Annotated in this window: 59 protein-coding genes, 1 tRNA gene and 1 pseudogene (2 of these 61 running past the window's edge); 43 read left to right on the forward strand and 18 right to left on the reverse strand. The window is 70.1% G+C overall.

Going from position 1 to position 55,145, the window contains the following annotated elements; translation table 11 throughout:
• Positions 1-272: the beginning of a SpoIIE family protein phosphatase gene (locus QWM81_RS09885; protein ID WP_290111401.1), read on the reverse strand. It extends 1,807 nt beyond the left edge of the window; the window shows 272 of its 2,079 coding nt (coding positions 1-272); the start codon lies at positions 270-272; its stop codon lies off the left edge, out of view.
• 389 nt (positions 273-661) lie between these two features.
• On the opposite strand from QWM81_RS09885, the gene QWM81_RS09890 reads away from it, so the two are divergent.
• Both QWM81_RS09890 and QWM81_RS09895 read left to right on the forward strand, forming a co-directional pair.
• The gene (locus QWM81_RS09890) at positions 662-1,018 is read left to right on the forward strand and encodes a PRC-barrel domain-containing protein (RefSeq protein ID WP_290111402.1); all 357 of its coding nucleotides are present in this window, start codon (positions 662-664) and stop codon (positions 1,016-1,018) included.
• Between the two features lie 36 nt (positions 1,019-1,054).
• Positions 1,055-1,225 (forward strand): hypothetical protein, encoded by a 171-nt coding sequence (locus QWM81_RS09895; protein ID WP_290111403.1) that lies wholly within the window; start codon positions 1,055-1,057, stop codon positions 1,223-1,225.
• A 161-nt stretch (positions 1,226-1,386) separates the two neighbouring features.
• On the opposite strand, the gene QWM81_RS09900 is transcribed toward QWM81_RS09895, so the two are convergent.
• Together QWM81_RS09900 and QWM81_RS09905 are read right to left on the reverse strand one after the other, a co-directional pair.
• Positions 1,387-2,790, reverse strand: a complete 1,404-nt coding sequence (locus tag QWM81_RS09900) for a caspase, EACC1-associated type (RefSeq protein WP_290111404.1) — start codon at positions 2,788-2,790, stop codon at positions 1,387-1,389.
• Positions 2,787-3,140: an effector-associated constant component EACC1 gene (locus QWM81_RS09905; protein WP_290111405.1), complete on the reverse strand. Its 354-nt coding sequence runs from the start codon at positions 3,138-3,140 to the stop codon at positions 2,787-2,789. The genes QWM81_RS09900 and QWM81_RS09905 overlap by 4 nt, the downstream gene beginning before the upstream one ends.
• Positions 3,141-3,691: 551 nt before the next feature.
• On the opposite strand from QWM81_RS09905, the gene QWM81_RS09910 reads away from it, so the two are divergent.
• The gene (locus QWM81_RS09910) at positions 3,692-4,399 is read left to right on the forward strand and encodes a CHAT domain-containing protein (protein WP_290111406.1); all 708 of its coding nucleotides are present in this window, start codon (positions 3,692-3,694) and stop codon (positions 4,397-4,399) included.
• A gap of 896 nt (positions 4,400-5,295) precedes the next feature.
• Here QWM81_RS09910 and QWM81_RS09915 read toward each other — a convergent pair.
• Positions 5,296-5,985, reverse strand: a complete 690-nt coding sequence (locus QWM81_RS09915) for a CPBP family intramembrane glutamic endopeptidase (protein WP_290111483.1) — start codon at positions 5,983-5,985, stop codon at positions 5,296-5,298.
• Between the two features lie 702 nt (positions 5,986-6,687).
• Between QWM81_RS09915 and QWM81_RS09920 the strand changes: the two genes are divergently transcribed.
• A complete protein-coding gene (locus tag QWM81_RS09920) occupies positions 6,688-7,599 on the forward strand; it encodes a hypothetical protein (RefSeq protein WP_290111407.1) in 912 nt (303 codons plus the stop codon).
• A gap of 19 nt (positions 7,600-7,618) precedes the next feature.
• Positions 7,619-8,131: a hypothetical protein gene (locus QWM81_RS09925; RefSeq protein ID WP_290111408.1), complete on the forward strand. Its 513-nt coding sequence runs from the start codon at positions 7,619-7,621 to the stop codon at positions 8,129-8,131.
• 347 nt (positions 8,132-8,478) lie between these two features.
• Here the strand turns inward: QWM81_RS09925 and QWM81_RS09930 are convergent, their stop codons facing one another.
• On the reverse strand, positions 8,479-8,946 hold the full coding sequence (locus tag QWM81_RS09930; protein WP_290111409.1) for an NUDIX hydrolase: 468 nt from the start codon (positions 8,944-8,946) through the stop codon (positions 8,479-8,481).
• 18 nt (positions 8,947-8,964) lie between these two features.
• Between QWM81_RS09930 and QWM81_RS09935 the strand changes: the two genes are divergently transcribed.
• The 12 genes from QWM81_RS09935 to QWM81_RS09990 all read left to right on the forward strand — a co-directional run bounded on the left by QWM81_RS09935 (position 8,965) and on the right by QWM81_RS09990 (position 16,568).
• Positions 8,965-9,744 carry a GntR family transcriptional regulator gene (locus QWM81_RS09935; RefSeq protein WP_290111410.1) on the forward strand — a complete coding sequence of 260 codons (780 nt, stop codon included), beginning with the start codon at positions 8,965-8,967 and terminating at the stop codon, positions 9,742-9,744.
• 138 nt (positions 9,745-9,882) lie between these two features.
• On the forward strand, positions 9,883-10,215 hold the full coding sequence (locus QWM81_RS09940) for an SCO3933 family regulatory protein (RefSeq protein ID WP_290111411.1): 333 nt from the start codon (positions 9,883-9,885) through the stop codon (positions 10,213-10,215).
• 3 nt (positions 10,216-10,218) lie between these two features.
• Positions 10,219-11,565, forward strand: coding sequence for an FtsK/SpoIIIE domain-containing protein (locus tag QWM81_RS09945; protein ID WP_290111412.1), 1,347 nt, complete (start codon positions 10,219-10,221; stop codon positions 11,563-11,565).
• Between the two features lie 5 nt (positions 11,566-11,570).
• On the forward strand, positions 11,571-12,203 hold the full coding sequence (locus tag QWM81_RS09950) for a DUF2637 domain-containing protein (RefSeq protein WP_290111413.1): 633 nt from the start codon (positions 11,571-11,573) through the stop codon (positions 12,201-12,203).
• Positions 12,204-12,217: 14 nt separating this feature from the next.
• Positions 12,218-12,406, forward strand: coding sequence for a mobile element transfer protein (locus tag QWM81_RS09955; RefSeq protein ID WP_290111414.1), 189 nt, complete (start codon positions 12,218-12,220; stop codon positions 12,404-12,406).
• Positions 12,407-12,425: 19 nt separating this feature from the next.
• The gene (locus QWM81_RS09960; RefSeq protein WP_290111488.1) at positions 12,426-12,551 is read left to right on the forward strand and encodes a hypothetical protein; all 126 of its coding nucleotides are present in this window, start codon (positions 12,426-12,428) and stop codon (positions 12,549-12,551) included.
• A gap of 38 nt (positions 12,552-12,589) precedes the next feature.
• On the forward strand, positions 12,590-12,862 hold the full coding sequence (locus QWM81_RS09965; RefSeq protein WP_290111415.1) for a SpdD protein: 273 nt from the start codon (positions 12,590-12,592) through the stop codon (positions 12,860-12,862).
• Between the two features lie 92 nt (positions 12,863-12,954).
• On the forward strand, positions 12,955-13,512 hold the full coding sequence (locus QWM81_RS09970; protein ID WP_290111416.1) for a GGDEF domain-containing protein: 558 nt from the start codon (positions 12,955-12,957) through the stop codon (positions 13,510-13,512).
• A 107-nt stretch (positions 13,513-13,619) separates the two neighbouring features.
• Complete coding sequence (locus QWM81_RS09975) at positions 13,620-13,814, forward strand: hypothetical protein (RefSeq protein ID WP_290111417.1); 195 nt, start codon at positions 13,620-13,622, stop codon at positions 13,812-13,814.
• A complete protein-coding gene (gene repSA / locus QWM81_RS09980; protein ID WP_290111418.1) occupies positions 13,811-15,202 on the forward strand; it encodes a replication initiator protein RepSA in 1,392 nt (463 codons plus the stop codon). The genes QWM81_RS09975 and repSA overlap by 4 nt, the downstream gene beginning before the upstream one ends.
• Entirely contained in the window at positions 15,199-15,411 is a 213-nt protein-coding gene (locus tag QWM81_RS09985; RefSeq protein ID WP_290111419.1) for a helix-turn-helix domain-containing protein, read from the forward strand. Before repSA ends, QWM81_RS09985 begins: the two co-directional genes overlap by 4 nt.
• Positions 15,411-16,568 (forward strand): tyrosine-type recombinase/integrase, encoded by a 1,158-nt coding sequence (locus tag QWM81_RS09990; protein WP_290111420.1) that lies wholly within the window; start codon positions 15,411-15,413, stop codon positions 16,566-16,568. The genes QWM81_RS09985 and QWM81_RS09990 overlap by 1 nt, the downstream gene beginning before the upstream one ends.
• A 51-nt stretch (positions 16,569-16,619) precedes the next feature.
• On the opposite strand, the gene QWM81_RS09995 is transcribed toward QWM81_RS09990, so the two are convergent.
• Positions 16,620-16,693, reverse strand: a tRNA-Gly gene (locus QWM81_RS09995).
• Between the two features lie 487 nt (positions 16,694-17,180).
• On the opposite strand from QWM81_RS09995, the gene dcd reads away from it, so the two are divergent.
• Both dcd and QWM81_RS10005 read left to right on the forward strand, forming a co-directional pair.
• A complete protein-coding gene (dcd, locus tag QWM81_RS10000) occupies positions 17,181-17,756 on the forward strand; it encodes a dCTP deaminase (RefSeq protein ID WP_290111421.1) in 576 nt (191 codons plus the stop codon).
• 2 nt (positions 17,757-17,758) lie between these two features.
• Positions 17,759-18,256 carry a phosphoribosyltransferase gene (locus QWM81_RS10005; RefSeq protein ID WP_290111422.1) on the forward strand — a complete coding sequence of 166 codons (498 nt, stop codon included), beginning with the start codon at positions 17,759-17,761 and terminating at the stop codon, positions 18,254-18,256.
• A gap of 72 nt (positions 18,257-18,328) precedes the next feature.
• Here QWM81_RS10005 and QWM81_RS10010 read toward each other — a convergent pair whose 3' ends face one another.
• The 3 genes from QWM81_RS10010 to QWM81_RS10020 all read right to left on the reverse strand — a co-directional run bounded on the left by QWM81_RS10010 (position 18,329) and on the right by QWM81_RS10020 (position 22,297).
• Positions 18,329-19,219: a Yip1 family protein gene (locus QWM81_RS10010; protein ID WP_290111423.1), complete on the reverse strand. Its 891-nt coding sequence runs from the start codon at positions 19,217-19,219 to the stop codon at positions 18,329-18,331.
• Between the two features lie 170 nt (positions 19,220-19,389).
• Positions 19,390-21,675: a (Fe-S)-binding protein gene (locus tag QWM81_RS10015; RefSeq protein ID WP_290111424.1), complete on the reverse strand. Its 2,286-nt coding sequence runs from the start codon at positions 21,673-21,675 to the stop codon at positions 19,390-19,392.
• Between the two features lie 73 nt (positions 21,676-21,748).
• Positions 21,749-22,297, reverse strand: a complete 549-nt coding sequence (locus tag QWM81_RS10020) for a sugar transferase (protein WP_290111425.1) — start codon at positions 22,295-22,297, stop codon at positions 21,749-21,751.
• Between the two features lie 348 nt (positions 22,298-22,645).
• On the opposite strand from QWM81_RS10020, the gene dnaK reads away from it, so the two are divergent.
• Genes dnaK through QWM81_RS10040 form a run of 4 tightly spaced genes read left to right on the forward strand, consistent with a single transcriptional unit; the run spans position 22,646 to position 26,818 of the window.
• Entirely contained in the window at positions 22,646-24,490 is a 1,845-nt protein-coding gene (gene dnaK, locus QWM81_RS10025; RefSeq protein ID WP_290111426.1) for a molecular chaperone DnaK, read from the forward strand.
• A complete protein-coding gene (gene grpE / locus QWM81_RS10030) occupies positions 24,487-25,155 on the forward strand; it encodes a nucleotide exchange factor GrpE (protein WP_290111427.1) in 669 nt (222 codons plus the stop codon). The genes dnaK and grpE overlap by 4 nt, the downstream gene beginning before the upstream one ends.
• A 33-nt stretch (positions 25,156-25,188) precedes the next feature.
• Positions 25,189-26,364: a molecular chaperone DnaJ gene (gene dnaJ, locus QWM81_RS10035; protein ID WP_290111428.1), complete on the forward strand. Its 1,176-nt coding sequence runs from the start codon at positions 25,189-25,191 to the stop codon at positions 26,362-26,364.
• 1 nt (position 26,365) lies between these two features.
• Entirely contained in the window at positions 26,366-26,818 is a 453-nt protein-coding gene (locus QWM81_RS10040) for a heat shock protein transcriptional repressor HspR (RefSeq protein WP_290111429.1), read from the forward strand.
• Positions 26,819-27,161: 343 nt separating this feature from the next.
• Here QWM81_RS10040 and QWM81_RS10045 read toward each other — a convergent pair whose 3' ends face one another.
• On the reverse strand, positions 27,162-28,142 hold the full coding sequence (locus tag QWM81_RS10045) for a helix-turn-helix transcriptional regulator (RefSeq protein ID WP_290111430.1): 981 nt from the start codon (positions 28,140-28,142) through the stop codon (positions 27,162-27,164).
• Positions 28,143-28,275: 133 nt separating this feature from the next.
• Here QWM81_RS10045 and QWM81_RS10050 point away from each other — a divergent pair, with 133 nt between their 5' ends.
• On the forward strand, positions 28,276-28,479 hold the full coding sequence (locus QWM81_RS10050) for a hypothetical protein (protein WP_290111431.1): 204 nt from the start codon (positions 28,276-28,278) through the stop codon (positions 28,477-28,479).
• Complete coding sequence (locus QWM81_RS10055) at positions 28,476-28,793, forward strand: Rieske (2Fe-2S) protein (RefSeq protein ID WP_073756807.1); 318 nt, start codon at positions 28,476-28,478, stop codon at positions 28,791-28,793. Before QWM81_RS10050 ends, QWM81_RS10055 begins: the two co-directional genes overlap by 4 nt.
• A gap of 158 nt (positions 28,794-28,951) precedes the next feature.
• Here the strand turns inward: QWM81_RS10055 and QWM81_RS10060 are convergent, their stop codons facing one another.
• A complete protein-coding gene (locus tag QWM81_RS10060) occupies positions 28,952-29,365 on the reverse strand; it encodes a pyridoxamine 5'-phosphate oxidase family protein (protein WP_290111432.1) in 414 nt (137 codons plus the stop codon).
• Between the two features lie 116 nt (positions 29,366-29,481).
• On the opposite strand from QWM81_RS10060, the gene clpB reads away from it, so the two are divergent.
• Complete coding sequence (gene clpB / locus QWM81_RS10065; protein ID WP_290111484.1) at positions 29,482-32,067, forward strand: ATP-dependent chaperone ClpB; 2,586 nt, start codon at positions 29,482-29,484, stop codon at positions 32,065-32,067.
• Positions 32,068-32,258: 191 nt separating this feature from the next.
• Entirely contained in the window at positions 32,259-32,804 is a 546-nt protein-coding gene (locus QWM81_RS10070; protein ID WP_290111433.1) for a type III secretion system chaperone family protein, read from the forward strand.
• Positions 32,805-32,817: 13 nt separating this feature from the next.
• On the opposite strand, the gene QWM81_RS10075 is transcribed toward QWM81_RS10070, so the two are convergent.
• Together QWM81_RS10075 and QWM81_RS10080 are read right to left on the reverse strand one after the other, a co-directional pair.
• Complete coding sequence (locus tag QWM81_RS10075; RefSeq protein ID WP_290111434.1) at positions 32,818-33,861, reverse strand: putative hexosyltransferase; 1,044 nt, start codon at positions 33,859-33,861, stop codon at positions 32,818-32,820.
• 312 nt (positions 33,862-34,173) lie between these two features.
• A complete protein-coding gene (locus QWM81_RS10080) occupies positions 34,174-35,340 on the reverse strand; it encodes a pyridoxal phosphate-dependent aminotransferase (protein ID WP_435372348.1) in 1,167 nt (388 codons plus the stop codon).
• A 247-nt stretch (positions 35,341-35,587) separates the two neighbouring features.
• On the opposite strand from QWM81_RS10080, the gene QWM81_RS10085 reads away from it, so the two are divergent.
• From QWM81_RS10085 to QWM81_RS10150, 14 genes are all read left to right on the forward strand, one after another.
• The gene (locus tag QWM81_RS10085; protein WP_290111436.1) at positions 35,588-35,713 is read left to right on the forward strand and encodes a hypothetical protein; all 126 of its coding nucleotides are present in this window, start codon (positions 35,588-35,590) and stop codon (positions 35,711-35,713) included.
• A 645-nt stretch (positions 35,714-36,358) separates the two neighbouring features.
• Positions 36,359-36,877: a DUF2617 family protein gene (locus QWM81_RS10090; RefSeq protein WP_290111437.1), complete on the forward strand. Its 519-nt coding sequence runs from the start codon at positions 36,359-36,361 to the stop codon at positions 36,875-36,877.
• A 54-nt stretch (positions 36,878-36,931) separates the two neighbouring features.
• Positions 36,932-38,515, forward strand: coding sequence for a polyamine aminopropyltransferase (locus QWM81_RS10095; RefSeq protein WP_290111438.1), 1,584 nt, complete (start codon positions 36,932-36,934; stop codon positions 38,513-38,515).
• 61 nt (positions 38,516-38,576) lie between these two features.
• A complete protein-coding gene (locus QWM81_RS10100; RefSeq protein ID WP_290111439.1) occupies positions 38,577-39,515 on the forward strand; it encodes an SRPBCC domain-containing protein in 939 nt (312 codons plus the stop codon).
• 10 nt (positions 39,516-39,525) lie between these two features.
• Complete coding sequence (locus QWM81_RS10105; protein WP_290111440.1) at positions 39,526-40,323, forward strand: aldose epimerase family protein; 798 nt, start codon at positions 39,526-39,528, stop codon at positions 40,321-40,323.
• Between the two features lie 23 nt (positions 40,324-40,346).
• The gene (gene pyrE, locus QWM81_RS10110) at positions 40,347-40,895 is read left to right on the forward strand and encodes an orotate phosphoribosyltransferase (RefSeq protein ID WP_290111441.1); all 549 of its coding nucleotides are present in this window, start codon (positions 40,347-40,349) and stop codon (positions 40,893-40,895) included.
• A gap of 281 nt (positions 40,896-41,176) precedes the next feature.
• On the forward strand, positions 41,177-42,217 hold the full coding sequence (gene fbaA, locus QWM81_RS10115; protein ID WP_290111485.1) for a class II fructose-bisphosphate aldolase: 1,041 nt from the start codon (positions 41,177-41,179) through the stop codon (positions 42,215-42,217).
• Positions 42,218-42,308: 91 nt separating this feature from the next.
• Positions 42,309-42,722, forward strand: coding sequence for a DUF3151 domain-containing protein (locus tag QWM81_RS10120; RefSeq protein WP_290111442.1), 414 nt, complete (start codon positions 42,309-42,311; stop codon positions 42,720-42,722).
• A gap of 252 nt (positions 42,723-42,974) precedes the next feature.
• Positions 42,975-43,820, forward strand: coding sequence for a tryptophan 2,3-dioxygenase family protein (locus tag QWM81_RS10125; RefSeq protein WP_290111443.1), 846 nt, complete (start codon positions 42,975-42,977; stop codon positions 43,818-43,820).
• Entirely contained in the window at positions 43,813-45,000 is a 1,188-nt protein-coding gene (gene kynU / locus QWM81_RS10130; protein ID WP_290111444.1) for a kynureninase, read from the forward strand. The genes QWM81_RS10125 and kynU overlap by 8 nt, the downstream gene beginning before the upstream one ends.
• An 88-nt stretch (positions 45,001-45,088) precedes the next feature.
• Positions 45,089-45,985, forward strand: coding sequence for an alpha/beta hydrolase family protein (locus QWM81_RS10135; RefSeq protein ID WP_290111445.1), 897 nt, complete (start codon positions 45,089-45,091; stop codon positions 45,983-45,985).
• A gap of 174 nt (positions 45,986-46,159) precedes the next feature.
• On the forward strand, positions 46,160-47,458 hold the full coding sequence (locus QWM81_RS10140; RefSeq protein WP_290111446.1) for a sensor histidine kinase: 1,299 nt from the start codon (positions 46,160-46,162) through the stop codon (positions 47,456-47,458).
• Complete coding sequence (locus QWM81_RS10145) at positions 47,455-48,114, forward strand: response regulator (protein WP_290111447.1); 660 nt, start codon at positions 47,455-47,457, stop codon at positions 48,112-48,114. Before QWM81_RS10140 ends, QWM81_RS10145 begins: the two co-directional genes overlap by 4 nt.
• Before the next feature lie 51 nt (positions 48,115-48,165).
• Positions 48,166-49,365 (forward strand): cytochrome P450, encoded by a 1,200-nt coding sequence (locus tag QWM81_RS10150; protein ID WP_290111448.1) that lies wholly within the window; start codon positions 48,166-48,168, stop codon positions 49,363-49,365.
• Between the two features lie 191 nt (positions 49,366-49,556).
• Here the strand turns inward: QWM81_RS10150 and QWM81_RS10155 are convergent, their stop codons facing one another.
• A complete protein-coding gene (locus QWM81_RS10155; protein ID WP_290111449.1) occupies positions 49,557-50,360 on the reverse strand; it encodes a diacylglycerol kinase catalytic domain-containing protein in 804 nt (267 codons plus the stop codon).
• A gap of 175 nt (positions 50,361-50,535) precedes the next feature.
• Here QWM81_RS10155 and QWM81_RS10160 point away from each other — a divergent pair, with 175 nt between their 5' ends.
• A complete protein-coding gene (locus tag QWM81_RS10160; RefSeq protein WP_290111450.1) occupies positions 50,536-51,819 on the forward strand; it encodes an adenylosuccinate synthase in 1,284 nt (427 codons plus the stop codon).
• A gap of 73 nt (positions 51,820-51,892) precedes the next feature.
• Here QWM81_RS10160 and QWM81_RS10165 read toward each other — a convergent pair.
• Positions 51,893-52,123: pseudogene (locus QWM81_RS10165) on the reverse strand (phosphate ABC transporter substrate-binding protein); the annotation flags it as partial.
• Between the two features lie 171 nt (positions 52,124-52,294).
• Here QWM81_RS10165 and QWM81_RS10170 point away from each other — a divergent pair.
• The gene (locus QWM81_RS10170) at positions 52,295-53,182 is read left to right on the forward strand and encodes a glycoside hydrolase family 19 protein (RefSeq protein WP_290111451.1); all 888 of its coding nucleotides are present in this window, start codon (positions 52,295-52,297) and stop codon (positions 53,180-53,182) included.
• Between the two features lie 28 nt (positions 53,183-53,210).
• Here the strand turns inward: QWM81_RS10170 and QWM81_RS10175 are convergent, their stop codons facing one another.
• The 3 genes from QWM81_RS10175 to QWM81_RS10185 form a co-directional block, all read right to left on the reverse strand.
• Entirely contained in the window at positions 53,211-54,008 is a 798-nt protein-coding gene (locus tag QWM81_RS10175) for a putative protein N(5)-glutamine methyltransferase (protein ID WP_290111452.1), read from the reverse strand.
• Positions 54,009-54,173: 165 nt separating this feature from the next.
• Entirely contained in the window at positions 54,174-54,629 is a 456-nt protein-coding gene (locus QWM81_RS10180) for a MarR family winged helix-turn-helix transcriptional regulator (RefSeq protein WP_290111453.1), read from the reverse strand.
• Positions 54,626-55,145, reverse strand: partial view of a type 1 glutamine amidotransferase family protein gene (locus QWM81_RS10185; protein ID WP_290111486.1) — the 3' portion only. 86 nt of this gene lie beyond the right edge of the window; 520 of the gene's 606 nt are visible here — the last part of the coding sequence; its start codon lies beyond the right edge, outside the window; the stop codon is at positions 54,626-54,628. The genes QWM81_RS10180 and QWM81_RS10185 overlap by 4 nt, the downstream gene beginning before the upstream one ends.

Here is a 55,145-nt window from a genome sequence, read left to right on the forward strand (position 1 = left end):
CCTTCACCCTCCATCACCTGGGCGAACAGTCGCAGCACCAGGTCGACGTGCTCGTCCGCCACCAGGAGCTGGGCGGCGAACCGGCCGAGCGCCTCCTCGGCGCTGTAGCCCAGCAGCGTCTGGGCCTGCGGGCTCCAGAACACGATCCGCCCGTCCGCATCGAGCACGACCGCCGCCACACCGAGCACGTCCAGCAATCCGCCCGGCGGCGAAGGGCCCAGCTCCGCACGTCCGGCGGGACCGAGATCGGCCTGGAACCCGTCTGTATCCATGGCCAGCTGCTCCTTCCACCGGCGTCACGGTCACCGCACTCCTGCAGCGGGCGACGTGGCGCTTCCATCGTCTCTCCGGTTCAGTGGAGCCCGCAGCCCCCGCGTGTGCGGCACGACGGCCTGGCCGGCACGACGGCCTGGCACCCGCGTTCTCCCGGCAAGGACGCACGGTCAGTGGTACCGGGCCCCTGCCGGGCCGAACCTCGGCAAGGGCCTGGTCTTGGCACTGTCGCCGCCCGAGCCACCACGGCCGATACCGTCACCGCGCGAGGGTGCAACACACAGGTTCCCCGATAGCCTGGAAGGGCAAGGGGCTACCGGTCTCGGCGGTCGGCGAATACCTGTGGGGCGGCTCGTACCTGCCGGGTGAATGCTCAGGAAGGCAGGCCATGATCCAGGCAGCCGATATCCGTGAGTGGCGTAACCGCGATGTCGTCGATCCGAAGGGCCACAAGATCGGTGTCCTGGAAGCGATCTATGTGGACACCACCACCGACGAACCGGCCATGGCCACGGTCCAGGCCGGGTTGCCCACCCGTCACCGCCTGGTTTTCGTCCCTCTCGACGACGCGATCCTCGGGCCGGACTACGTCAAGGTCTCCTACGCCAAGGCACTGGTCAAGAAGGCTCCCTCGGTCGGCATGGACGACATCCTGCCCGCCGAGGCGGAGGAAGCGGTCTTCCAGCACTACGGCATGACCTACCAGCCGGGCGCCGCCGGCGAGCGCCAGCTCGCGCGCCGCTGACCGCCCGGCACAAGGACCCAAGGAGGCGTTCGCATCATGGCCCTCTTCCTGTTCCTCGCTCTGGTGGCCGTCGTGCTGGGACTCATCGGCGCGGTGGCTGAAGGGCTGGGCTACCTGCTCATCATCGGCATCGCGGTCCTCGTGATCGATCTGGCCATCATCGCCGTGCGCTGGTCCCGACGGACGGGACGCCGCCCCGTCCGGTGACACCCAAGGTCCCCGGCGGTCAGTCCTGCCGCCCCAACCGGCCCCCGGCCGTACGTAGCCGTTTGACGCTGGCGCGCGCTGTGCGGCAGCGAACGAGTTGTGTTGTGACTGGTCGGCTATGGCGGGGTCCCTTGGTTGAACGGCTATTGCGACGCCGGCGATCAGTGATTTTGCGGGACGAGCCATTTGTGCTTGCTGTCGTTTCTGCATTCGTCGAGATGAATGGCAATCTCATGGCGAGCCGCGCACCTCTGCGTCAAGCCCTTGTCGAGAGCTTGCTCGTTCACCAGATGGAAAAATCCGTCCCCCTGTGGCTGCAATACCCAGGCGGAGGCGGGGCCGTCGCAGCCCCAAGTGCCGACGGGCTTGGCAGGCGCCTGGATGTCTGCCCCTAGACACACCCCGGGTATGCGCTGACTGATGAACCGCACATGGTCGTTGGGGAAGGTCCACATCGACCAGTCCACCTGTGCCGCGTCGCACGCCCCGATGGGCGCGCTCCCTAGCGGCGGGTCACCGATATGTCGGACGCAGTCCCTGCCCCTGTTGGAAGCGCTTTGGAGTAATCCAGGGTCTTGCCGCTTGGGCGGGATGGGCGCAGGCGTGCCGCGATCAGGAACGTCAGCAGGAAGAACGGAAGACGCCACGGCTATGGCCAGGGTGACGACGGCCAAAAGGGCGGCAGCGTATCTGTTCCGGTATCGGCGCCAGTGGATGCGCAAGCTCTGGACGCGGCTGCGGCGGGCCGGGATGGTCCGCGGCGCGGGCCCGGGTGGAGGCGCTTGTTCTCCGATGGAAGGGACCCAGGCTCGGTTGCGTGCGATGGGGATGTGGCCGGCCAGGTTGCTGTTGCGCTGCTGGGGGCGGGGCAGTCCTCTGGCCCGTAACCGGGCATCGACCTGCCGATAGACGGTCTCCATGGTCAGCATGGGCCCTTCACCCGGCACGCCGGATTCCAGCACCTCGATCAACGCGCCGGAGAACGCCGTGTACCGCTCCCCGGGCACGGCGAAGGAGGGCGACGTGCTGGACGAGGACGTGGTGACACAGGTTCCCTCGATTACCGCGAGATCGGCCTTGTTCTCCGGGCCGGCGGGACCCATGCCGCCTTCCATGGCCCGTCCGCTGAAGCAGCAATCGAGCAGCAGGACTTTGTTCTCGGCAGTGTTCTCGTGGTCGAGGATGGCGTGTCTGAGGTCGCTGATCGGGAGACCAGCGGCTACGCCCCAACGCTGCAGTCGCGAATTGTGCAGTGCGAGATAGAGCTCCCCGCTTTTCGGATGGATCAGGCCGTGGCCTGCGAAGTAGACGATGAGCGTGTCCTGCGCCTCCTCGCCTGCGGCTGCCACGGTTTCAAGTATCTCGTCGGCGCCGGCCCACGGGCTCACTGGAGTGACGTCCATGCCCGGCTTGCCCCACGTGGGGTCCAGGAGCATTTCGTGCAGGGCGGCCAGGTTGTTCTGCACGGCGGGGATGCTGTCCCGGTGGTGGTAGGCATGGCATCCCACGAGCACCGCTCGTGACCTCTTCGAGTACGAGCCGCTACCGGGGTAGTCCTGGCTCATCCTCCGCCGTCCGGATCGGACCCGTCGGCCTCGCGCAGCGCGCGGGCCAGAGCCTGCAACTCGCTGGGGTTGCTCGTATCGAGCGTGAACGAGCAGCCGTTGACCTCGATGCGTACGGAAGGCCGCCGGGGCCGCGACTGCCGCCAGGCTGCTACCGCCACCAGCAGATTGCCCAGGGCGATGGTGTTCGACAGGAGGACGCTGACCAGTTCCAGCGGCTGCCCCATGGCCCCAGGCAGGGGAACGCTGTCTAGCGGTATCCGCACCTGGCCACGCAGCAGCTGCTCCTGCGTGAGCCAGACGCGCAGCGCGTCTGCCTCCTGCCTGCTGCTGCCCTCATCGACTGCCAACGTCAGACGCATGTGTCCTCCGGCCCCTCACCACCCGGCAACGACGGGGTCATGGGTCAACTGCCATCTTTACTGGCACTGTAAGGCGGTCCGGGGCAGGCTGTGGCCTCTTTACTGACGCCCAGGGGTGTCGTGACGGCCACTTCCTTGGGCGGCGGCGCTGGGCGGCGGCAACGACGTGCCTCGTCACCATCTCAGGGGGGCCGGGCAGGCCGACGGGGCACAGGATGCCGAGGTCAGCCGCCGGGCCAACGAGATCAGCACCGACGAGGCACTGGGTGAGGAAGTTCGGAACGATCCCCCTTCGCGTACCCCGCCTCACGCGCAGCTCCACGTCCGCCGCATGACCAAGGACCCTCTGTAGGCGGTGGCCTTGCAAGGGCGCCCGGCCTTGCCTCCTGGCATACCGTGGCGCCACCGTTGGGGGCGGTCAGGGGGATCGGGGGGACCGATGAGTGAGTTGCGCCCGGAGTTTCGCGCTGCCATCCGGGGGGCGATGGCCGCACCGGAAGAGGGCGCCGCTGTTCCTCTTGGAACCACCGGAAAGCGTGTTGGCGCGGAACACACATGACCACCTGGCCGAGCTCATTTACCAGGTCCGCGACAAGCTGACTCCCGAACAGGCGGGCGGCACGGGCGGTTCCGAGGGCCTTGGTACGAAAGTGCTCGACGTGGTCTACCTCGTCGGGTGCTACCACTTCGCGCGGTGGTGGCACGCGCCCGAGGAAGAAAAGACTGACGACGAACTGACCGCCACTGGATCGCTGTCCGGTCCCAGATCCGAGCTGCGGGACGCGGACGCCACGCCGGAAGCGGTGCTGGCCGCCCTGCGAGCGCACACCCACGCCCACCTGGCCTGCCATGGCGTACGGGACCCGGCCGACCCCTCGCAGAGCAGACTCCTGTTGCACGGCGATGACCTGGCGCCGCGTCAGCTGGCCGCCGAGCGGCTCCGGGGCGCCGAGTTCGCCTACCTGTCCGCCTGCCACAGTGCCGCCCCGGGCAAAGAGCTGGCCGACGAGGTCATCTCCGTCGCATCCGCCTTCCAGCTGTGCGGCTACCGGCACGTCATCGGGAGCCTGTGGACCGTGGAGGACGACATGGGCCCGCTGCTCGCCCAGGAGGTCTATCGGCTCCTCGGCGCACCGGACACCCCGGGCACCGCGCACGCCCTGCACCGGGCGATCGGGAAGCTGCGCCAACACGACCGCTACCGGGAACCGCTGTTCTGGGCGTCGGTCGTCCACAGCGGACCCTAGGCGACCGGAAGACCGTACGCGCCGGTACACAGCCGCACGAAGCGAGGAGAGGCCGATGGACGACGACCGCGAGATGCGCGCCAAATTCTGCTCGGCGCTGCGCTTGCTGGAGCAGGACATACCGGAAGAGGACCTCAACGACGCCGTACGCGCCGTCCTTGCGGGTACCCCCGTACGGCAGGCGGTGGCGGGGCTGGGCATCCCGTCGTACGTGTTCGAGGAGGCGGGCCCGTGCGCGGGGACGAACCCGGGAGCATGGTCTTCGGGACGAGGCCGCGCTCCGCGGGAGAGCGGTACCGCTGCCCCGACGGGTCGTGCAGTCTCAACGTGGTCCGAACGCCGGGCGGCGAGCTCCCCTCCGGTGGGCGCTGCTGGCTGCGTAAGCGGCCGCTGCGCCTCGTCGAGGCATGAGCCGGTGGCCCCGGCCCTCGACAGCCTCAGCCAGAAGCTGGCTGAGTAGTGGCTATCCGCCCTGGCAGCTCCCGCCCTGTTCTTCGTCGCGGCGGCGGCCACCGGCGCGGTGCTCGGCCACGGGGCCGCGCTTGACCGGTCCGCCCTTTTCGAGCGGTTCGGGCACTGGGCGACGGTGGCGGGACGGTGGCCCACGGTCGGTCAGATCGCCCTGGTCGCGGCGATCGTCCTTCCAGTGCGTTGAGGAGGGCGGAGTCGGCGAACGTGACCCGGTGTGTGTCGATGATGACGCGGCGGTAGCCGTAGGCGGCTGCGGTCAGCTAGACCAGCGCGGTGATCCGGTTTGCGCTGTTCCCGACCTGACACTGATCATGCTGGGGCCGCACAACGGATCCCGAAGTCACCGTGAAGCGACCCGCCAGAAACTGACACAGCCACCGAGCCCTGCTGCTGCGACAGTGCGCCGTTGACGACACCGACGTGCATCATGCCGCCCACCAGCGACTCGCCGCCCATGCGAGCGCGTAGCCCGCACTGTTGAGGGCGCAGTGCAGCGCCACGGGCGGGATGAGGCTGCCGGAGCGGCGGCGGAGCTCGCAGAAGAGCACACCGGCGAGGGCGGTACCGGCGACCGCCGCTGTCACGGACAGGGCGACGCCGACCTGGCCGGCTCCGAAGACCGCTTGGGCCGCCGCGTTCGCGCGCGTGAGCCCGCGTGACGGCTGTACGTGCCAGAGCCCGAAGAGCACTGAGGAAACGACGGTGGCCCATACAGGCCCCCACCGTCGCCAAACCATGGCCCACAACACGCCGCGAAATGCGATCTCCTCAAGCAGCACCGTGCCGAGCGGTACGCGGACCAGCACGCGGTACACCAGTTCTCCGGGAGACAGGCCCGCGGCCCGCTCGTCCTGGAATGCCTCCCGGGTGAGCGGCAGGGCCAGGCCCACCAGGTAGACCACGAGAACGGCTCCGGTCAGGACCAGGCCCCAGCGCATACCGCGGCGGGCCGCGACCCTGCCGAGCCCCAGATCGTCCCAAGTGAGGCCGGACCGGCGGGCGATCAACACAAGCAACAGGGCCGCGACCGCACAGACCGGCACGTACCAACCGGGCGTGAGCAGGGCGTTGAGCGCGTTCGCGGCCGCGAGTACCACGACGGCCAAGAGCAGCATCCACATGGCCGCACAAGAATCGCCGACGTTCGCGACGCGCGGCCCGGCAACGCGCCGTTCCACGGAGCACCGCCCTCTTTCGGGCAAGTGGTTGTCGTGCATGACCGGGAAGCTCGGGCGGCCGCGAGGTCGCGGCTCCCCGCGCCCGAGCCGAGTCAGAGGCGGGCAAGCGCATCGTCATCCTGCCGGAGTTCCTCCGGATCGCTCTCCAGCGACACCTCGACTAGTACGCGGAGGAGGGCCACGGACGGGCTGCCCTTCGGAAGGAGAAAGGGGCGCCATACCGCCGGTCGACCTTCGGCAGGAAGCGGCGGAGACAACAGCAAAGCCCCGGGCCGCTAGCCTGGGGCTTCACTTCGGAGCGGGTGACGGGAATCGAACCCGCGCTCTGAGCTTGGGAATCATTGGGTACGGCCTCCATGTCAGGCCGCTGAACAGCACGAATGTCACTCCGCCGCTGCAAGGCATCCCAGTCCTTGCACCCCCGTTAGCCGTGGTTGACCGATCGATCTGGTGCGGATCTGGAGCGCTAGCCGCCCCCGGGGCTGATGTCAGACCCACCCTCGATACTTGACTTGGCTCATCAACAGGTGACGTGCTGGCAACTACGGAAGGTGGGATCAATGGTGCATAAGCCCCAACCGGCGAGTAGCTAGGTGCGCGCGCTTGGGGTGTTACCAAGTGCAGTCGTAATCTGGAGAGATGCTGAAGCGGAAGCTGGTTTTCTATCGCTGGACCTCTGTTGCTGGCCGGGCCAGCTTCGCACCCTCGGCCGTGGCGGAGCGGCTAGCCCGGGAAATTGCTGCGGACAGTGCCTACCAAATGATTGACAAGGACGGCGTGATCACCGCTGTGGAGGTGGTGGACGCGGGGGATGAAAGGGAGCCGACGAAGTTTCGAGTCCTGGCCTTGCGGGGTCACGAGGACCGGCCCTTCAAGTGGGATCCGCATGCCTCGATCGGTCCCATCTCGCTACTGGAAAACGAGTACCCGGCGGACGCCACTCACGTCTCCATCTGGCCTGATGGGTACTGTGCTCACGATATGGGTAGGTATAGTCCGAGGGTGTCGCGGTTGGCGTTCTTTCTGCGTCAAAAAATGCAGGAATATGTGAATTTTGATCCCTTGTTTAACGAAGATGCTTTTCGCAAGCTGGATGAGATGAAGGGGCAGTTCCGGTCATTCGACCTAGCGATGACTAAGCCGGAGTACTCGACACGCGACCGAGGGACGTTCGGCAAGTTGTGGCCGGCGGTTGCAGGTGAGGAACTGCCGTCGGTGCGAGTCAGTCTAGGGATGGGCCGCTATGGGCCGAAGGATAGGTATATAGATCAGCATTTGGAGGATGAGCTTTTGGAGCTGGCGGCGAGGGCCAGTGACCTTCTGACGGGCATGGTGGTGCGTGGGCGAAGCAGTCGGACCAACCGGGTGGAGGAGGTCAACCTGTTGACCGAGCGGCTCAGTGTGGAGGTCGAGCTGCCTCAACGGGCTGACATTCCTTCGGCTCCACGTGTGGAATCCGTGTTTCACGAGCTTGAGCAAGCGTACAAAGACTTCAAGCGGCGAGGTGTCTTCGAGACGACATCTACTGCGGAACTGATGCGTAAGGATTGAACGTTAGGCTGGGGGGCCCGTGTCGAAAATCCTGAAAAAGATGAATCAGAACTGGTGGATTTTCCCTCTTCTGGTTTTCGTAGTGGTGGAGTCGATACTCGTCGCCATCTCTTTCGTTGTTGGTCCGATTCTCCTGGCCATGGTGGAGCCCGGCCTCCGCAAGGACATTTACTCGTCACTCACAGGCTCGTCCAGTGGTCTATTGGGCTTTTCTTTGGCCGCTGTCGCTATTCTTGCCGCTTTTTCGCCCAGGGTGGGGGCGGGTGTGAACCGCACAAGGGAGCAAAGTATGGCGGAAGCGCGTGGAGATATCGCTAAATGCCTCCTCGCGACGAGTTTTCTTCTTATGATCGTCCTGGTTGTGTCCACCATTGGGATCGGGATCGACACCAAAGGGGAAGGCAACCTGCCTATTGTGAGCTTGGTGGTTGCTGCTGCCTTCGCTAGCATCATCGGTCTGCTTATTTCGGGCCTTGGCGTAACTCTTTCCATTTTGGAGAGAAATTCGCTGGGGGTCCAGACAGGTTCGTAGCTTAGGTCGGTGGAGCGGGTTTGGCCGGTGGCCTGCCCGGTTTGGGGCCGAGCATGATCAGGGGGCCGTACGCTGGTTGGCAACTCGGGCAGGCTTTGGACCTGCCCGTAATGAGCACGAGTGGCCCCCTGGTCTTGCTCGGCGCGGGACCCGGACCGGGGAGGTGGCTAAAGCCGTGGAGCCGACCGCCCCAGCCGCAGCGGGTTTCTCCCACCATCAACCCGAGCTGCTAGGCGTGCGGCCGGCGGCCGGGCGGGAGCGGGGCGTAGACAGGAGCGTCGGCCCGGGCGACGGGCCGCGCGCGCCGCGCTGTGCGCGGCGGGTGCCTTGATGAAGTAGGGAAAGTTCTACCGCGCTGGAAGCAGGTGGCGTCCGTCGTGGCTCCGGACGTGCGGGCCTTCCCCGTCCAGGGCGTCCAGCAGCCGGACTGCGTAGACCTCGGACATCCGCTCGGCGATCTCTGCGGGCGTGAGCCAATCGACGGCCAGCGACTCTGCTGACGTGCGCTCCGAGCCGCCGGAGGGCTTGCAGCGGAACACCAGGGCGACGATGCCCCGAGCCGTGTTCTTGTAGACGCCGGTCAGCTCGTCGACCTCGACGCGGATGCCGGTCTCTTCCCAGACCTCGCGGGCTACGCCTTCTTCCGGTGACTCTGCCAGTTCCAGCACTCCGCCCGGCAGCTCCCAAGTTCCGTTGTCCGCCCGCCGGATCGCGAGGAGCCGTCCGTCCTCCCGCACCACCGCTCCCGCCACGGACACGGAGTGCAGCGGCGTTGACTTGTGTTGCTGGGAACCCGTACTCATGTACAGGAGCATAGGAGGAAGAGAAGGACTATGGGAACTTCGGTAGGAGGTGGCAAGGCCGTACCCCGATACCTACAGATCGCTGACGAGATCGTTCAGCAGATCCGGGCAGGCGTCCTGAAGCCTGGTGACATGGTGCCGAGTGAGTCCGAGCTGGTGGACCGCTACGGCGTCTCCGGCGGAACGATTCGCAAGGCCATGGTGGAGGTCCGGGCCAGTGGGCTCGTCGAGACCCGCCACGGCAAGGGCTCGATCGTGAAGGACCGGCCGCCCGTACGACTGCGGTCTTCGGACCGGTTCAGGGCGTCGCATCGTCGGGGTGGCAAGGCCGCGTACCTGGCCGAGTCCGAGCAGTCCGGGGCGACCGCCAAGGTGAGCGTTCTGTACATCGGTCCCATGGAGGCCCCCGAGGACATCGCCGAGCGACTTGGCGTCGAGGCCGGCACCCAGGTGCTCGCGCGGCGGCGCCTGTACTTCCGCAACGGCACCCCGGTTGAGACGGCTTCCTCGTACCTGCCGTGGGACGTGGTCAAGGACATTCCCGAGCTGTTCGCCGAGAACCCCGGCCCTGGTGGCATCTACGCCCGGCTCGAAGACCACGGCCACACCTTCGCCGAGTTCGTCGAGACGCTCCAGGCGCGGGCGGCCGCCAAGGCTGAGGCGTCGGAACTGGCCCTGAGTCCTGGGGCGCCGGTGGTGCACCTGGTCCGCAACGCGGTCACCGAAGAGGGGCGTGTGGTCGAGGTCTGCGACACCCTCATGGCCGCTGACCAGTTCGTTTTCCAGTACCGGATCCCCGCCACCGACTGACGCTCGCTCAGCTCCCCTCAGCCCGCCGTGATTTGTTCTTCGCGGCGGGTTGACTCATGTACAGGAGTGCTGCACTCTTCTTCATGTCACTCATGTACATGAGTGGCGGAGTCCAGCACTTCTAGAGGAGTGATCTCTGTGCGTCAGATTCCCGTGGACATGACCGGCACGACCGTGATGGTCGCCCAGCCGCCCCAGCTCAAGATGCGCGACAAGAAGAACGGCGTCGTCGCCGTCGACCCCGAGACCAACGGGTCCCTGATGACCGTCGACGTGCTGTTCGTCGCGAACGGCAACGCCGAGGTGATCACGGTGACCGTCCCGGAGGCGGACATCTCCGGTGAGCTGACGACCGGCACCCCGGTGGCACTGACCGGCCTGGTCGCCCGGCCTTGGGAAAACGAGTTCAACGGCCAGAAGCGCCACGGCATTTCGTTCCGCGCCACCGCCGTCACCTCGCTGGCGGGCTGATCGATGACCGGCGGACAGATCACCGCGCTCATCGGCTTGGCGCTGGTCGTGGCCGGGCTGCTCGTGTTCCGCTGGCAGCGACCGGCTTGGTACTGGGTCGGCTTCGCCGCCCCCGCGAAGCTCATCCGCATCGCGGTCACCTACCGCTCCGTGATGGAGGCGTGCGGCCTGACCGAGCCCCCGTCCCGCATACGGCTGGCCATTGCGGCGGCGACGAACCGGACCGCGACCCGCATGGTCCCCCGCCTCACGCGCTTCCGGATCACCGCGAACGGCATGGTGCTGCGGATCAGGCTGCGGCCAGGCCAGGAGGTACGGGACTTCCAGACCGCCACGGAACGGCTGCGGCACTCCTGGCGGGCCCACGGCGTCCACATCAAAGCGCTCAAGCCGGGATGGCTCGAAGTCCGGATCATCGGTTACGACGTGCTTCGGCGGGTCGTCATGCCCCGCACGGCGATACCCGACCTGCTCTCGGTCCCGCTCGCACTCCGGGCTGACGGAGGCGTCCACGTACGGGACTTCCGCACCATCGCTCACGAGCTGGTAATCGGTGCGACCGAGTCCGGCAAGTCGGTGTACCTGCGAGGGCTGTTCAAGGGCCTGGCTCCCCAGCCGGTTGCCCTGGTCGGCATCGACTGCAAGTGGGGCGTGGAACTGGCCCCGTTCGCCCGCCGACTGTCGGCACTCGCCTGCACTCCGGAGGAAGCCGCGGATCTGCTCGACGCCCTGGTCGTCGAAATGACCAACCGCTACGAGCTGATCCGCTCGGTGCAACGGCTGGCACGGGACACGCCGCTGGAGTCGTTCACCTCCGACGTGTGGGGGCTCGATGAGGACATGCGGCCGGTGCCGGTCGTGGTGTTCATCGACGAGGTGGCTGAACTGTTCCTGACGGCCACTGCTGCCGACGAAAAGCGGCGCGACCACATGGTGTCCCAGCTCGTACGGCTCGCTCAGCTCGGCCGGGCCGCCGGCATCTATCTGGAAGTCTGCGGCCAGCGCTTCGGCTCGGACCTCGGCAAGGGAGCCACCGCACTGCGCGCCCAGCTCAGCGGCCGGGTCTCGCACCGGGTCAACGAGGAAGCCACGGCCAAGATGGCATTGGGCGACATCGGCCCGCTCGCGATGAACGCGGCGACCGCGATACGGCCCGACAAGCCGGGTACCGCCGTGGTCGGTGTCTCTTCGGGTAGCTGGTCGCTGATCCGCAGTCCGTTCACGAGCCTTGATGACGCCGTGGCGGCCTGCAACGAGCACGCGGACATGACGCCGTACCTCCCGTCGCTCGACGCGTTCCACCCGGACACCACGCTGTCCACGCTGGCACTCGTCGCCGACAAGGCGTGATCCCGATGCGCTCGTCCCTGCGGCTGGACGCCGTACTCGTGCAAGCCGTCATCGCTGGTGCCCTGTCCTTCTCCCACCTTCACGACCTGGCGGCCGCCGCCGGGCAGGACGGCTGGAAGGCATGGGCCTACCCGATCTCCGTGGACCTACTGCTCGTCGCCGCCTGGCGTCAGCTCCGGGCACTGCGGGGCACCGAGTCACCGAGGCGGTCGGCCTGGACCTGGTTCGCGGTAGCGCTCGCCGCCTCCCTCGGGGCGAACGTCGCCACGGCCGGACTGCTCGACCTCAACGACGTACCGGACTGGCTCCGCATCCTCGTCGCAGGGTGGCCGGCACTCGCCTTCCTCGGCGGCACCCTCCTGGTCCACACCCCGGCTCCCGAGCATCACGAGGCGATGCCGGTGGAGGTGGAAGAGCCCGAGCCGGTACGCGAAGAGGTCCCCGAACCGGAACCGGCCCCGGCTCTGCCTCCCGTCCCGCCCGCTCCCAACGTCCCGCCTGCGCTCATGGCCCACGCTCGCAAGCTCGCCGACGCCCACCAGGCGTCGACCGGCCAGGCGATCGATTCCGACACCCTGCGCGCCCGCCTCGGCGTCCCCGCCCCGATGGCCGACGCCATCGCCGCCCAGCTCGCCTGAGAGGAGGTGACCCCTTGGCCCGCAACCGCTTCTGGGACGTCGACCGCATCGGCCCCGTCCAGATCGGCACCCACCGCGACCGCCACGGTCGCGAAGCGCACGCCGCTGCCTGCACCGCGCCCGGCTGCGACTGGTCGGCCGACTACATGAGTCGCGCCGCCGCCGAACTCGCCGCCCGTACGCACCGCTGCAACCCCCGCTGATCGCAAGGGAGATCACGTCATGGACGTCCCGCTCTGGCTCGGCCTCATCGTCGTCGGCTGGCTCGGCATCAAGCTCGTCCGCCCGCCCCTGTGGCTGGTCGTCGTCCTGATCCTGGCGGCTACCTCCTCGCCGACAGCTTCCTGAGCCCCGCCATCGACCCGCTCGCCAAGTAGGAGGAACCCGTGTTCAAGCCCAAGTACCCGCCCTCGGACACGCACAACGCGATTGCGCCCAGCACCACCCCGGCCCCGGTCGTGCCGACGCACCAGGCCCCGTCCGGGATCGTCCAGAAGGCCGCCACCAACCCCACCGCCGTCATCGTCGGCGTCGTCGCGGTCGGAGCCGTCCTCGTCTCCACGCTCCTGGCCGTGGCCATCACCGGTATCGCGCTCTCGATCAGCGGCGTGGTCCTCCTGCTCCTGGTCCGCCTGCTCCGCCAGGAAGTCAACCGCTGACCGGCCTCCGGGCGGTGCCACAAGCCGCCAAGCATCGCCACCGCCCCGGACGGCCCACCCAACGCCCCTTCCAACCGCAACAAGGGAGAACCGTGGACACGCAAGCGCTCGCCTTATCCGTGCCCCTGCTCGGCTGGGCCGCCCACTCCGGGTACCTCGCCCACCGGCTGGCCACCGCCCGCCGCGACCCGCTCACCGGCCTGCGCACCCGCGCCGGGTGGACCGCTCGCGCCGACCGCCTCATCCGCCGGCACCCCGACGCCCTGGTCCTCCTCCTGGACGTCGACGACTTCAAGACCCTCAACGACACCCACGGCCACGCCGCCGGGGACGCCGCCCTCACAGCCACCGCCGCTCGCCTCGCCGCCTGGTGCGGACGCCACGGCATCGCGGGCCGCCTCGGCGGAGACGAGTTCGTTGCCGTCATCCGCTCCGCCGACGCCGCCGACATCGACCAGCTCGTCGACCTGCTGCACGAACCGTTGACGCACGCCGGTAAGCGCATCCCGGTGTACGTCTCCGTCGGCGCCTGCCGCGTCGCAGACCTCCCGGTCCGCAGCCTCTCCGACGCGCTCGCCGCCGCCGACGCCCACATGTACGAGATCAAGGGCAAGCCCGGCCGCCGAGGCGCCCGCACCCTCGCGCGCTGAGCACGACCACGTTCTGACCGGCCTCCGGGCGACGCACAAGCCGCCAAGCATCGCCGCCACCCGGACGGTCCGGCCCCTTCCAACCGCAATCGAAAGGAAGCTCCATCATGGCCCAGCACAGCCCTGCCCGGACCCGGGTCTGCCCCGACTGCGACGGCTTCCCCGTCGTCGCCATCGACACCGGCACCCACCTCCCCGACGGAACCCGCGCCACCCTCCACGTCATCTGCCGTCGCTGCCAGGGCACCGGCACCACGACCGCCCCGGCCCCCGTCGCCCTCGGCCACCAGGAGCGCGTGTGACCGACACCGCGACCTTCGCGGGCCTGGACCCGGTCACCTTCAGCGATCTGCTGCGGGTGGCCGGGTCACCGGGCTTCGACCGCTGGCAGGACCAGATCCGCCGCACCGGGGGCTGCGCCAACCCCATCCACCTCACCGGCTGGACCGTCACCAAGGACAAAGCCACCGGCGAGGTCCTGCACCGCTACTCCACCGAGGACGAGCCCGGTGGGCGCCTCCGTCTCGCCTGCGGCAACCGCCGCGCCTCCCGCTGCCCGGCCTGCGCCTGGATGTACGCGGCCGACACCTACCACCTGATCCGTGCCGGACTCGCGGGCGACCAGGACAAGGACGTCCCCGCCACCGTCCGCGAACACCCGCGCGTCTTCGCCACCCTCACCGCCCCCAGCTTCGGCCCGGTCCACAACCGCCCCGACACCGGCCGCTGCCGCTGCGGCACCCGCCACGCACCCGACGACGACACCCTCGGCACGCCGCTCAACCCGGACACCTACGACTACGCGTGCTCGGTGTTGTTCAACAACTACGCGGGACACCTCTGGCAGCGCTTCACCAACCGGCTCCGCCGTGAGATCGCCGCCCGCGCCGGACTCACCCAGCGCGAGCTGAAGGAAGCCGCCCGCGTCTCGTATGGCAAGGTCGCCGAGTTCCAAAAGCGTGGCGCCGTGCACTTCCACGCCGTCATACGCCTCGACGGACCCGACGGCCCCGAGGACCCGCCGCCCGCCTGGGCCACCGTGCAACTGCTCACCGACGCCATCCGCGCCGCCGTCGCCCACCCGTACACGACCATCACCGTCCCGGCCGCCGCCGACCAACCCACCCGCACGCTCCGCTGGGGCGCCCAGATCGACATCCGGCCCATCCGCGCCTTCGAGGCCGGCACCGACATCACCGAACAGGCCGTCGCCTCCTACGTCGCCAAGTACGCCACCAAAGCCGCCGAAACGACCGGCACCCTGGACCGCCGCATCGGCGAACTCTCCGAACTCGACCGCCACCAGGTCCCTGAGCACGCCCAGCGCCTCATCCGGGCCTGCAAGGAACTCGACCCCATCTATCCCGACCGGCGGCTGTGGGCCTGGGCTCACATGCTCGGCTTCCGCGGCCACTTCTCCACCAAGTCCCGCCGCTACTCCACCACCCTCGGCGCCCTCCGCCAGATCCGCGCCGACTACCGCGCCGCCCAGCAGCGCGAAGCCCTCGGCCTGCCCGACCTCGAGCACGACCAGGACGACACCGTCCTCGTCCTCGCCGACTGGCAGTACGCCGGACACGGCCACAGCCCCGGCGAATCGGTCCTGGCGGCCTCCATCGCCCGAGACCTCCAGCTCAACCGCGAAACCGCCCGCGCAGCCCTGCTTGCCATGGAAGGAGACCCGACGTGAGTGACCGCCTGTTGACCGTCGACCAAGCTGCCGAACGCCTTGGCACCACCGACCGCTTCCCCCGGCGGCTGATCGCCGAACGGCGGATCGCCTTCGTCAAGGTCGGCCGACACGTCCGCATCCCTGAGCGAGTCCTGGACGCGTACATCGAGAACAACACTGTGCAGCCGATCCGCCGTCGACGCTCCCGCTACGGGAGGGCTGCCTAGTGGGCAACAAGAAGGGGACGCGCCGCCGCTTCGGAGCGGTCCGGCAGTACCGGTCCGGCCGCTGGACCGCGAGTTACCGTGGCCCGGACGGACAGGAGTTCCGCGCTCCCGAGACGTTCGACACCAAGCGGGATGCCGAAGTCTGGCTCTCCCAGGTCGAGGCCGACCTGTCCCGGGGCGACTGGCAGGACCCGGACGCGGGCGCCGTGAACTTCAAGGAGTACGCCCTTCAATGGGTCGACGAGCGCGGGCTCGCTGCCACCACGGATGAGCTGTACCGCCGCCTCCTCCGGCTGCACATCCTGCCCGCCTTCGAGGACCTGGACCTCGACGAGATCACCGCTCCCCGCGTCCGCACCTGGCGCACCGAACGGCTGAAGGCCACCGGCGCCACGACCGTCGCCAAGTCGTACCGGCTCCTTAAGGCCATCATGGAGACCGCCGTCGACGATGAGCTGATCCGCCGCAACCCCTGCCGCATACGGGGTGCGGGCAAGGAGTCCGCCGCCGGACGGCAGATCGCCACCGTCGACCAGGTCGACGCGCTTGCCGACGCCATCGGGCCCCGCTGGCGGCTGATGGTCTTCCTCGGTGCCTACGGACCCATGCGCCCGGAGGAACAGGCGGAGCTGCGCCGCAAGGACGTCGACCTGGACGCCATGACCATCCGCGTCCGCCAGGCCGCCCCCGAGCTGACCACTGGCAAGCGTGCGGAAGGGCCCACCAAGTCGGAAGCGGGCAAGCGGGTCGTCGTCCTGCCGGCCTTTCTGCGGACCGACCTTCGGCGGCATCTCGACTGGTACGCGGAGAAGGGATCGGACGGGCTGCTCTTCGTAGGGGAGAAGGGCAAGCCGTTTCGGCGCTCCACCTTCGGGCGGAAGTGGCGCAAGGCCCGAGCCGCTGTCGGCCTGCCGGACGACTTCCGCTTCTACGATCTTCGTCACACCGGCCACACCCTGGCGACCCGCTCCGGAGCCACCCTCAAGGACACGATGGTCCGCGCCGGACAGTCCTCGGAGAAAGCCGCGCTGATCTACCAGCACTCGGACCTGACCCGACAGCAGGAGGTCGCGAGCGGGCTCGACCAGCTCGTGCGCGCCGCCCGCCGGAAGGGTGCCGAACAGCCATCTGGTGCGGATCTGGTGCGCGACGCCTAGCGTGGTCCAGACAACAAGAAAGGCCCGGGTCCGTGACCTGGGCCTTCTGCGTGGAGCGGGTGACGGGAATCGAACCCGCGCTCTGAGCTTGGGAAGCTCATGTTCTACCATTAAACTACACCCGCGTAAGCGGACCGGAGATCCGGTATCGCATCGTCGCTCACTGTACCTCATCGTTCGGCCCCCGGTGAATCCGCCGCGGGGTCGTTGTGCCGTGTGGGGGTGGATAGGGGTGCGGGGGGCGGGAGTTGAGGCGTACGGTGGGGGGTCGGAGTGCCGCCTGGAGTGGTGTCCTGTTGATCCCCTAATGTGGCTTTCTCGTCCACGCATCGTTGGGGAAGGGACTTGATGGACTCCATGGAGCGCACCGTCGTCCGCTGTGCCGAAGGGCATGTGTTCAGTACCGCTTCGTTCCCGATGCAGCAGCTCGGTGCCGGTCGGATCGGGCCCGGGCGGCTCATCCGGTGTCCGCGGTGCGCGCGGTTGCGGCATGCCGTCCCCGTGGAGCTGGAGCGGCGGTAGCCGCCGGGGTAGCCGCGTACGGCGGTGGCGGGAGGCGCGCGGAGTCTGTCCGATTGCGGTGGGCCCGCGCGCCTTGCGTATCCTCGGGACGTGCTTCTCTCTGACTTGGACATCCGAACTGAGATCGACGCGGGACGGGTGCGTATTGACCCGTTCGACGATTCGATGGTGCAGCCCTCGAGCATCGACGTGCGGCTGGACCGCTACTTCCGGGTGTTCGAGAACCACCGCTACCCGCACATCGACCCGGCCGTCGAGCAGGCGGACCTGACGCGGCTGGTCGAGCCGGAGGGGGACGAGGCGTTCATCCTGCACCCCGGGGAGTTCGTGCTCGCGTCGACGTACGAGGTCATCACGCTGCCTGACGATCTTGCCTCGCGGCTGGAGGGGAAGAGCTCGCTCGGCCGGCTCGGGCTGGTGACGCACTCGACCGCCGGGTTCATCGACCCCGGGTTCTCGGGTCATGTGACGCTTGAGCTGTCGAACCTCGCCACGCTGCCGATCAAGCTCTGGCCGGGCATGAAGATCGGGCAGCTGTGCATGTTCCGGCTGAGCTCGCCGGCGGAGCATCCGTACGGCTCAGAGAAGTACGGGTCGCGCTACCAGGGGCAGCGCGGGCCGACCGCCTCGCGGTCGTTCCAGAACTTCCATCGGACGCGGGTGTGAGCATGAGTGACGTACGGGAGAACCTGACCTACGAGGGCTTCGGGCGCGCCGTGCGCGAGCTCGCGCAGACCATCGCCGACGACGGGTACGAGCCCGACATCGTGCTGTCGATCGCGCGTGGCGGGGTCTTCGTCGCCGGCGGGCTGGCGTACGCGCTCGACTGCAAGAACATCCACCTGGTGAACGTGGAGTTCTATACGGGCGTCGGGACGACGCTGGAGATGCCGGTCATGCTCGCGCCGGTGCCCAACGCGATCGACTTCAGTGACAAGAAGGTCCTGATCGCCGATGACGTCGCCGACACCGGCAAGACGCTCAAGCTGGTGCACGACTTCTGCCTCGGCACGGTCGCCGAGGTCCGCAGCGCTGTCATTTACGAGAAGTCCCAGTCGCTGGTGAAGTGCGAGTACGTCTGGAAGCGGACGGACGACTGGATCAACTTCCCGTGGAGTGTGGAGAAGCCGGTCGTACGGCGCTCCGGGCAGGTCCTCGACGCGTGAGCAGGCGCGGCAGGCGCGGCAGGCGCAGCAGGTGACAGGAGAGGCCCCCGCCGCCGGCGGGGGCCTCTGCCGTCAGATCGTGCCCAGCTTGATCAGCGACAGCAGTGCCACCAGCTGGATCGCCGACGCGCCCAGCGCCTTCGGCCACGGCAGGTCGTGCGAGGTGCGAACCATCGAGGTGAACAGCGCCCCCGCCGCCAGCCAGGACAGCCAGCCGATAATCTGTACGAGGGTGTTCTCGCCGCCCAGGAACAGCGCGAAGACCAGACGCGGCGCGTCCGTCATCGACATGATCAGCATCGACAGGCCGATCGTCGGCTGCCAGCCGCCGTCACCGCCCAGCTGACGCGCCAGCGTGTGCGTCACGGCGCCCAGGATGAGGCCGCCGACGACGAACATGACGCCGGTCACCAGGACGTACGGGATCGCCGTGGAGATCGTCGCGTTGATCGCCTCCTCGCGGGCCTGGTCGAACCCGAACAGGGCGAGCAGGCCGTAGAGGAACGTCACGATCAGCGCGGGGCCCCACACGGCGTGGTCGCGCATCTGCCAGAACGTCGGTCCCGGGCGCAGCACGATGCCGCTCAGCAGCTGCTTCCACGGCAGGCGCGGGCCGGCCGGCGCGGGTGCGGCGCCCGCCTGGTACGTCGCGCCCTCGCCGTAGGCGGCGTCGTCGTTGATGCTGAAGGCCCGGGTGTGGCCCGGGCTGTCCGCCGCGTACGGGTCGTGCGGCGGGTGCGGGTGCGGGTGGGGGTGCCGGTGCGGCGCATGTGGCTCGTGCGGGTCGCCGAAGTACTCCGGCTCTCCGTACGGCTGCTGCGCCTGCTGGGCCTGCTGCCACTGATGCTGATGCTGCTGTTGGGCGTACGGGGGCGGCGCTGCCGCGCTGCCGTACGGCGCCTGCTGCGAGTGTTGTTGCGGGGTGCGGTTGTCCCGGCCGCGTCCGATCCTGAATCCAGCCACGTCAACGAACGTACCTGGTCCCGCTGTGCCCGGTGGACGGGCCGGGGAACAGGGGCTTCTTTGCTGCTGAGCTGTGACATCCCTTAAGGGCCGCTCTTAGGGGCCTCGCGAAAAAGCGGCCGGACCCGCCCCCGAGGCAGGTCCGGCCGCTTCCGTATGCGTACGCCGTGCTACTTCACGGGCGCCGGCTCCGCGTCCGCGTCCGTGTCGCCCTCCGGAGCCGGCGTCGCCGGCGCCGCCTCGTCCACCGGGGTCTTGACCGAGTCCAGCAACAGCTGGGCCACGTCCACGACCTGGAGGGACTCCTTGGCCTTGCCGTCGTTCTTCTTGCCGTTCACGGAGTCCGTGAGCATCACCAGGCAGAAGGGGCAGGCCGTCGAGACGATGTCCGGGTTCAGGGACAGGGCCTCGTCGACGCGCTCGGTGTTGATGCGCTTGCCGATCCGCTCCTCCATCCACATCCGCGCGCCACCGGCGCCGCAGCAGAAGCCCCGCTCCTTGTGGCGGTGCATCTCCTGCTGGCGCAGGCCCGGGACGGCCGACATGATCTCGCGCGGCGGCGTGTAGACCTTGTTGTGGCGGCCCAGGTAGCAGGGGTCGTGGTAGGTGATCAGGCCGTCGACCGGCGTCACCGGGATCAGCTTGCCCTCGTCGATGAGGTGCTGGAGCAGCTGCGTGTGGTGGATGACCTCGAACTCGCCGCCCAGCTGCGGGTACTCGTTCGCGATCGTGTTGAAGCAGTGCGGGCAGGTGGCGACGATCTTCTTGGACGACTTCGGCTTATGGGTCGCCGGGTCTTCGTCGTCCTCGCCGAACGCCATGTTCAGCATCGCCACGTTCTCCTGGCCGAGCTGCTGGAACAGCGGCTCGTTGCCCAGGCGGCGGGCCGAGTCACCCGTGCACTTCTCGTCGCCGCCCATGATCGCGAACTTCACGCCCGCCATGTGCAGCAGCTCCGCGAAGGCCTTGGTGGTCTTCTTGGCCCGGTCCTCCAGGGCGCCCGCGCAGCCGACCCAGTACAGGTAGTCGACCTCGGAGAGGTCCTCGATGTCCTTGCCCACGATCGGGACCTCGAAGTCGACCTCCTTGGTCCACTCCACGCGCTGCTTCTTGGCCAGGCCCCAGGGGTTGCCCTTCTTCTCCAGGTTCTTGAGCATCGTGCCCGCCTCGCTGGGGAAGGCGGACTCGATCATCACCTGGTAGCGGCGCATGTCGACGATGTGGTCGACGTGCTCGATGTCGACCGGGCACTGCTCCACGCACGCGCCGCAGGTGGTGCAGGACCACAGGACGTCCGGGTCGATGACGCCGTTCTCTTCGAGAGTGCCGACCAGCGGGCGCTCGGCCTCGGCGAGGGCGGCGGCGGGGACGTCCTTCAGGGCGTCCTCGGAGGCCTTCTCCTCGCCCTCCATCGTCTTGCCGCCACCGGCCAGCAGGTACGGGGCCTTGGCGTGCGCGTGGTCGCGCAGCGACATGATCAGGAGCTTCGGGGACAGCGGCTTGCCCGTGTTCCAGGCGGGGCACTGCGACTGGCAGCGGCCGCACTCCGTACACGTGGAGAAGTCGAGGATGCCCTTCCAGGAGAACTGCTCGACCTGGGAGACGCCGTAGACGTCGTCCTCGCCCGGGTCCTCGAAGTCGATCGGCTTGCCGCCGCTCGTCATCGGCTGGAGCGCGCCCAGGGCCGTCGAGCCGTCCGCGTTCCGCTTGAACCAGATGTTCGGGAAGCCGAGGAAGCGGTGCCAGGCGATGCCCATGTTGGTGTTGAGCGAGACCGTGATCATCCAGATCAGCGAGACGCCGATCTTGATCATCGCGGTGAAGTAGATGAGCGTCTGGAGCGTGCCCACGCTCAGGCCCTCGAAGGCGAGGACCAGGGGGTACGAGGCGAAGTACGCGGCCTCGTAGTGCTCGACGCCGTGGATGGCGCCCTCCAGGCCGCGCAGCACCAGGATCGCCAGGCCGATGGTGAGGATGACGTACTCGACGAAGTACGCCTGCCAGGCCTTGGAGCCCGCGAAGCGCGACTTGCGGCCCGCGCGCGAGGGCAGGCTGAGCAGCCGGATCACCATCAGGATGACGATGCCGACCACGGTCATCAGGCCGATGAACTCGATGTACATCTCGAACGGCAGGAAGCCGCCGAGCACCGGCAGCGTCCAGTCGGCCTGGAAGAGCTGCCCGTACGCCTGGGCCAGTGTGGGCGGCAGGGTCAGGAAGCCGATCGCGACGAACCAGTGCGCGAAGCCGACGATCCCCCAGCGGTTCATCCGCGTGTGGCCGAGGAACTCCTTGACCAGCGTGATCGTGCGCTGCTTGGGGTTGTCGGTACGGCTGCCGGCCGGCACGGGCTGGCCGAGCTTCACGAACCGGTAGATCTGCGCGACCGCTCGGGAGATGAGCGCAACCCCGACCACGGTCAGGGTCAGCGACACAATGATCGCGGCGAGTTGCATGGGGGCTCCTCGGGCCTGTCCACCTGCGCACTACTAAGCGGTAACTTATTCAGTCAGTGCCGAGCGTACCCAGTTATTCCGCCGCACTGTAGCCGCGCAGTCGGTGATCTGCGTCGCTCAGGTGAGCCTGACCCGGCACAGTGCGCAACGTACGCAAGAGTACGGCCACGTCCAGCCCGATCCACTGGTGCTCCACATAGTGCTGGTCGAGCAGGAGTGGCTCGTCCCACGGCAGCGTGGAGGCGCGTCGCAGCTGGGCCAGTCCGGTCAGTCCCGGCCTGACGCTCCGGCGCCACGGGGCGTCCGCGCCGGGGGCGCCGGGCGGCAGCGGCGCGGGTCCGACGAGCGACATCTCGCCGCGTACGACATGGGGCAGACGGGAGAGCGCGTCGAGCCGGAAACGGCGGACGGGCAGGGAGCGCAACGTGAAGGGCCGGCCGTCCAGGCCGGTTCTCGTTTCGCGTACGCACACGCCCCCGGGCGGCCGTCTGAGCGCGGTGGCGAGGGCGGCGGCGGCGAGCAGTGGGGCACACAGGACCAGCAGGGTGCAGCCCAGGGTGAGATCGAGGATGCGCTTGGGGTCCGGCGAGGGGGGTGGGGGCGGAGAGGGGCGCGGGTGCATCGGGCACACACCTGACCGTTCTTCGGGTGGGACGTCTGCGAGCGTTTGACATGTAATGCGGCTTTTGCTGCGTTATTGGAACGATCGCACGGTTGTGTGTGCGGCGGTAGTGGTTCGGAAGGCGCGGCGGGTCGTGTCAGGGTGGGGTGTGGGGAGAACCCCGCCCGGAGGGGTCGAGAGCGGCGCCCGAAGGCGCCGCGCCATGCGCACGAGGACGGCGCCAAGGGCGGCGTCATGCGCATAAGGGCGGGATAAAACTTGAGCCGGGCCGACTCAGGTCCGTTGACTCGTTTCCTTCCGTCATGCATCCTTGAGCCTGTTCCACTCAAGTCAGCTGGAGGAATCGAAATGGCACGTGCGGTCGGCATCGACCTGGGCACGACTAACTCCGTCGTCAGCGTTCTCGAAGGCGGCGAGCCCACCGTCATCACCAACGCCGAGGGCGCCAGGACCACGCCGTCCGTCGTCGCCTTCGCCAAGAACGGCGAGGTGCTCGTCGGCGAGGTGGCCAAGCGCCAGGCGGTCACCAACGTCGACAGGACCATCCGGTCGGTCAAGCGCCACATGGGCACCGACTGGAAGATCGAGCTGGACGGGAAGAACTTCAACCCGCAGCAGATCAGCGCCTTCATCCTGCAGAAGCTGAAGCGCGACGCCGAGGCGTACCTGGGCGAGAAGGTCACCGACGCGGTCATCACCGTCCCGGCGTACTTCAACGACTCCGAGCGCCAGGCGACCAAGGAGGCCGGTGAGATCGCGGGCCTGAACGTCCTGCGCATCGTCAACGAGCCGACCGCCGCCGCCCTCGCGTACGGCCTCGACAAGGACGACCAGACGATCCTGGTCTTCGACCTCGGTGGCGGCACCTTCGACGTGTCGCTGCTGGAGATCGGCGACGGCGTGGTCGAGGTGAAGGCCACCAACGGTGACAACCACCTCGGTGGTGACGACTGGGACCAGCGCGTCGTGGACTACCTGGTCAAGCAGTTCCACTCCGGGCACGGCGTCGACCTGTCCAAGGACAAGATGGCCCTCCAGCGCCTCCGTGAGGCCGCCGAGAAGGCCAAGATCGAGCTGTCCTCCTCCACCGAGACCTCGATCAACCTGCCGTACATCACGGCGTCGGCCGAGGGCCCGCTGCACCTGGACGAGAAGCTCACGCGCGCCCAGTTCCAGCAGCTGACCGCCGATCTGCTGGAGCGCTGCAAGACGCCGTTCCACAACGTCATCAAGGACGCCGGCATCCAGCTGAGCGAGATCGACCACGTCGTTCTCGTCGGTGGCTCCACCCGTATGCCCGCCGTCGCCGAGCTCGTCAAGGAGCTGACCGGCGGCAAGGAGGCCAACAAGGGTGTGAACCCGGACGAGGTCGTCGCCATCGGTGCCTCACTCCAGGCGGGTGTCCTCAAGGGTGAGGTCAAGGACGTCCTGCTGCTCGACGTGACCCCGCTGTCCCTGGGTATCGAGACCAAGGGCGGCATCATGACCAAGCTGATCGAGCGCAACACGACGATCCCGACGAAGCGTTCGGAGATCTTCACGACGGCGGAGGACAACCAGCCGTCGGTGCAGATCCAGGTCTACCAGGGCGAGCGCGAGATCGCGGCGTACAACAAGAAGCTCGGCATGTTCGAGCTGACCGGCCTTCCGCCGGCCCCGCGCGGTGTGCCGCAGATCGAGGTCTCCTTCGACATCGACGCCAACGGCATCATGCACGTGACCGCGAAGGACCTGGGCACGGGCAAGGAGCAGAAGATGACCGTCACCGGCGGCTCCTCGCTGCCGAAGGACGAGGTCGACCGGATGCGCCAGGAGGCCGAGCAGTACGCGGAGGAGGACCACCGCCGCCGCGAGGCCGCCGAGACCCGCAACCAGGGCGAGCAGCTGGTCTACCAGACGGAGAAGTTCCTCAAGGACAACGAGGACAAGGTCCCGGGCGAGGTGAAGACCGAGGTCGAGGCCGCCGTCTCCGAGCTCAAGGAGAAGCTGAAGGGCGAGGACACCGCGGAGATCCGTACCGCCACCGAGAAGGTCGCGGCCGTCTCCCAGAAGCTGGGCCAGGCCATGTACGCCGACGCCCAGGCCGCCGGCGCGACCGCGGGTGGCGCCGAGGGCGCCGCCGGTGCCCAGGCCGAGGACGATGTCGTCGACGCCGAGATCGTCGACGACGAGAAGCCGAAGGGGGCCGCATGACGGAGGAGACCCCGGGCTTCGAGGAGAAGCCCGACGTCCCCTCCGGCGCCGTCCCTGACGACGCCGCCGAAGCCGCCGAGACCACTGCCTCCGCGAACCCCGCGGAGGAGGGCCCGGCGGCCCCGGCCGGGGACGCAAGCGAACAGACGGTCGGCCTGACCGCGCAGCTGGACCAGGTCCGTACGGCGCTCAGCGAGCGCACCGCGGACCTCCAGCGGCTCCAGGCCGAGTACCAGAACTACCGCCGCCGGGTCGAGCGGGACCGGGTCACGGTCAAGGAGATCGCCGTCGCGAACCTCCTGACCGAGCTCCTGCCCGTGCTCGACGACATCGGCCGCGCCCGTGAGCACGGCGAGCTGGTGGGCGGGTTCAAGTCGGTCGCCGAATCGCTGGAGACGGTCGCCGCCAAGATGGGGCTGCAGCAGTTCGGCAAGGAGGGCGAGCCCTTCGACCCGACGATCCACGAGGCGCTGATGCACTCGTACGCGCCGGACGTCACCGAGACGACGTGCGTCGCGATCCTTCAGCCGGGGTACCGCATCGGCGAGCGGACCATCAGGCCCGCGCGCGTCGCGGTGGCCGAACCCCAGCCCGGGGCGGCTCCGGCGGCCAAGGACGAGAAGCAGCCGGTGGACGAGGAGAGCGGTGGCCCCGGGGAGGGCTGACGCATTGAGCGGTAACCGGAAGGAGGGACGTCGGTGAGCACGAAGGACTTCGTGGAGAAGGACTACTACAAGGTCCTCGGCGTCCCCAAGGACGCCACCGAGGCCGAGATCAAGAAGGCGTACCGGAAGCTCGCCCGCGAGTTCCACCCGGACGCCAACAAGGGTGACGCGAGCGCGGAGGCCCGCTTCAAGGAGATCTCCGAGGCGAACGACATCCTCGGCGACCCGAAGAAGCGCAAGGAGTACGACGAGGCTCGCGCGCTCTTCGGCAACGGTGGCTTCCGCGCCGGGCCGGGCGGCGGACCCGGCGGCACGTTCAACTTCGACCTGGGCGACCTCTTCGGCGGTGCCCAGGGCGGAGCCGGTGCCGGCGGCTTCGGCGGCGGACTCGGCGACGTGTTCGGCGGCCTGTTCAACCGGGGCGGCCCGGGCACGCGCACCCAGCCGCGCCGGGGCCAGGACATCGAGTCCGAGGTGACGCTCAGCTTCACCGAGGCGGTGGACGGGGCCACGGTCCCGCTGCGCATGTCCAGCCAGCAGCCGTGCAAGGCGTGCTCGGGCACGGGCGACAAGAACGGCACGCCGCGCGTGTGCCCCACCTGCGTCGGCACCGGCCAGGTGTCGCGCGGCGGCAGCGGTTCGTTCTCGCTGACCGACCCGTGCGTGGACTGCAAGGGCCGCGGGCTCATCGCCCAGGACCCGTGCGAGGTCTGCCACGGCAGCGGCCGCGCCAAGTCGTCCCGCACCATGCAGGTCCGCATCCCGGCGGGTGTGTCCGACGGGCAGCGCATCCGGCTGCGCGGCAAGGGCGCGCCCGGTGAGCGGGGCGGACCGGCCGGTGACCTGTACGTGGTGGTGCACGTCGACGCCCACCCGGTCTTCGGCCGCAAGGGCGACAACCTCACCGTCACGGTGCCCGTCTCGTTCGACGAGGCGGCGCTCGGCGGCGAGATCAGGGTGCCGACCCTGGGCGGGCCGCCGGTGACGCTGAAGATCCCGGCCGGCACGCCCAACGGGCGGACGATGCGCGCCCGGGGCAAGGGCGCGGTCCGCAAGGACGGTACGCGCGGGGACCTGCTCGTCACCGTGGAGGTGGCCGTGCCCAAGGACCTGAGCGACAAGGCGCGCGAGGCGCTCGAAACGTACCGGGAGGCCACGGCGGGCGAGGACCCGCGGGCCGAGCTGTTCCAGGCCGCGAAGGGGGCTTGAGATGGACGGACGCCGTCGCAATCCGTACGAGCTGACCGATGAGACGCCGGTGTACGTCATCTCGGTGGCCGCCCAGCTGAGCGGGCTGCACCCGCAGACGCTGCGGCAGTACGACCGGCTGGGCCTGGTCTCGCCGGACCGTACGGCGGGGCGTGGCCGGCGTTATTCGGCCCGCGACATCGAACTGCTCCGGCAGGTGCAGCAGTTGTCGCAGGACGAGGGCATCAATCTGGCCGGCATCAAGCGGATCATCGAGCTGGAGAACCAGGTCGCCGCGCTCCAGGCGCGGGTCGCCGAGCTGACCGCGGCCGTCGAGGGCGCGGCGGCGGCGATGCGCCAGCGCGAGGCCCAGGTGCACGCCTCGTACCGGCGCGACCTCGTGCCGTACCAGGACGTGCAGCAGGCCGGCGCCCTGGTGGTGTGGCGCCCCAAGCGCGGCGAACACCAGCCGTGACCGGCTGAGTCCGGCGGCGGACCCGGACCCGGCGCGGACCCGGCGAGTGGGCCCCCTTGCGTTTCGGCGGAGGGGGCCTTTGCCGTGAGCGGCGCGTGCGGTGATCCGCGGGGGGCGCGGCGCGGACCCGGCGAGTGGGCCCCCTTGCGTTTCGGCGGAGGGGGCCTTTGCCGTGAGCGGCGCGTGCGGTGATCCGAGGGCGGGCCGGCGCGGGCGGCGCGGCGCGTGCGGTGCGGCGCGGGCGGCGATCGTGGGCCGGCGCGGGGGGCGCGGCGCGTGCGGTGATCGCGGGCCGGCGCGGGCGGCGCGGGCCGGAGGACTGCCGCTCGGTCACGCCTTGGGATCAGTGATCCTGCTCCAGGATGCCGGACTTCGCGATGAGGTACCCCAGTTGCGCGCGGCTGCCGCTGCCGAGGACGGCGGCGAGCTTGGCGATGTGGGCGCGGCAGGTGCGGACGTTCATCCCCAGGCGCCGGGCGATCGCCTCGTCCACGTGCCCTTCGACCAGGAGCTTGGCGATGGAGCGCTGGACGCCGCTGATGCCGTCCGATTTGAGGTCGTAGGGGATCTCCTCGTTGATCGGCACGGCCAGCTGCCAGAACTGGTCGAAGACGCCGCCCAGATAGGCGACCAGGCCGGGATGGCGGAGCTCCAGGGCGACTTGGCGGTCGCTGCGGGCCGGTACGAAGGCGACTTCGCGGTCCACGATGATCAGCCGGTCGATGATCTGCTCCAGCGTACGCACCTGCACTTCCGGACCCACGTGTTCCAGATACGCGAGCGTCAACTCGGTGTGGCGGGCCGTGTGCTGGTAGAGCGTCCGCATCCGGATGCCCCGGCCGAGCAGGGGCCGTACCCGGCGCAGCGCCTCGTTCAGGCCGTGCGCGGGGCGTCCGCCGCCCGGCTGGACGGTGAGCAGTTCCTTCGTACAGCCGGCGATGACCCGGTCCAGCGTCGCGTTGATCCGGCTGAGGCCCTCCAGCACGGTGATGGAGTGCGTGGTCGGAGCGTTCTGGGCGCTGATCGCCATGAATGGCTCGAACGCGTCGGACAATTCGACCGTAAGGCGTCTACGCTCCAGGATCTCGCGCTCAATGGGCTGGAGGAGTTGTGCCAGCGCCGAGGAGGGCGGGACGGGGCGGAGCCACTGGGCGTCGTCCGGGTCGGGGTGCAGGAGCGCCAGGTCGAGCAGGCACGGCACCTCAACCGCCTCTGACCGGGCTATTCGTCCGGTGCGCAAGGCGTTGGCGTAGAGCGCCGAGCCCGCCTCGCACAACTCTGTGAGCGAATGAGGGTGACCCGGTTGGTCCGGTTTTTTCCTCATCTGTACACCCCCAGGCTCCTGCATCTCAGGAACATGATGCATGCCGTAGGTGGTGGAAACGTGGAGAGTGAGCAATCGTCTTAGCCGCGGGGGTTGGGAAAGAGACATTGCCTTCAAGTGAGGTTGCTCGGTGATGACGAAGAGACTCATACGCGCCGTGGTTGCTGTTGCCTTCATCGCTGCCGGCGCGGTAGGGGTTCAGGGGGCGGCCGAGGCGAAGCCGCAGGATCCCGGCTGGACCGCCGCGGTGAAGCTGTTCGACCCCGGCTGGACCGTGGCGCCCGCGTCGTCGGGCCTGGCCGAGAATGACCCCGGCTGGACGTCCGTCGGCGCATGAACGTTCCCGACGACTCGCGCTTCCGCCGCGAGATGGCGTCCGCCTACCGGTCCGGGTGGCATTTCATCGACCTCGTCACCGCTGTGCCGCACAGTGGCGATTCGTTGATGGTCACCCTCTTCGGTGAGCCGATCGTCATCACGCGCGGAGACGACGAGGACATTCGGGCCTACCGGTGCCTTCGGCGGCCTCGCGGAGCTCCGCAGCCCGTTCGATGCGCCATCCGGTACGGCATGATTTTCGTCAATCTCGACCAGCGTGACCACCAGCTCGTCGAGCCCGAAACCACCACCGCCACCCCCCGCAGCGCCTGAGCGGTTCCCCCGTCGTTGTCAATCGCTCAGGTGCTTCCCCCACACAGCGGCGCCATCGTGACCTGAACACGATGGCGCCGCTGTGCTGTCTGCGTACCTCCGGGCCGCTGTCCGTACCTCGTCCGTACTTCCCGGGCCGCTGTCCGTACCTCCGGGCCCTACGCCCGTCCCATCGCCCGCGTCAGGGCGATCTCGATGACGACCCGGTCCGGGTTCGGCGCCGGCGTACGGCCGTAGCGGTCCGCGTACCGCGCCACCGCGTCCGCGACCACGTCCGGCTCCGTACGGATCGTCGCGATCCCCTCCAGCGTCGCCCACCGGCCCTTGTCCACCTGGCAGACCGCGACCTTCGCGCCCCCGGGCCCCGCCGCCAGGACATGGGCGACCTTGCGGCTGTGCTTGTTGGTGATCACCCGGGCGATGCCCTTCTCGCCGCCCTCCGGGTCGTACGTCACCCCTACCGCGACGACATGCGGAGTGCCGTCCGGCCGGGGCGTGGTCAAGGTGCACATGTGGTACTCGCGCCAGAAACCGAGATACGACGCGCCGGGGTTGCGAGGGTCGATGGCCATGCCGGGAACCTACAGGGGGCGGCCGCCCGTCTCCTCCTTGAGTGGAATAGACTCAACTTTGTGTACGTTGGATGAGTCATCCACTCGCCCCGGAGCAAGAGGAGGAGAAGCCGCCCGTGGACGCCGAGCTGACCAACAAGAGCCGGGACGCGCTCAACGCCGCGACCAGCCGTGCCGTGTCCGAGGGGCACCCGGACCTGACCCCCGCCCACCTGCTCCTGGCGCTGCTCGCGGGGCAGGACAACGAGAACATCGTCGACCTGCTCGCGGCCGTCGACGCCGACCAGGCCGCCGTACGCTCCGGCGCCGAGCGCGTGCTCGCCGCCCAGCCCAGCGTCACCGGCTCCACCGTCGCGCCCCCGCAGCCCAACCGCGAGCTGCTCGCCGTCATCGCCGACGCCTCGCAGCGCGCCAAGGAACTGGGTGACGAGTACCTGTCCACCGAGCACCTGCTCATCGGCATCGCCGCGAAGGGCGGCCGGACGGGCGAGGTGCTGGCCGAGCAGGGGGCGAGCGCCAAGAAGCTGCTGGACGCGTTCGAGAAGGCGAGGGGAGGGCGCCGGGTGACCACAGCCGACCCGGAGGGCCAGTACAAGGCCCTGGAGAAGTTCGGTACGGATTTCACGGCCGCCGCCCGCGACGGCAAGCTCGACCCGGTCATCGGCCGTGACCAGGAGATCCGCCGCGTCGTGCAGGTGCTGTCGCGGCGCACCAAGAACAACCCGGTGCTCATCGGCGAGCCCGGCGTCGGCAAGACCGCCGTCGTGGAGGGCCTCGCCCAGCGCATCGTCAAGGGCGACGTCCCGGAGAGCCTGAAGAACAAGCGGCTCGTCGCGCTCGACCTGGGCGCGATGGTCGCGGGCGCCAAGTACCGCGGTGAGTTCGAGGAGCGGCTCAAGACCGTCCTGTCCGAGATCAAGGCGAGCGACGGCCAGATCATCACCTTCATCGACGAGCTGCACACGGTCGTCGGCGCGGGCGCCGGCGGCGACTCCGCCATGGACGCCGGCAACATGCTCAAGCCCATGCTCGCCCGCGGCGAGCTGCGCATGGTCGGCGCGACGACCCTCGACGAGTACCGCGAGCGCATCGAGAAGGACCCCGCCCTGGAGCGCCGCTTCCAGCAGGTCCTGGTCGCCGAGCCGTCCGTCGAGGACACCATCGCCATCCTGCGCGGGCTCAAGGGCCGGTACGAGGCCCACCACAAGGTCCAGATCGCCGACTCCGCGCTCGTCGCGGCCGCCACGCTCTCCGACCGCTACATCACCTCCCGTTTCCTGCCCGACAAGGCCATCGACCTCGTGGACGAGGCCGCCTCGCGGCTGCGCATGGAGATCGACTCCTCACCCGTCGAGATCGACGAGCTCCAGCGCGCCGTCGACCGCCTCCGCATGGAGGAGCTGGCGCTGAAGAACGAGAGCGACCCCGGCTCCGTACAGCGCCTGGAGAAGCTGCGCCGCGACCTCGCCGACAAGGAGGAGGAGTTGCGGGGCCTGACCGCCCGCTGGGAGAAGGAGAAGCAGGGCCTCAACCGCGTCGGTGAGCTGAAGGAGAAGCTGGACGAGCTGCGCGGCCAGGCCGAGCGCGCCCAGCGCGACGGCGACTTCGACACCGCCTCCAAGCTGCTGTACGGCGAGATCCCGGCCGTGGAGCGGGAGTTGGCGGAGGCCAGCGAGGCCGAGAAGGAAGCCGCGAAGGACACCATGGTCAAGGAGGAGGTCGGCCCGGACGACATCGCCGACGTCGTCGGCTCCTGGACCGGCATCCCGGCGGGCCGCCTGCTGGAGGGCGAGACGCAGAAGCTGCTGCGGATGGAGGAGGAGATCGGCCGGCGGCTGATCGGGCAGAGCGAGGCCGTACGGGCGGTGTCGGACGCCGTGCGCCGCACCCGCGCCGGGATCTCCGACCCCGACCGGCCCACCGGCTCGTTCCTCTTCCTCGGACCGACGGGTGTCGGCAAGACGGAGCTGGCCAAGGCCCTCGCCGACTTCCTCTTCGACGACGAGCGGGCGATGGTCCGCATCGACATGAGCGAGTACGGCGAGAAGCACAGCGTCGCGCGGCTGGTCGGCGCGCCTCCCGGCTACGTGGGGTACGAGGAGGGCGGCCAGCTCACGGAGGCGGTGCGCCGCCGCCCGTACAGCGTGGTGCTGCTGGACGAGGTGGAGAAGGCGCACCCGGAGGTCTTCGACATCCTGCTCCAGGTGCTGGACGACGGCCGCCTGACGGACGGCCAGGGCCGCACGGTCGACTTCCGCAACACCATCCTCATCCTCACCTCCAACCTGGGCAGCCACTTCCTGATGGACCCGGTGACCCCGGAGGAGCAGAAGAAGGAGCAGGTCCTGGAGGTGGTGCGGGCCTCCTTCAAGCCGGAGTTCCTCAACCGCCTGGACGACATCGTCGTCTTCTCGGCCCTTGACCGGGACCAGCTCGCCCACATCGCGCGGCTCCAGATCGACCGCCTGGCCAAGCGCCTCGCGGAGCGGCGGCTCACCCTGGAGGTCACCCCGGCGGCCCTGGACTGGCTGGCCGTCGAGGGCTTCGACCCGGCCTACGGCGCCCGGCCGCTGCGCCGCCTGGTCCAGACGGCGATCGGCGACCAGCTCGCCAAGGAGATCCTCGCGGGCGAGGTCACGGACGGCGACACGGTCCGCGTGGACCGCGTGGACGGCGGCCTGACCGTGGGCGCGGCCCGGTAGCCCGGTGACGTACGGGGGCGGGGAGACCGCCCTCGTACGCCGGAACACGCTGCGGCCGTCAGCGGCGTTCCCGGCTCCTGGCCCCCGTGCGCGAGATCATGTCAGCTCGCAGCGGATCGCCGCGGCCGGGCTTGCCAGCCCCCGCCCGGGATGGGAGAGGATGGCCGCAATCGTTCGAAGGGAAATTCACGGTGAGCATCGACCCGGCCTCGATCCCGAATTTCGGTGGCCAGCCCCAGCCTCAGGCCGCAGGACCGGCGGGCCCCGTCGTCCCCGACCAGGACCTGGTCAAGCAGCTCCTGGAACAGATGGAGCTCAAGTACGTCGTCGACGACGAGGGTGACCTCGCGGCGCCGTGGGAGGAGTTCCGCACCTACTTCATGTTCCGTGGCGAGGGTGACCAGCAGGTCTTCTCGGTGCGGACCTTCTACGACCGGCCGCACCCGGTCGAGAACAAGGAGAAGATCCTCGAAACGATCGACGACTGGAACCGCCGCACCCTGTGGCCCAAGGTCTACACGCACCTCCACGAGGACGAGCAGGGCGGCGCGACCGTGCGGCTCATCGGCGAGGCCCAGATGCTGATCGGCACGGGCGTCAGCCTGGAGCACTTCGTGCAGTCCACGGTCAGCTGGGTGCGCGCGTCGATCGAGTTCGACAAGTGGCTCGTGGAGCAGTTCGGCCTGGAGGGCTCCGAGGGCCCCGAGGACGGCCCCGACGGCGACGTCCCCGCGTGACTCACTCGGTGAGTCACAAGGCCATGGTGGCGAGCGTGAGCACGTACGTCCCGTAGCCGAACGACAGCCCGGCCAGGGCGGCGACCACTACGATCGCCGCCCTGGGCCGGGCTTTTCGCAACGCGCACGCGAGGGGTACCAGCAGCGGGAACGCCGGCAGCAGGAAGCGCGGCTTGGACTCGAAGAACCCCGCCCCGCCCACCGCGATGACCACCAGCACCGCCGTGTACGCGACCAGCGGCAGCGGCGGCCGCTCCAGCACCAGCAGCGCGAACAGCACCACCGCCACCCCCGTCACCATCAGCGACATGGTGAAGCCGAGGTCCATCGGCCTGGTCGCCACGTCGCGTACGAAACGGAAGGTGCCCGCCCCGAAGTCGAAGCGCGACGTCCACCCCGCCTGCACGGCGAAGTACCCGCCCAGCGGATCACCCCGCCGTACCCCCACCCACAGCACATAGCCCAGCCACCCGGCCGGGGCCACCGCGGCCCCCGCCCACACCCGCCAGTCCCTCCGGTCGCGTACCAGCGCGCAGGCGGCCGCCACGACGACCGCCGCCGCCACCGCGATCCCGTTCGGCCGCGCCGCCCCGGCCAGCGCCGCCAGCGCGCCCGCCCACAGCCAGCGGCGGTCGAGCACCGCGTACAGCGACCACGCCGCGAAGGCCGTCATCACCGGCTCCGTGTACGCCATGGACAGCACGATCGAGTGCGGCAGCAGGCCCCACAGGGCCACCAGCACGGTCGCGACGTCCCGCCCGTACAGGCGTTCCCCGATCAGGTAGATCCCCCACGCGGCGGCTCCCGCCGCCGTCCAGGAGACCAGCAGGCCCGCCGTGCCGCCCGTCACCGGCAGGACCGTCGTCACCGCCCGTACCAGGCCCGGGTAGAGCGGGAAGAACGCCAGGTCCGACTGGACGGCGCCGTCCGGCCAGTACAGGGTCCTGCCGTAGCCGTGCGCGGCGATGCCCAGGTACCAGTCGGAGTCCCAGGACAGCGCCAGCAGCGCGCGCGGCGACCGGCCGGTGTGCCAGGCCCACAGCGCCATCACCGCCATCCCGGTGAGCCGGGCCGCGGCGAACAGACCCAGCGCGGGCGCCGCGCGGTGCAGCGCGGCGAGCCGGCGGGAAGCGGGGCGGGCGCCTCCCGCCGAAGCGGCGTGGGGGAAGGTCTCGGCGGACAGGGTGCACCTCCGTGCGCGTGGACGTTCACCCCGACCTTCCGCGCCGCCCCGCCCGCCCGCGACCGCTGTGGGCCCGCCCGGGTGGTCCGCCTGCCGAGCCCCGGCCCACGCGCGTGTCGCCGTGACAGCGCCCGGCGCGAAGGCTAAGCGGAGCCTGAGGGGAGCGGAGGCTGAGGCGAGCCGAGGCTAAAGGGAGGCGAGCCGCTTCACCGCGTCCTGGAGGACCTCGGTCCGCTTGCAGAAGGCGAACCGCACGAAGGGCGCGCCCTGCTCGCGGTGGTCGTAGAAGACCGCGTGGGGGATGGCGACGACCCCGCACCGCTCGGGCAGCGCCCGGCAGAACGCGATGCCGTCACTCTCGCCCAGCGGCCGGATGTCGGTGGTGAGGAAGTAGGTGCCCTGCGGCCGGAAGACCGCGAACCCCGCCTGCGCCAGCCCGTCGGCCAGCAGGTCACGCTTGGCGCGCAGGTCGTCGCGGAGGCCGGTGAAGTAGGTGTCCGGCAGGCGCAGCGCCTCCGCGACGGCGTACTGGAACGGCCCGGCGGAGACGTACGTCAGGTACTGCTTCGCCGAGCGCACCGCCGTGATCAGCTCGGGCGTGGCGGTGACCCAGCCGACCTTCCAGCCGGTGAACGAGAACGTCTTGCCCGCGCTGGAAATGGTCACCGTGCGCTCGCGCATGCCGGGGAAGGTGGCGATGGGCAGGTGCTCGGCGGTGTCGAAGACAAGGTGCTCGTACACCTCGTCGGTGACGACGAGCAGGTCGCGCTCGACGGCGAGGGCCGCGATGGCGGCCAGCTCCTCGCGCGTGAGGACGGTACCGGTGGGGTTGTGCGGGGTGTTGAGCAGGATGAGCCGGGTGCGGTCGGTGACGGCGTCCCGCAGCTCGTCCAGGTCGAGGACGAACCTGTCGCCGTGCGGCCGGAGGGTGACCGGGACGCGGGTGCCGCCCGCCATGGCGATACAGGCGGCGTACGAGTCGTAGTACGGCTCCAGGGCGATCACCTCGTCGCCCGGTTCGACCAGCGCGAGCAGGGCCGCGGCGATCGCCTCGGTCGCGCCCGCCGTGACCAGGACCTCCGTGTCGGGGTCGTACACCAGCCCGTACCGCTCGCGCTGGTGGTCGGCGACGGCGGTACGCAGCTCGGGGACGCCGGGCCCGGGCGGGTACTGGTTGCCCCTGCCGTCCCTGATGGCCCGTACGGCCGCCTCGGCGATCCGGTCGGGGCCGTCGGTGTCGGGGAAGCCCTGGCCCAGGTTGACCGAACCGGTGGAGACGGCGAGGGCGGACATCTCCGCGAAGATCGTCGTGCCGAATGCGGCGAGGCGGCTGTTGAGCGGCGGTCGTTTCATGGCGGCCATCCTCCGGTGAACCTCTGGAGTCGCTCAAGTGCGCTTTGCCGGGTGATCTGCGGGGGGATCTCCCTGCCACACCCGTACGACACGTGTACGGAAGAAGGCGGAAGAGGGAGGTGGGGGCCATGGGGGCAGAGTTCTTCCCGCTGTGGTTCTTCGTCGGGATGGCCATCGCCATCGCGGTCGTGGTGGGCGTGGTCCGACTGGTGAACTGGGGCTCGGGGCGTTCCTCGTCGTCCTCCTCATGGGGGTCGTCGTCGGGGTCGTCGTGGGGGTCCGGCTCGTCGCCGGACTCGTCGTGGTGGTCCTGCGGCGGCTCGTCCTCGTGTTCCAGTTCCTCGTCCTCATGCGGAGGCGGATCTTCCTGTAGCTGAAAGCTCTGGAGTTCCTCAATTCGGATTGGGACGGGTGAGCGCGCGGGCATTTCCCTGTCACGTAAGAAAACGGGGGATGGTGAACGGGGGATGGTGAATCGAATGGACATCGGACTGCTCTTCGCCGGGGCGATCATCGTGGTGGGCTTCCTCATCGCGGTCGGCGCCGCAGGCGGTGGCAAGAAGCGGCGTCGCCGTTCGTACTCGGGGGGTTCCGGTGCTTCCGGAGGCGGTTGGTGGTCCGGCGACGGGGGCGGGTCCTCCTGCGGCGGCGGGTCGTCGTGCGGGGGCGGCGGCGGGGGATGTGGTGGCGGAGGCAGCTGACACGGGGCAGCTGGTCCGCGACCACGGAAGGCGCCCGGCCGGTCCAACGCCCGCCGGGCGCCTCCTGGTTGGCACTTTGTAGACCTGAACGGTCGGTTCATGTTGAACAGTTGAACCGTCAGGCCCCCCAGGGGATGGAAACCCTGTCAAGTTGGGTAAAACCGCTGTGGGTCTCGCACAGTTCATGATTCCCTCACTGTCGAGAACTTCCAGCCCTCGGCCCACGCCTGGAGCCGAGACGGAGATCCCCCACTCCCCTGGCCGTCTTCCGGGACGCACCCGGTCCACCCGTCAAACCGTGTTTGCGGAGCCGACCCATGCTCACGACGCTCAAGACTTCCTACACCGATACACGCGCCGCCGACCTGGCCTGGGCGCTGGGGCGGGAGCCGCTGCCCGCGCTCGCCGTGCTCGACCTCGAACTGTCCGGCGCCACGCTCCAGTTGCGACTTCTCGGCGCCTCGCACCAGGTGCTGCTGGAGGAGGACCGGGGCAGCTGTTCGGAGACCGTCGCCTGTATGCCGGGCAGCAGCACGCCGCTTCCCCTGGGTGTGGCGAAGCGGATCGGGGAGTGGGAGTACCAGTTCGCCGCGCGCGTCGAGACGCTCTCGCAGGGGTCGTTCGCTGGCCGCGCGCAGGAGCTGCTGGCGCTCGTCGCCGACCATCCCAACGGCCTCGCCGGTACGTTCCCCGGTTCACCGCACGCCTTCACGGCGATGCTGGCGCAGCGGCACGAGGGTCTGGTGCGGTGGCGCACCTGGCACGCGTATCCGCAGGAGGGGCAGCTGGTCGTCACCAGGACGAGTGTGGGCGTACGTAGGCACGCTCCGCAGTAGTTACACCCGTGTGGGTGACAATTGGGCATCGAGGCGTGACGTAGCGTTATTTGCATGATCGAAGCGCCGCACGCCTCCGCCGCCGTGGCGCCCGCGCGGGACCGGCCACCGCTGCCCGTGCGGCAGCGGGCGGGGCGCTTCCTGGTGCTGGTCACGGTCTTCATCTGCGCCGCGTGCGGACTGGTGTACGAACTGGAACTGGTCGCTCTCGCCTCGTATTTGATCGGGGACTCCGTCACCCAGGCCTCCGTCGTCCTGTCGGTCATGGTGTTCGCGATGGGCGTCGGCTCACTGCTCGCCAAGCGGCTGCGCTGTCGCGCGGCCGTCGGCTTCGGGCTGGTGGAGGCCGCGCTCGCGCTGGTGGGCGGCTGCTCGGCCCTCGTGCTGTACGCCACGTTCGCGTGGGTCGGCGGCTCGCGGTATGCCCTGGTGGCGTTCTCGCTGGCCATCGGGGTGCTGATCGGCGCGGAGATCCCGCTTCTGATGACGCTGATCCAGCGCGTCTCGCGGCGGGCCGAACAGGACGCGGGCGGGACGGTCGCCGACCTGTTCGCCGCCGACTATGTGGGCGCGCTCGTCGGCGGGCTGGCGTTCCCGTTCCTGCTGCTGCCATGGCTGGGGCAGCTGACAAGTGCGTTGCTCACCGGGGCGGTCAACACCGTCGCGGGCGGGGCCCTGGTGCTGTGGCTGTTCGGGCGGGACCTGACCGCGCGGGCCCGGTGGCTGCTGGTCGGCGTCAATGTGGCGGTGCTGGGCGTGCTCGCGACGGTGACCGTGCTGGTGGACGACTTCGAGCGGGCGGCGCGGCGGGCGGTGTACGGGGACGGGGTGCGCGTCGCCGTCCACACGGGCGTGCAGGAGGTCGTGCTGACCGGGGCGGCAGGTCAGCCGCCGGAGCTGTTCCTGGACGGGCGGCTGCGGGTCAGCGGGCGGGACGAGCACCGCTACCACCGGGCGCTGGTGCACCCCGCGATGCGCGGGCCGCACGCGCGTGTGCTGGTCCTGGGCGGTGGCGACGGGCTGGCGGTGCGGGAGGTCCTCACGTACGACGGCGTGGAATCGGTCACGGTCGTCGAGCTGGACGCGGGCGTGGTGCGGCTCGCCCGTACGGACCCGGCGCTCAGCCGCCTCAACGGGCGGGTGTACGGCGACCCGAGGGTGCGGGTGGTGTACGCGGACGCCTTCGCCCGGCTGAGGTCGACGGCGGCGACGGGCGAGGCGTACGACGTGGTGATCTCGGACCTGCCGGACCCGGGCATCACCGCCAGCACCAAGCTGTACTCGCAGGAGTTCTACGGCTTGGCCGCCCGGGTCCTCGCCGACCGCGGGCGGCTGGTGGTCCACGCGGGCCCGATGGAGTCGAGGCCGCGCACGTACTGGACGGTGCACGCCACCCTGCGGTCGGCCGGCTTCGTGACCCGGCCCTACCGGGCGACGGGACGGCTGTCCGGCTTCGAGGCGGGCCCCGACCGGTCCACGGACGACCGGGCAGGACCGCACGACTGGGGCTTCGTCCTCGCCGCGCTCGGGGCGGCGCCCCCCGACCCGCAGGCCGTTGCAGGGGTGCGCCCGGCCGAGGGGCCGCCGGCCCGGGACCTGCCGCCGTCGACGCTCGTGCACCCCCGCTACGGCGAGTGACCCCTTTTGGCCTCGCGCACCTGGGAGACGTGAGGGCCGGGCGTGGGTAGGCTCGGGACCCATGGAGCATGAGGTGTTCGTTCCGGTTGCCGTCGAGACCCTCCGCGAAGTGCTGGCGGACCCCGCCCGGGTCGCCCCTTGCGTGCCGGGGCTCCAGCAGGACGCGGACGCGTCCGCCGGTCCGCTGTCGGGCCGGCTGAAGGTGCGCGCCGGCGGGCACTCCATCACCTACCGGGGCGCCCTGCGCGTCGTCGCCCAGGACGACGGTGCGTACGCCGTGGAGGGCGAGGGCACGGAGGTGCGCGGCACCGGCTCGGCCAAGCTCGCCCTGACGGTGCGTCTGACCCCGGTGGACGGCGGCACGACGCTGGGCTTCACGGGGACCACGAGCGCGGAGGGCCGGCTCGCCGAGCTGCCGGACGACGCGGCCGCCTCGGCGGCCCACCGCCTGCTGGACCGTTTCGCCGAGTCGCTCGCCGACACGGCCACGGCGGCGGCGGGTCCGGCCGCCTCGCCGTCCCCGGAGGTCGAGGCCGCCGACGCGGAGGTCTCCGACGCGCAGGTCCCCCGCGCCACGGCCGCCGACGACCTCTCCGCCTACGACCTCGCCGGTGAGCTCGCCGACGAGCCCGACACCGACGACGACGGAGTCGACCAGGGCGCCGAGGGCACCGGTTCGGTCTTCGACGCACCCGTACCGCCACCGTCGCTCGACCCGCTCGCCGACGCCGAGTTCGAGGTGCCCGAGCTGCCCGAGGTCCCCGAAGGGCCCGAGGGGGCGATGTCCGAACCGGCCGCCGAGGCCGCGCACGCCCGGCGCACCATGATCGGCCGCAGTGCCGAGGAGGTCGACCACGCCCCGCCCCGCGGGCGGTACGCCCCCACGCCGGGACCGGACACCGACACGGCCGGTGCCACGCTGCGCTGGCTCGCCCCTGCCGCGGCGCTCGCCCTCGCGTCGGCCGTGGTCGTCGGGCGTGCGCTGCGCCGCCGCAAGTAGGGTCGGCAGCGTGACTAGCAGCAGCGAAGAGCACGTCCGGCTGGCCGCCGGAGACGTCGAGTTGACCGTGACCCCGGCGAACGGATGCCGCATCAGCAGCCTGCGCGTCGGCGGCGCCGAACTGCTCCGCCAAGGCGAGCGGTACGGCTGCTTTCCGATGGTGCCCTGGTGCGGGCGGATCGAGAACGGCCGGTTCCTCAATGGGGCGACGTGGCACCGGATGCCGCTCAACTCCCCGCCGCACGCCATCCACGGCACCGGCCGCGACACCGCCTGGCGCACCGCCGTCGCGGACAAGGCCGAGGCGGTGTTCACCTACGACCTGGCCGAGCCGTGGCCGTATCCCGGCAAGGTCACCCAGACCGTCCAGCTGGCCGAGGACTCCCTCACGCTCCAGCTCGGCGTCGAGACGTACGGCGACTCCTTCCCCGCCCAGGCCGGCTGGCACCCGTGGTTCAACCGGACCCTGGGCGGCGCCGACGTCACGCTGGACTTCACCGCCGCGTGGCAGGAGGAGCGAGGCGAGGACCACCTGCCCACCGGTCGCCGGATCCCGCCCATGCCCGGCCCCTGGGACGACTGCTTCGGGATGCCGGACGGTGTGGACGTCACCCTCACCTGGCCGGAGCGGCTGGAGCTCAAGGTGGCCAGCCGCGCCGAGTGGGTCGTGGTGTACGACGAGCAGGAGGCCGCGGTCTGCGTGGAGCCCCAGTCGGGCCCGCCGAACGGGCTCAACACCGCTCCGCGCCTGGTCACCCCCATCGATCCGCTGGAGATCGCCGCCACCTTCACCTGGCGCAGGCTCTGACGGGCCGGCTTTAAGCTCAGGGCATGACTGACGTACGAGCTGATCTGCTCCAGCAGATCAAGGACAAGGCCGTGGTACACGGCAAGGTGACCCTCTCCTCGGGTCTGGAAGCCGACTACTACGTCGACCTGCGCCGGATCACCCTGGACGGCGCGGCCTCGCCGCTCGTCGGTCAGGTCATGCTGGATCTGACCGCCGACCTCGACTACGACGCGGTGGGCGGCCTCACCCTCGGTGCCGACCCGGTCGCGACGGCGATGCTGCACGCCGCGGCCGCCCGTGGCCGGACGCTCGACGCCTTCGTCGTCCGCAAGGCCGCCAAGGCACACGGCATGCAGCGCCGTGTCGAGGGCCCCGACATCAAGGGCCGCCGCGTCCTCGTGGTGGAGGACACCTCCACCACCGGTGGCTCGCCGCTGACCGCCGTAGAGGCGGTACGCGAGGCGGGCGCCGAGGTCGTCGCCGTGGCCACGATCGTGGACCGGGCGACCGGCGCGGCCGAGAAGATCAGCGAGACGGCGGGGGTGCCGTACCGGTACGCCTACGCGCTGGACGAACTCGGCCTGGCCTGAGCGGGCCTCGCCTGGGCAGGTCCGTCCTGAGCGGGCCTGGACTGAGTCGGCCTCGCCTGGGCAGGTCTGTCCTGAGCGGGCCTGGACTGAGCCGGCCTCGTCTGGGCAGGTCTGTGCTGACCTGGGCTTATGTCGAGGGGTGGATGGTTTCACGTGAAACCGTCCACCCCTCGCGTATGGTGCCGGCCGCCGCAGGGGCAAGCCCACGGCGCGGTCTGGAAAGATAGGTGCGACGATGACGTCGCCCCCAGGTCAGGGATCAGCCACGCACGCAACCGCAGATCACAAGGAGCGGACAGATGCCCATCGCAACCCCCGAGATCTACAACGAGATGCTCGACCGGGCGAAGGCAGGCAAGTTCGCCTACCCGGCCATCAACGTCACCTCGTCGCAGACTCTGCACGCCGCTCTGCGCGGCTTCGCCGAGGCAGAGAGCGACGGCATCATCCAGATCTCGACCGGTGGGGCGGAGTTCCTGGGCGGCCAGTACAGCAAGGACATGGTGACCGGCGCGGTCGCCCTGGCCGAGTTCGCGCACATCGTCGCCGCCAAGTACGACATCACCGTTGCCCTGCACACCGACCACTGCCCGAAGGACAAGCTGGACGGCTACGTACGTCCGCTGCTCGACATCTCCGCCGAGCGTGTTGCCAAGGGCGAGAACCCGCTGTTCCAGTCCCACATGTGGGACGGCTCGGCCGAGACCCTCGCCGACAACCTGGCCATCGGCCAGGAGCTGCTGGCCAAGGCCGCCGCAGCCAAGATCATCCTTGAGGTCGAGATCACCCCGACCGGTGGCGAGGAGGACGGCGTCAGCCACGAGATCAACGACGAGCTGTACACCACCGTCGACGACGCCATCCGCACCGCCGAGGCGCTCGGCCTGGGGGAGAAGGGCCGCTACCTGCTGGCCGCCTCCTTCGGCAACGTCCACGGCGTCTACAAGCCGGGCAACGTCGTGCTCCGTCCCGAGCTGCTCAAGGACCTCCAGGAGGGTGTCGCCGAGCGCTTCGGCAAGGCGAACCCGTTCGACTTCGTCTTCCACGGCGGCTCCGGCTCCACGGCCGAGGAGATCTCCACCGCGCTGGAGAACGGCGTCGTGAAGATGAACCTCGACACGGACACCCAGTACGCCTTCACCCGCCCGGTCGCCGACCACATGTTCAAGAACTACGACGGCGTCCTGAAGGTCGACGGTGAGGTCGGCTCCAAGAAGACCTACGACCCGCGCACCTGGGGCAAGCTCGCCGAGGCCTCCATGGCCAAGCGCGTGACCGAGGCCTGCGCGGCGCTGCGCTCGACCGGCACGAAGCTGAAGTAACACAAGACGTCTGACCCCGCAGGTCAGGCACCGCACGTCAGACACAGGCCCGGTATCGCACACGCGGTGCCGGGCCTGTGACACTGGTGGCATGGCCATCCACGAAAACCTCCTGGGGGGACCGCCCCCCACCCACCTGCCCGACGACCCCGAGCCGCGCGAGCTGCTCGCGTCCGGCGCCGAGCCCGCGGACGTCGCCGCGAAGTTCCCTTCCTCCTCGCTGGCCTGGGCGCAGCTCGCCGACGACGCCTTCGAGGCCGGCCGGGTCGTCGAGTCGTACGCGTACGCCAGGACCGGCTACCACCGGGGCCTGGACGCCCTGCGCCGCAGCGGCTGGAAGGGCCATGGCCCGGTGCCGTGGGAGCACGAGCCGAACCGTGGCTTCCTGAGGTCCCTGAACGCCCTGGCGCGGGCCGCGCGGGCGATCGGCGAGCAGGAGGAGTACGAGCGGTGCTCGACGTTCCTCCGCGACTCCTCGCCCCTGGCGGCGGACACCCTCAGCTGACCACCCCCGCACCCCCGCACACCCGGCTCCCCGCCCCGCCCCGCCCGCTGCCCCGGGCGCGGCGGGGCGGGGCGTCATGTCATGATGCGAGTGGGGCCGTGCGTACAACCGTACGGTCCCGAGGGGACCGGGGCTCTCGCCAGGCGCGAGTGAGCCGAAGGGGACGCACGTGACAGGCGCCCCGAGGCGAACCGAGCGCGCAGAAGGGGGAGGGCAGACCGCTACCCGGTAGCACGCATTGAGGAGACAGCGATGTCTACTTCCCCTGATGCCTCCGCGCCCGGTTCGGACTCCCCGAACCTGGATTACGAGGGCACCACTCCGTACGAGGACTATGTCCAGGCGGATGTTCTCACCCATCTCCAGCATCCGCTCTCGGACGATCCGGGAGAGATGGTCTTCCTGGTGACGACCCAGGTCATGGAGCTGTGGTTCACCGTGATCGTCCATGAGTGGGAGACGGCGAGCCGCGCCCTGCGCGAGGACCGCGTCACCGTGGCGATGGACGCGCTGGAGCGCTCCGCACGCGAGCTGGAGGCGCTGAACGCCTCCTGGAAGCCGCTCGCGCGGCTCACGCCCGCCCAGTTCAATTCGTTCCGGGGCGCTCTCGGCGAGGGCTCCGGCTTCCAGTCGGCGATGTACCGGCGGCTGGAGTTCCTGCTGGGTGAGAAGTCCGCGTCGATGCTGGTGCCGCACCGGGGCGCGCCGCGTGTGTACGCGGAGCTGGAGAAGGCCCTGCACGAGCCGAGCCTGTACGACGAGGTGCTGCGGTTCCTCGCGCGGCGCGGGCTGCCGGTCCCGGCCGGGGTCCTCGGCAGGGACCTGTCGCAGAAGTACGAGCCGTCGCAGGCGGTCGAGGACATCTGGGCCCGGATCTACGCGGACCCCGACCAGCACGGTGAACTGGTCCGGCTGGGTGAGGCGTTGACGGACGTCGGCGAGCTGGTGTGGCGCTGGCGCAACGACCACTTGGTGGCGACGCGGCGCGCGATGGGCTCCAAGACGGGCACGGCCGGTTCGGCCGGGGTGGCCTGGCTGGAGAAGCGGGCCCGTAAAAACGTGTTCCCCGAGCTGTGGACGGCGCGCAGCCATGTCTGACCTCATAGCGAAGGCGCGGGCGCTGGACGCCACGGACGAACTGGCCGAGCGGCGCGAGCTGTTCGCCCTCGATGACGGGGCCGTCTACCTCGACGGCAACTCGCTGGGCGCGCTGCCCCGCCACGTCCCCGAGCGGATGGCGGACGTCATCGCCCGCGAGTGGGGCGAGCTGCGCATCCGTTCGTGGGACGAGAGCGGCTGGTGGACGGCGCCGGAGCGGATAGGCGACCGGATCGCGCCGATCGTCGGAGCCGGGCCCGGCCAGGTGGTGGTCGGCGACTCGACGAGCGTCAATGTGTTCAAGGCGCTGGTGGGGGCGGTACGGCTGGCCGGCGATGACCGGGACGAGATCCTGGTCGACGCGACCACGTTCCCCACGGACGGGTACATCGCGGAGTCGGCCGCGCGGCTGACCGGCAAGCGGCTGGTGACCGCCGATCCCCGTGACGTACCGGCCGCCGTCGGCCCGCGCACGGCTGCCGCGCTGGTCAACCACGTCGACTACCGCACGGGCCGGCTGCACGACCTGCCGGGTATCACCGCGGCGGTCCAGCAGGCCGGCGCGCTCGCCGTGTGGGACCTGTGCCACAGCGCGGGCGCCCTGCCGGTCGGCCTGGACGCGCACGGCGTGGACCTGGCCGTCGGCTGCACGTACAAGTACCTCAACGGCGGCCCCGGTGCGCCCGCCTATCTGTATGTGGCGAGGCGGCACCAGGCGCGCTTCGACTCCCCGCTGCCCGGCTGGAACTCGCACGCCGACCCGTTCGCGATGACGACCGGGTACGCGGCGGCGGACGGGGCGACGCGCGGGCGCGTCGGCACGCCCGACATCCTGTCCATGCTGGCGCTGGAGTCGGCGCTGGACGTGTGGGACGGGGTGTCGATCGAGGCGGTACGGGCGAAGAGCCTGGCCCTGACGGACTTCTTCCTGGAGTGCGTCAGGGAGTACGTCCCCGAGGGGCGCGTCACCTCGGTCACGCCCGAGGCGCACGAGGAGCGCGGCAGCCAGGCCGCGCTCAGCTGCGCCGACGCCCCGGCTGTGATGAAGGAGCTGATCTCCAGGGGTGTGATCGGCGATCTGCGCCGCCCCGACGTGCTGCGGTTCGGCTTCACTCCGCTGTACGTCGGCTTCGCGGACACCGAGCGCGCCGCGCGCATCCTCGCGGAGATCGTGGGCTGACGTTCGAGCCGGTCTGCGGGGGCGGCACTCCTGGTACCGTCCCCGCAGGTCAGGCCAATTCGGCCCCGTCACCGAAAGGTTGAGCATCATGCCCGACCCCGCCGCGCGCGACGCCGCCGAGGAAGCGTCGGCCCTGTCGCATCCGGCCGTCGACCCGGATTCCACCGTTTCGTACGGGGAACACCCGGACCAGACCGTGGATTTCTACGTGCCGCGTGACGGCCGCGGCACCAGCGCGCCGCTCATCGTCGTGTTGCACGGCGGAGCGTGGCGGGCCCCGTACGACCGCCGGCACATCACTCCCTTCGTGGCCTATCTGGCGCGCCGGGGCTTCGCCGTCGCCAATGTCGAGTACCGGCGCGGCGGCGGCATTCCCGCGCCACGGGGCGCCGGTTCCGTGGCCGGTTCCGCCGCCGGCCCCGTGGCCGGGCGCTGGCCGGAGACGTTCGACGACGTGGCCGCCGCGCTGGACGCGCTGCCCGCGCTCGTACGGACGCATCTGCCGCAGGCCGATCCGCGGCGCACGGTCGTCACCGGGCACTCGGCGGGCGGGCACCTGGCGCTGTGGGCCGCCGCCCGGCACGTACTGCCCAGCGACGCGCCGTGGCGGCTGGACGCGCCGCCGCCGCTGCGCGGGGTCGTGGCGCTGGCGCCCATCGCGCACTTCGAGCGGGCGGTGGAGCTGGACGTGTGCGGTGGAGCGGTACGGCAACTGCTGGGCGGCGAGGCGGAGTTCGCGGCGCGGGCGGGGTCGGCCGATCCGGCCGCGCTGCTGCCGACCGGGATCGCCACGGCGGTCGTGCAGGGCCGCGAGGACACCGTCGTACCGCAGGCCGTCGCGGAGGCGTATGTGGACGCGGCGGCGAAGGCGGGCGAGATGGTGGGGCTGACGCTGCTGGACGGCGTGGGGCACTTCCCGCTGATCGACCCGGCGGCGGACGCCTGTGCGGTGGTCGCGGAGGAGATCGCGCAACTGGCCTGGTGACCGAGAAGGTCACCGGCCGCCCGGCCGGTACGTTCGCCCAGTGGGCGGCGGAGCACGCGGCGGCGTTCCGCGCGCAGCGGCCGGCAGGGGGAGCGGGTAGTACCTGAGAGGGACGCGGAAGGATCCGTACGCAAGGTGACGACCGCGTCCCGGCCGCCGCTTACCTTTGCTGATGTGACCGACACCAACACCCGCAGCCCGGAGATCCGCCTGCTCCAGAGCCTGCTCCAGGGCCTGCGCCACGACCTCTTCGACGACGTCCTCGCCTACCGGCTGCTGCCCCCGGTGGGCCAGGACGGGCCGGCGACACGCCGCCTGCCGGGGCGGATACGCGCCTACGCGGCATGGCGGCGCCACGCCCTGGTGGTGGCCGCGGCCATGCTCGTGGTGTTCGTCGCGCTGGAGGTGAGCATCGGCAACAACAGCGCCGAGCTGTTCGCCGTCAGCGGCTTCCTCCCGGCGGCCGCCGTGCTGCTGACGCTCGCCAGACCCGTCGCCGCCTTCTGGCTGTCGCTGCTGTCCACGCCGTTCGTGGCGGTGCTCGGCGACTACTACGACGACTATCCCTGGCCGGCCACCTCCTTCGTCTCCCACCTGGTGGTCATGACCGTCGTCGCCGCCCGGACCCGGCCGCGTACGGCGGCCTGGATGTGGGTGATCAGCGCGGTGTACGGGGCCTTCGCCGAAGCGGTCTTCAGCCGGGGGCACGGCTCCAACGCGCCGCCCTTCCTCGTCGTCGCCGCGTTCGCCCTCCTGATCGTCACCGTCCTGCACGTACGACGCGAGGCCAGGGAGGAGGTCTCCGCCCAGCAGACCGTCACCGCGCAGGAGCGCTCCAAGCGCACGCTGCTGGAGGAACGCACCACCATCGCCCGTGAGCTCCACGATGTGGTGGCCCACCACATGTCGGTCGTCGCCATCCAGGCGGAGGCCGCCCCCTACCGGGTGGAGAACCCGCCGCCCGAGCTGGAGCAGGCGTTCGCCACGATCCGCGAGAACGCGGTCGCCGCGCTGACCGAGCTGCGCCGCATCCTCGGAGTCGTACGCGCGGAGGACTACGAGGCGCCCGACGCCCCGCAGCCGACGCTCGCCGACCTCGACGGCCTGATCGCCAACGTCCGTGACGCGGGCCTGAGCGTGGACGCCACCGTGACGGGCGCTGCGCGTGAGCTGCCGCAGGGCGTGGAGCTCTCCGCGTACCGGATCGTGCAGGAGGCCCTCAGCAACGTGCTGCGGCACGCACCGGGCGCGTCCGCGAAGGTGGAGGTGTCGTATGTGCTCGGCGGGCTCGGGCTGCGGGTGGTGAACGGCCCGGCGCGGGGCCTGGTCAAGCCGTCGCCCGGGGCGGGGCACGGGATCACAGGCATGCGGGAGCGGGTGACGATGCTGAACGGCGAGATGACGGCGGAGGCGACGGAAGACGGCGGCTATGAGGTCGCGGCGTTCATCCCGGCCCAGAGGGACGCGTCATGACCATCCGCGTACTGATCGTCGACGACCAGATGATGGTCCGCGAGGGCTTCTCCGTCCTGCTGAACGCCATGCCCGACATCGAGGTCGTGGGCGAGGCGGTCAACGGGCGGCAGGCGGTGGCGCAGGTTGCCGGGCTGCGCCCGGACGTGGTCCTGATGGACATCCGCATGCCCGAGATGAACGGCATCGACGCCACCCGGGAGATCGTCGCGGCGGACGGCGACGCGAAGGTGCTGGTACTGACGACCTTCGATCTGGACGAGTACGTGTACCAGGCGCTGCGCGCCGGCGCGTCCGGGTTCCTGCTGAAGGACGCCTCCGCGCGGCAGCTCGCCGACGGGGTACGGGTGGTGGCGGCCGGTGAGGCGCTGCTGGCGCCGACGGTCACCAAGCGGTTGATCACCGAGTTCGCCAAGACCACCGAGACGCCGCGCCCGTCGGCGCTGGCGCAGGTGGGTGACCTGACGGAGCGCGAGACGGAAGTGCTGGTGCTGATCGCCCAGGGCCTGTCCAACTCCGAGATCGCCTCTCACCTGGTGGTGGCCGAGTCGACGATCAAGACGCATGTGAGCCGCATCCTGGTGAAACTGGGGCTGCGGGACCGTACGCAGGCCGCGGTCTTCGCGTACGAGGCGCGCCTCGTGACGCCCGGGTAAGCCTCGTGACGCCCGGGTGAGCCTCGTGACGCCCGGGTAAGGTGCGGGCGCATGGATGTCGACCCGTGGTCGCCCGCCTTCGTCGCCGACCCGTACCCCGCCTACGCGCGGCTGCGCGCCCGGGGCCGGGCGCACTGGTTCGAGCCGAGCGGACAGTTCCTCGTCCCGCGGTACGCCGATGTGTCCGCGCTGCTCCGGGACCGGCGGCTGGGGCGGACGTATCTGCACCGGTTCACGCACGAGGAGTTCGGGCGGACGCCGCCGCCCGCCGCGCACGAGCCGTTCCACGTGCTGAACGGCAACGGGATGCTGGACCTGGAGGCGCCGGACCACACCCGGATCCGGCGGCTGGTGTCGAAGGCGTTCACGCCCCGCACGGTCGAGAAGCTGGCGCCCGTGGTGGCGCGGCTGGCGGAGGAACTGGTCGACGGGCTGGTCGAGGCGGGCGGGGGCGACCTGCTGACGGAGGTCGCCGAGCCGCTGCCGGTGGCCGTCATCGCGGAGATGCTGGGCATCCCGCCGGCCGACCGGGGGCTGCTGCGGCCCTGGTCCGCGGCGATCTGCGCAATGTTCGAGCTGAACCCGGACGAGGAGACGGTGCGGCGGGCGGTCGCGGCGTCGGTGGAGTTCTCGGCGTACCTGCGGGAGCTGATCGCGCGGCGGCGGTCGGCCCCCGGCGAGGACCTGGTCAGTGCGCTGATCGCCGCGCACGACGAGGGCGACCGGCTGAGCGAGCAGGAGATGATCTCCACGTGCGTGCTGCTGCTGAACGCGGGGCACGAGGCGACGGTCAACAGCACGGTCAATGGGTGGTGGACGCTGTTCCGGCACCCGGAGCAGCTGGCCGCGCTGCGGGCCGGGGAGGTGGCGTTGTCCACAGCTGTGGAGGAGCTGCTGCGGTACGACACCCCGCTCCAGATGTTCGAGCGCTGGGTCCTGGACGACGTCGAGATCGGTGACCTCACGATTCCGCGCGGCTCGGAGGTCGCGCTCCTGTTCGGCTCGGCCAACCGCGACCCGGCGCGCTTCGACCGGCCCGACGAGCTGGACCTCTCGCGCACGGACAACCCCCACATCAGCTTCGGCGCGGGCGTCCACTACTGCCTGGGCGCCCCGCTGGCCCGGCTGGAGCTCGCCGCGTCGTTCGGTGAGCTGCTGCGCCGCGCCCCGACGATGCGGCTCACGGCGGAACCGCAGTGGCGTCCGGGGTACGTCATCCGGGGCCTGCGGGAGCTGCGCGTCGAACTGTGACGGCGGGGGGCTGCCTCGGGGGCGGGGGGCGGGACGCCTGCGGGGTCGGGGGCGCGTGCGGGGCGCGGTGTCTTGGGCGCAGCCCCTGCGGAGACGACCCTGCACGGCCCCGCCTCAGGCCGTCCGCCGTCATGCGGTGGGTGGGGCGGCACGAAGGAAAGGCGGCGTCCCCGCCCGCGGGGCCCCGGTGCTTACGCCGCCGGGAGTGTCAGCGACCAGGCTGCCGGGCGGACCGTCCAGGTGCGCGTCCACACCGGGCCCGTCACCAGCGCGTCCGCCCGGTAGCGGAACGACGCGCCCGAGATGGTCACCGCGCTCGCCTCCACCCGGACCGGCTCGGCCGCCCGTGGCCGTACGACGACCTCCGCGACCCCGCCCCGCGACAGCACCGTCACGCCCTCCACCGGGTCGTCCAGGTCGCTCAGGACCCGCCCGTCCGCCTCCACCCGCAGCCGGTGCGTCCGTATCGTGGGCACGGAAGGCGCCGGGCGGACCAGCGTCCGTACCAGCGACCGGCAGGTGTCCCACACCGAGCCGGGCTCGATCACCGCCAGCCCCGAAGGCCCCGCCGGAACCCGCAGCCCCCGCACCACCACGCCGTCGCTGTCGTCGACCAGCAGGTCCAGCCGCCGGGCCGCCCCGTCCAGCACCGCCCGCGCGGCGGCCACCGCGCCGAGCGGCACGCCGAGCGCTCCGGCCAGGTCCACCGAGCCGTGCGGACCCACCGGGACCAGCGACAACGCCCCGTCGGACAGCTCCCGCCCCCGGTGCAACAGCCCCACCGCCCGCACCAGCGCGCGGTCGTCGCCGATGACGACCGGGCGGCGCGAACCCCGCCGCGCGAGGGCTTTGGCGAACTCCGCCGGAGTGTCCGGGAGGCACAGCTTCACCGCCGCCCCCGCGCACAGCACGTCCTTCGCGATCCGTACGGATTCGCCGTCGCTCCGGCGCGCGACCGCGTCGATGACGACCAGCAGCTGGTCGGGAGCCGACACCTCGGTCCTTCCTCGGGTAGCATCTTTGTGCAAGAGCCCCTTGCGCTATTGCGCCAGGGGCTTCGTCTATTCCGGGGCACCGGTCCGACGGCTCGGGTTGTGTCGTACACCGTCGTACGACGTTTGTACTGCCCTCTGGCCTTGGACATGCCCCGCCCGGAAGGGGTGTACGCCTGTGCCCGCACTTGTGCTGCTCGGTGCTCAGTGGGGTGACGAGGGCAAGGGAAAGGCCACCGATCTCCTCGGTGGATCCGTCGATTATGTGGTGCGCTACCAGGGCGGCAACAACGCCGGCCACACGGTTGTCGTAGGCGACCAGAAATACGCGCTGCATCTTCTCCCTTCCGGGATCCTCTCGCCGGGGTGTATCCCGGTGATCGGGAACGGTGTCGTCGTCGACCCGGCGGTCCTGCTCTCCGAGCTGAGCGGACTGAACGAGCGTGGCGTTGACACGTCAAAGCTGCTGATCAGCGGTAACGCGCACCTGATCACGCCGTACAACGTCACCCTCGACAAGGTGACGGAACGGTTCCTCGGCAAGCGCAAGATCGGCACGACCGGCCGGGGCATCGGCCCGACGTACGCCGACAAGATCAACCGCGTGGGCATCCGCGTCCAGGACCTGTACGACGAGTCGATCCTGACGCAGAAGGTCGAGGCTGCGCTGGAGCACAAGAACCAGCTCCTCGCCAAGCTCTACAACCGCCGCGCCATCGAGGCCGGCAAGATCGTCGAGGAGATGCTCCAGTACGCGGAGCAGATCCGGCCGTACGTCGCCGATACGACGCTCATCCTGAACAACGCCATCGACGAGGGCAAGGTCGTCCTCTTCGAGGGCGGCCAGGGCACGCTGCTCGACGTCGACCACGGCACGTACCCCTTCGTGACCTCCTCCAACCCGACCGCCGGCGGCGCCTGCACCGGCGCGGGCGTGGGCCCCACGAAGATCAGCCGCGTCATCGGCATCCTCAAGGCGTACACCACCCGCGTCGGCGCCGGCCCGTTCCCGACCGAGCTGTTCGACGAGGACGGCGAGGCGCTGCGCCGCATCGGCGGCGAGCGGGGCGTGACCACCGGCCGCGACCGCCGCTGCGGCTGGTTCGACGCGGTCATCGCCCGGTACGCGACCCGCGTCAACGGCCTGACCGACTTCTTCCTCACCAAGCTCGACGTGCTCACCGGCTGGGAGCAGATCCCGGTCTGCGTCGCGTACGAGATCGACGGCAAGCGCGTCGAGGAGCTGCCCTACTCGCAGACCGACTTCCACCACGCGAAGCCGGTGTACGAGTACCTGCCGGGCTGGTCGGAGGACATCAGCAAGGCCAAGACCTTCTCGGACCTGCCGAAGAACGCGCAGGCGTACGTGAAGGCGCTGGAGGAGATGTCGGGCGCGCCGATCTCCGCGATCGGCGTCGGCCCCGGCCGCACCGAGACGATCGAGATCAACTCGTTCCTGTAAGCCTCCAGGAGCTCCGGACGGGGAGTCCGCCGGGTACGTCCCTTCCTGACGTACCCGGCGGGCTCCCCGTCCGCTATTCGCCGCAGGCCCGCAGCCCCTCCGGCGTCGCGCGGGGCAGGTGCCCGTGCGTACGGATGACGTCCTGGCCCCTGCCCCGGCTGAGGTGGGTGAGGAAGGACGAGGTGAGCGAGTCGGCGGGCGGTTGGCCGTAGGTGCACGCGTACTCCAGCTCCCGGGACGGGTACGGGTACGGGTACGCGTACCGGGAGCTGATCTCATCGGCGTCCGCGCTCCGCCCGTCGAGGGAATCGGCCAGTCCACACGCTTCACGGTAGGTACGTCGTGTCGCGAACGCGCCTGGCGGGAGCCGTAGTTCGCCCAATGTTCAACCGTCACAACGTCTGGTCCAGACCTTGACAGGTACAGACCATTCGCGCTTCGGTATGGCCCATCCCCCCACGGAAGGGCATGCCCCATGCTGCGACGCCTATGGACCTTGTTCGCCGCTCTCGTCATGGCCGTCGGTCTGGCCGTCGTCCTCCCCGCCTCCACCGCGTCGGCCGCCGAATGCGCCACGCCCTGGAGCTCCGCCACCGTCTACACGGGCGGCAAGGCCGCTTCGTACAACGGCCGCAACTGGCTGGCGAAGTGGTGGACCCAGAACGAACGGCCCGGTTCCGCCGACGTCTGGTCCGACCAGGGCGCGTGCGGGGGCGGTGGCGGCACCCCCGCCCCCTCGCCGTCCGGCTTCGTCGTGAGCGAGGCCCAGTTCCACCAGATGTTCCCGAACCGGAACTCCTTCTACACCTACAGCGGCCTGACCGCCGCGCTCAGCGCGTACCCCGCCTTCGCGAACACCGGCGGCGACACGGTGAAGAAGCAGGAAGCCGCCGCCTTCCTCGCCAACGTCAGCCATGAGACGGGCGGCCTGGTCCACATCGTGGAGCAGAACACGGCCAACTACCCGCACTACTGCGACCGTAACCAGCCCTACGGATGCCCGGCCGGACAGGCCGCGTACTACGGCCGAGGGCCGATCCAGCTCAGCTGGAACTTCAACTACAAGGCGGCGGGCGACGCCCTCGGCATCGACCTTCTCAACAACCCCTACCGCGTCGAGCGGGAGTCGGCGGTCGCCTGGAAGACGGGCCTTTGGTACTGGAACACGCAGAACGGCCCCGGCACCATGACCCCCCACCACGCCATGGTCAACGGCGCCGGCTTCGGCCAGACCATCCGCTCCATCAACGGCGCGCTGGAGTGCGACGGCAAGAACCCGGCCCAGGTCCAGAGCCGCATCAACAACTACCAGCGCTTCACCCAGATCCTGGGCGTGCCGACGGGCTCGAACCTGAGCTGCTGACAGGCCACCCCGGCATGTGACGCCCCCCTCAGTCGTGCGTGCCTATGACCACCGTCGCGTACCGGTCCTCGCAGGTCGCGACGTGCGGCGTCAGGCCAGCGGCCGCCACGATGGCCGTGGCGGTCGGGGCCTGGCGCTCGCTCGTCTCGAACAGCAGGCTGCCGCCCGGCGCGAGCCAGGCGGTGGCCTCGCCGGTCACGCGGCGCAGGACGTCGAGCCCGTCCGCGCCGCCGTCGAGCGCGACGCGCGCCTCGTGGTCGCGGGCCTCGGCGGGCAGCAGCTCCACCTCGCCGGTCGGTACGTAGGGCACGTTGGCGAGCAGGACGTCCACGCGGCCCCGCAGCCCGGCCGGCAGCGGTCCGTACAGATCGCCCTCGTAGACCTGGCCGCCGACCGGGGCCACGTTGCGCCGGGCGCACCGCACGGCGGCGGGGTCGATGTCGGCGGCGTACAGCTCGGCGCCGTCCAGGGCGGTGACGAGCGCGGCGCCCAGCGCGCCGGAGCCGCAGCACAGGTCCACCACGACCGTGCCGCCCCGCCGTGCGAGCGCTTCCGCCCGCTCGACGAGGAACTCGGTGCGTCGGCGCGGTACGAAGACGCCCTCGCCCACGGTGACCCGCAGGCCCCGGAACTCGGCCCAGCCGACGACGTGTTCCAGTGGATGCCCGGCAGCCCGCCGCTCGACCATCGTGCCGAGCTCTTCCGGTGTCCGCGCGGCGGACAGGAGCAACTCCGCTTCCTCCTCGGCGAATACGCAACCGGCCGCGCGGAGCCTGGCGACGACGGAAGGTGCCGGAGGTACCGAAGGTACGGGAGGTACGGCCATGGGGTAAAGCCTTTCGGGAGCTGTGGGCGCTCCCGCGGTGACCTGTTTCCCTACGGGCCGTGCGAGGAGAACACCCTGCCTGATGTGGCGTTGATGGGTCTCACCTCCTCGATCGGTCTCCACTGGTCAGCGGAGAGGCGGCCACCTTACCCCGCTGGAGGGTGCTCAGGGCTTGTCCGGGGCCGTGACGGCGTCCAGCGCCTCGGAGAGCCGCTCCAGCACCCGGGCCGTCTCGGCGAACGCCTCCTCGCCCAGCTCGGCGGCGAGTCGAGCCGCCAGGTCAGCGTGGCCCGGGTTTATCAGGGCGACGCGGTCGCGGCCCGTCTCCGTGGGCGTGAGGAGCTTCGCGCGCCGGTGGGCCGGGTTCGGGATGTACTCGGCGAGGCCCTCGTAAACCAGCAGGTCCGCGATCCGCTGCACGCTCTGGCGCGTGATGCCCATGGTGCGGGCGATCCCGGAGACGGGCAGCGGCTCGTGCAGTACGGCACCGAGGACCTGCCACCACGCGGCGGTGAGCCCGACCGGGCGGGCCAGTTTCTCGGATACGGCGAGGAACTGGCCGTTCAGCCGGAACACCCCGAGCGCGGTTCGGCTGAGCAGGTCCTGTTCGGTGCGGGTCACGAGTTGAGTTCCTCATAGGCGGCCGGGTCGGAGTCATGGAACAGCCGGTACCAGGCGTCCAGTTTGTCGCCCTCGAACACCCCCATTCTGCCCAGCACTTCGCGAGCGAAGGCGACCGGCTCGGTGGGTCCGGCCGTGATCAGGTCCCCATCGGTGACGGCGTCCGTCTCGACGTAGCGTTCGCCGCCCTTGTAGCCGGTGGCCGCGAGGTAGAAGGAGGCGGCGCTGGTGTGGTCGCGGTCGTCGAGCAGCCCTTCCCGGGCCAGTCCGGCGGTCGCGCCGCATATCGCGGCCACGGGTATGCCCGCGTCCAGGAACGCGCGCGCCTTCGCGGCGAACGGCGCGAGGTCGTCGCCGGCCTCCCACAGGTCGGCCCCCGGGAGAATGAGCAGCGCGCTGTCCTCGGGTCGCAGGTCCGCCAGCGCCAGGTCAGGCGCGATGCGCAGCCCGCCGATGGTGGTGACCGGGTCGGTGGCCGGCCCGACAGTCCTGATCTCGTACCCCCCGCGCGCCAGC

The sequence above is a fragment of the Streptomyces ficellus genome (genome assembly GCF_030406405.1).
GTDB classification, from domain to species: Bacteria; Actinomycetota; Actinomycetes; order Streptomycetales; family Streptomycetaceae; genus Streptomyces; species Streptomyces ficellus_B.

Bases quoted from the DNA above. Each gene is read 5' to 3' on its own strand.
- QWM81_RS09890 (WP_290111402.1), top strand. From the start codon at position 662: ATGATCCAGGCAGCCGATATCCGTGAGTGGCGTAACCGCGATGTCGTC.
- QWM81_RS10170 (WP_290111451.1), top strand. From the start codon at position 52,295: ATGCTGCGACGCCTATGGACCTTGTTCGCCGCTCTCGTCATGGCCGTC.
- QWM81_RS09945 (WP_290111412.1), top strand. From the start codon at position 10,219: ATGACCGGCGGACAGATCACCGCGCTCATCGGCTTGGCGCTGGTCGTG.
- QWM81_RS10015 (WP_290111424.1), bottom strand. From the start codon at position 21,675: ATGCAACTCGCCGCGATCATTGTGTCGCTGACCCTGACCGTGGTCGGG.
- QWM81_RS09950 (WP_290111413.1), top strand. From the start codon at position 11,571: ATGCGCTCGTCCCTGCGGCTGGACGCCGTACTCGTGCAAGCCGTCATC.
- QWM81_RS10095 (WP_290111438.1), top strand. From the start codon at position 36,932: ATGATCGAAGCGCCGCACGCCTCCGCCGCCGTGGCGCCCGCGCGGGAC.
- QWM81_RS10085 (WP_290111436.1), top strand. From the start codon at position 35,588: ATGGGGGTCGTCGTCGGGGTCGTCGTGGGGGTCCGGCTCGTCGCCGGA.
- QWM81_RS10175 (WP_290111452.1), bottom strand. From the start codon at position 54,008: ATGGCCGTACCTCCCGTACCTTCGGTACCTCCGGCACCTTCCGTCGTC.
- QWM81_RS10090 (WP_290111437.1), top strand. From the start codon at position 36,359: ATGCTCACGACGCTCAAGACTTCCTACACCGATACACGCGCCGCCGAC.
- QWM81_RS10060 (WP_290111432.1), bottom strand. From the start codon at position 29,365: ATGGCCATCGACCCTCGCAACCCCGGCGCGTCGTATCTCGGTTTCTGG.
- QWM81_RS10040 (WP_290111429.1), top strand. From the start codon at position 26,366: ATGGACGGACGCCGTCGCAATCCGTACGAGCTGACCGATGAGACGCCG.
- grpE (WP_290111427.1), top strand. From the start codon at position 24,487: ATGACGGAGGAGACCCCGGGCTTCGAGGAGAAGCCCGACGTCCCCTCC.
- QWM81_RS09935 (WP_290111410.1), top strand. From the start codon at position 8,965: ATGGGAACTTCGGTAGGAGGTGGCAAGGCCGTACCCCGATACCTACAG.
- QWM81_RS10145 (WP_290111447.1), top strand. From the start codon at position 47,455: ATGACCATCCGCGTACTGATCGTCGACGACCAGATGATGGTCCGCGAG.
- QWM81_RS09975 (WP_290111417.1), top strand. From the start codon at position 13,620: ATGGCCCAGCACAGCCCTGCCCGGACCCGGGTCTGCCCCGACTGCGAC.
- QWM81_RS09930 (WP_290111409.1), bottom strand. From the start codon at position 8,946: ATGCTCCTGTACATGAGTACGGGTTCCCAGCAACACAAGTCAACGCCG.
- QWM81_RS10100 (WP_290111439.1), top strand. From the start codon at position 38,577: ATGGAGCATGAGGTGTTCGTTCCGGTTGCCGTCGAGACCCTCCGCGAA.
- QWM81_RS10055 (WP_073756807.1), top strand. From the start codon at position 28,476: ATGAACGTTCCCGACGACTCGCGCTTCCGCCGCGAGATGGCGTCCGCC.
- QWM81_RS10045 (WP_290111430.1), bottom strand. From the start codon at position 28,142: ATGAGGAAAAAACCGGACCAACCGGGTCACCCTCATTCGCTCACAGAG.
- QWM81_RS10005 (WP_290111422.1), top strand. From the start codon at position 17,759: ATGAGTGACGTACGGGAGAACCTGACCTACGAGGGCTTCGGGCGCGCC.
- QWM81_RS10050 (WP_290111431.1), top strand. From the start codon at position 28,276: ATGACGAAGAGACTCATACGCGCCGTGGTTGCTGTTGCCTTCATCGCT.
- QWM81_RS09915 (WP_290111483.1), bottom strand. From the start codon at position 5,985: ATGCTGCTCTTGGCCGTCGTGGTACTCGCGGCCGCGAACGCGCTCAAC.
- kynU (WP_290111444.1), top strand. From the start codon at position 43,813: ATGTCTGACCTCATAGCGAAGGCGCGGGCGCTGGACGCCACGGACGAA.
- QWM81_RS10135 (WP_290111445.1), top strand. From the start codon at position 45,089: ATGCCCGACCCCGCCGCGCGCGACGCCGCCGAGGAAGCGTCGGCCCTG.
- QWM81_RS09960 (WP_290111488.1), top strand. From the start codon at position 12,426: ATGGACGTCCCGCTCTGGCTCGGCCTCATCGTCGTCGGCTGGCTCGGC.
- pyrE (WP_290111441.1), top strand. From the start codon at position 40,347: ATGACTGACGTACGAGCTGATCTGCTCCAGCAGATCAAGGACAAGGCC.
- QWM81_RS10150 (WP_290111448.1), top strand. From the start codon at position 48,166: ATGGATGTCGACCCGTGGTCGCCCGCCTTCGTCGCCGACCCGTACCCC.
- QWM81_RS10120 (WP_290111442.1), top strand. From the start codon at position 42,309: ATGGCCATCCACGAAAACCTCCTGGGGGGACCGCCCCCCACCCACCTG.
- QWM81_RS09900 (WP_290111404.1), bottom strand. From the start codon at position 2,790: ATGAGCCAGGACTACCCCGGTAGCGGCTCGTACTCGAAGAGGTCACGA.
- QWM81_RS09895 (WP_290111403.1), top strand. From the start codon at position 1,055: ATGGCCCTCTTCCTGTTCCTCGCTCTGGTGGCCGTCGTGCTGGGACTC.
- QWM81_RS10020 (WP_290111425.1), bottom strand. From the start codon at position 22,297: ATGCACCCGCGCCCCTCTCCGCCCCCACCCCCCTCGCCGGACCCCAAG.
- QWM81_RS10125 (WP_290111443.1), top strand. From the start codon at position 42,975: ATGTCTACTTCCCCTGATGCCTCCGCGCCCGGTTCGGACTCCCCGAAC.
- dnaK (WP_290111426.1), top strand. From the start codon at position 22,646: ATGGCACGTGCGGTCGGCATCGACCTGGGCACGACTAACTCCGTCGTC.
- QWM81_RS10075 (WP_290111434.1), bottom strand. From the start codon at position 33,861: ATGGCGGTGATGGCGCTGTGGGCCTGGCACACCGGCCGGTCGCCGCGC.
- QWM81_RS10080 (WP_435372348.1), bottom strand. From the start codon at position 35,340: ATGAAACGACCGCCGCTCAACAGCCGCCTCGCCGCATTCGGCACGACG.
- QWM81_RS09920 (WP_290111407.1), top strand. From the start codon at position 6,688: ATGCTGAAGCGGAAGCTGGTTTTCTATCGCTGGACCTCTGTTGCTGGC.